Genomic DNA, 57,671 nt, shown 5'->3' with positions numbered 1-57,671 from the left:
TTACGTGCAGGTAAATTACCGGCTTCAGCAGATATTATTCAAAGTGAGGTGGTAGGGCCATCATTAGGGCAAGAAGCTATAGATAGTGGTACCATGTCGTTCTTAATAGCATTGGCTGTTGTCTTGTTATGGATGATTTTCTACTACGGAAAAGTAGGAGGGTTCGCAGATATCGCCATGTTATTAAACATTTTATTAATCTTTGGTATATTATCAGGATTAGGAGCGGTATTAACGCTGCCTGGTATTGCAGGTATTGTATTAACAATTGGTATGTCGGTAGATGCTAACGTACTTATCTTTGAGCGTGTTCGGGAAGAGCTAGCAAAAGGAAAAGGGCAAAAAGATGCCATTCAAGATGGTTTTAGCAATGCACTATCGTCTATATTGGATGCTAACATCACTACGGGATTAACAGCATTAATTCTATTTATTTTCGGTACAGGTCCAATTAAAGGATTCGCAACAACCTTATTAATAGGTATAGCAACATCGTTGTTTACTGCGATATTTATTACAAGGTTATTGGTAGATTGGTATACTAATAGAGGCGGCGAATTAACCTTCTCAACAGCAATTACTAAAAATCTATTTAGAAATATTAATGTAGAATTCTTAAAGAAAAGAAAGATAGCCTACATTATCTCAGGAATATTAATAGTAGTAGGTTTAAGCTCGTTATTTACAAATGGTTTAGATCAAGGTGTGGATTTTGTTGGAGGTAGAACCTATCAAGTGCGTTTTGCTCAAGATATGAATGCTTCTGAAATTACAGATGTATTATCAGATCCAGCAGTATTTGGAAGTGCAAATGCCAAAACATTTGGAGATGCCAACCAATTAAAAATCACTACAAAATATAAGGTAAACGAAACAGGAGCAGAAGTTGATGAAGAAATAAGATCATCGCTATTCAAAGCCTTACAGCCTTATTTTGATGGGATGACTTATGAGGATTTCATAAGCGATTCAGAAGATAAAACTATAGGATTGATGCGTAATGATAAAGTGAGTCCAACTATTGCAGATGATATCAAAAAAGCATCATTCTGGGCGATACTAGGATCTTTAATCGTAGTATTCTTATACATCTTGTTACGATTCAAAAAATGGCAATACTCATTAGGGGCAGTAGCAGCGGTATTCCACGATGTGCTTATCGTATTGGGGATCTTCTCATTAACCTATAAGTTTATGCCATTTAATATGGAAATAGATCAAGCATTTATAGCGGCCATCCTTACAGTAATAGGATATTCATTAAACGATACCGTGGTAGTATTCGATAGAATTCGAGAATTCTTTAACGAACACACTAGTTGGGAATTCAATCGTGTGGTGGATTCTTCATTAAGCAGTACATTAAGTAGAACCTTAAATACATCGCTTACCACATTGGTAGTATTACTATCCATCTTTATTTTTGGTGGTGATTCCATTCGTGGGTTCATGTTTGCCCTTATAGTAGGTGTTATTGTAGGTACTTATTCATCGTTATTTATTGCAACACCAATAATGTACGATTCAGTAAAGAAATTACAAGGAAAAAAGAAAAACTAACTCAAAACTATTTTTTTCCTTCAAAGCCCATTAACATATGTTTTTGGGCTTTTTTTTGATATCTTGTTTAAAATGGAAAGTATTTGGGCGTTCCCCACAGGGGGTCGGGCCTGCCTGCCGGCAGGCAGGCTTTCACTACTCAATCCCTCCTGCGTCGGAGATTTCATCCCGCACATGCGGGACAATCCCTAACGCACCCATCCGCTAGCTTCAATTCCAAGACTTAAATTACGTAAGTGTTTGTCTAAGTCGTTTCAGTTATGGTATTTTAAATACTATAAGTTCATAAGCACTATTCGCAAAAGGTTATTCAGTAATTTAATTAGGTAAAACATCGCAAAAAAAGCCCTGAGTTTTTAATTGATCAATAATATCAGCCTCGCTTAAGTTTTTGGTAGCCTCAACTTTTAAAACATTATCAATATCTTCTGTATCAATGGACCATTTTATAATATCAACATTGCCATCAAAAATAGATTTTACTTGTTTTACTCTTTGCTGTGTACCAATATCGGTTCGTAGAATAAAAAGTTGTGTTTTAATTTTGTAATTAAAATAATGAAAGTTAGTCATCATTAGGTTGTTGTTTTTGGGTTATTCTGTTTAAATAATCTTCATAAGCTTTGTTGCCTTCTTCTTTCCAAAATTTATCGTAGTGTTTCCATTTAGAGAAATCGCCTTTACCTTCTTTTTGGCATGATGATTTATCCTTGTCAGAAGAACACTTCCTGCTACTACTGCCGCAACCACCTATTAATACTTTAAAAAGAATAAACAGTCCTGCGGCTTGCCAGTATGTAACTTTAGGTAGTCCAAATAGTTCTGGCATCAGCCAGTTCCAAAGCCACATTAGCACAAAACCAAAGAGTATGGCTAGTCCAGTTATGGCAATAATTCCGAAAATAATCATACCAGCTATCTCACCTGGTGATTTACCTCTCATTTTATGTTTAAAGAAATTTGACATAAGTATATTGTTTTTAATTAATGATTTCTTTTTTAGATTTAAGTGATTTGTACAACAAAGCAATAGCTCTATGGTGTCGAGACATTAAAGTGCCAACAGGAATACCAGTTTCCACAGCAATTTCTTTGTAATTATAGCCTTCAAAATCTACCGCGATAATGATGTTTTTGTAATCAGGTTTTAAGCTTAAAATGGCTTTTTTTAATTCAGATTGCATTTCATCTGGGTAGGGTTCCGTGTCATCATCATACAGAGATTCTGCAAGAATACCCATTTTGGTTTCTGTATCTTCGATGGAATAGAGTGGCTTTTTGCCAGTGGCTCTCATAATGTCTATAATTTTATTTCTTATGGCACGGTATACAAAACCAGCAACGTTATTAATGGGTGCATATCGGTCTGCACCTAAAAACAATTTTAAAGCCACATCTTGGATGATATCTTCGGCATCACGATTAACGCTGGCCTTTAGCTTAGAGTTCACATAAGATTTAAGTGATTGGTACTCCTCACTAAAAAACGTATTAAGCTTTTTATTGTTTTCTGATTGATGATTCATGTAAAGGCTTTTTATCAGCACTTCAATTATAAAGACGCAAAAGTTTAAAACCATTGCATTTTTTTATGGTATTTTTAATACGACGAATAGAAAGAGGAAATGTTTCGAGAGATTTCAGGGAAGTTTTAGGTAACTTCCCAGTTGAATAGGAGTAATTTATTTAAGGTTAGAGCTAGTTATATTATTTTTTCGATTTCATGGATATTATTGTAATGCAATAGTATCAATCAATAACCTAAAATCTTCCGCTTTTTTATTACCAAATAAAAAGCCAAGTTCAGTTATAGTATCTCCTGCAAAGTTGGGCATATCCAAAGTACGTCCTCTAAATTTAGGAAATAAGTCTTTTAAGGCTATTTCAATCGTTTCCCAATCTCCAGACGTTGTAAAGTAATTTACGAAAGAATATTGCTGTATTACCGTCTCTTTAATTCTAAATTGATACCGTTTACCATCTCCTTTTATGCGTAATATTATTTTAGAAAACCCTTTAACATTTGTCGCTTTATCTCGATATCGCACAGATGAAAACCCACCATTGTTCTCTAAGGAAATAGTGCCATAAAACATCCCATGATAATTATCGTCTATATTAAAGGCTCCATTAGATTTTCCGCCCATAACTATATCATCAACGATAACCCAACCTTCAGTGTTTGATGTTTTAGTGAAATTGAAAATGGGTTGTTGTTGCATGGTTAGGGTTGTTATAGTTGTAATTAGGGTTTGAATGGGGGCTTTGTCGAAATTACATTAAAAGGGCTTGCTTTTCGACTCAGTTTCTCTTAAAATTATTTTAGATTCTTCAATTGCAATAAAATTTTGTTCCAGCCAAATAGCTCTTATTATGAAAGTGATAAGAGTTATTATAAATATCATTAAGTATACTATTGTAAAATTTTTGGCGGTTATTGAATAAAAAGTGAGAATTAAGCTAACGAAACAAATATTTCTAATCATTATCAATCTTGCATAACGTTTAGTCATTTCTAGTACAATATTGGGGTTGTTAATTCTCAAACGCAGTATTTTAGTGCCCCAAAGACCAAAATTATTTTCATAATTATTTTTAAATTTCTTTATATAGAAAGTGAGGGGTTTTAAAATGGTCCAATAGGAAAAAGTTGTTAATACGGTTCCTATGGCATACAAACCACCTAAAAAAATGAGCATAATGAATAAATCAAAAACCCAGGATTCACCAAAAGAAAATTTCAAATCAGTTAATTGATATTTGTTTGACAATAGAACCCCCACAACTAAATAAACAGCCGAAATTATATACCCTAAAATATCATAAAATCCTTCGGGTATGGTTTTAGAAATCCCTTCTAACCTTATTTCTTTCATTCGTTTTATGCAATGTAGTTTAACCTTACAAAAATGAGTCATTTTAATGACTCATATCTGCCCTTAAACGAATATATCAGAAATTTTCTACAAATTCAAATTTGTTGAAGTGCCTTTTAATCGAAAACCACTGTTAATAACCTCCACTCAATTAGTGAAAAACAATTCCATAATAACTATTTTAATTTTGTAAATTTGCCTGCGTTTATAAGCGCAACATGACAACCAATACTAAGTACATTTTCGTAACCGGAGGGGTTACATCTTCACTAGGAAAAGGCATTATAGCCGCATCTTTAGCAAAACTTTTACAAGCACAAGGGTATCGGGTTACCATCCAAAAATTAGATCCATACATTAATGTAGATCCAGGTACACTAAATCCTTACGAGCACGGAGAATGTTATGTTACCGAAGATGGTGCAGAAACCGATTTAGATTTAGGACACTATGAGCGCTTTTTAAATGTGCCTACAAGCCAAGCCAATAACGTAACCACAGGACGCATTTACCAAAGTGTGATTCAAAAAGAACGTGAAGGTAAATTTTTAGGGAAAACAGTACAAGTTGTACCGCATATTACAGATGAAATTAAACGTCGTGTACAAATCTTAGGAAAGTCTGGAGATTACGATATTGTAATTACCGAGATTGGAGGAACAGTAGGAGATATAGAGTCGCTACCTTACATTGAAGCGGTACGACAATTACGTTGGGATTTAGGCGAAAATAATGGTATAGTTATTCATTTAACCTTAGTGCCATATTTATCTGCAGCAGGAGAGCTAAAAACAAAACCTACGCAACACAGTGTAAAAACCTTAATGGAAAGTGGGGTACAGGCCGATATTTTAGTATGTAGAACAGAACATAACCTTCCAAAAGATTTACGAAGAAAACTCGCATTATTTTGTAACGTTACTGCAGATTCTGTAATTCAATCTATAGATGCCTCCACCATTTACGATGTGCCAAACCTGATGCTTAAAGAAGGTTTAGATAAAGTAGTATTGGATAAATTAGCTTTGGATAGTACCAAACCAGACCTTAAAAACTGGAATAAGTTTGTGCACCGTCATAAAAATCCAAAAACTGAAATTAATATAGGATTAATAGGTAAATACGTAGAACTACAAGATTCGTATAAATCTATCTTAGAAGCCTTTATTCATGCTGGAGCTGCTAACGAGGTAAAAGTAAATGTAGAATCTGTACACTCAGAATATTTAAACGACGAGAATGCGGAGTTAATGCTTGGACATTTAGACGGTGTACTTGTAGCACCTGGCTTTGGAGAGCGTGGAATAGAAGGAAAGATATCAGCAGTAAAATACGTAAGAGAAAACAATGTACCCTTTTTAGGTATTTGTTTAGGAATGCAAATGGCAGTGATTGAATTTGCACGTAATGTACTGAATTTAAGTAATGCCAATTCAACCGAAATGGACCCCGATACCTTACATCCAGTTATAGATTTAATGGAGGAGCAAAAAACCATTACCAATAAAGGTGGTACGATGCGTTTGGGTGCTTGGGATTGCGCATTAATGCCAGGTAGTAAAGTGGAGAAGATTTATAAGGCAGAACATATTAGCGAGCGTCACAGACACCGTTATGAATTTAATAGCGATTACAGATATCAAATAGAAAAAGGAGGTATGCAAGCTACAGGATTAAATCCTAAAACAGACTTGGTAGAAATTGTAGAAATTTCAGATCATCCTTGGTTTATAGGCGTACAATACCATCCAGAATATAAAAGTACAGTAGCAAATCCACACTCTTTATTTGTTGGGTTTGTAAAAGCAGCATTAAAACATAAAAACTCTAAATAAGTGCCATTGTGGCATTTTATGGTATATTGGATAGCTTTTTGACAAATAAAAACCAACCTCTCTTTTATTTGGGGCACAATTTAAAATTATGGAAGAAAAAAAGTTAGATATTAACTCGATTATAGGTTTTGTTCTCATTTTTGGAATAATGATTTATATGTTCTGGCAAAATAAACCCACGCCAGAAGAACTTGAAGCTCAAGAAAAAGCAAAACAAGAGCAGGTTGAAACTGAGAAAAAAGCTAAAGCTGATGCGCAAACGCTTGTTACCACGCCTAACGACTTTACCAATGTAGCAGACTTAGATTCACTGGGACTGATAGAGTTTAAGAATAAGTTTGGGATTTTGGCCTATTCTGAAAGTTTAGCCAATAACGAAGAAACCATAGTAGAAACAAATGTTTTTGCTTTAAAATTTAGCAACAGAGGCGGTTACCTATCTGAAGTAAAATTAAAAAACTTTGTAGATTATGATTCCGTACCTATCTATATTGTAAAGGATAATAATGCCGTTTTTAATATTGAATTTGGCACTACAGATAGTAGGGTTATCAACACCAAAGAACGCTACTTTGCGCCTTCAGTCTCAAAAAATGGAGGCAATACCATCGTTTCAATGAAATTTAAGATTTCCGAAAGTAAATTTTTGGAGTATCGCTATGAGTTGAAACCAGATGATTACATGATAGATTTTTCGGTAAGATCACAAGGTTTAAGTAGCGTTATCAATAGCTCACAAACCATCAACTTAGATTGGAAATTAAAGGGCTACCGACACGCAAAAAGTATATCTTACGAAAATAGATATACTGATATTCATTATGAATATGATGGAGGGAATGCAGATTACACAAGTGCCCGTGATGCAGATGAAGATTTAAATGATGTTACATGGATAGGGTACAAACAACACTTTTTCTCATCTGTATTACTTACCGACACACCTTTTAAAACGGCGAAAATTACCGCAAAGAATTTGGTAGAAGATGAAACCATAGATACAGTATACACGAAAATGTTTACATCTAAAATTCCCCTAGAATTAAAAGGCGGGGAGTTAAATGAGTCTATGGATTGGTACATAGGACCTAATGATTTTGATATTTTAAATAGTTACGATAGAAATTTAGATGAAATAGTACCATTTGGTTGGGGTATTTTTGGGTTGATAAACCGCTATGTTTTTATGCCACTATTTGCCTTTTTAGGTGGTTTTCTACCTTATGGTATAGCTATTGTAGTGATGACTATTTTAGTGAAAATATTATTGTCCTTCGTGCAATACAAGCAATTCCTTTCTCAGGCCAAGATGAAAATACTAAAGCCAGAGTTAGATGCCATTCGTGAAAAGTATAAGGATAATAAAATGAAAGCGCAGCAGGAAACTATGGCCTTGCAAACTAAGGCAGGAGCTAGCCCGCTAGCGGGATGTCTACCAGCATTAATACAGCTGCCTGTATTTTATGCATTGTTTCAGTTTTTCCCTTCAGCTTTCGATTTGAGACAAAAAAGCTTCTTGTGGGCTGATGATTTATCATCGTACGATACTATAGCTAATTTACCATTTAATATTCCGTTCTATGGTAGTCATGTAAGTTTGTTCCCCATATTGGCAGCAGTGGCGATTTTCTTTTACATGAGATTAACCACAGGGCAGAATATTCAGGCGCAACCACAACAAGAGGGTATGCCAGATATGAGTAAAATGATGAAATACATGATGTATTTCTCACCAATAATGATGTTGTTCTTCTTTAATAATTATGCTTCAGGATTAAGTTTGTATTATTTTATATCCAACCTAATTAGTATTGGAATTATTCTTGTTATCAAGAATTATATATTAGATGAAGATAAAATTCATGCACAAATCCAGGAGAATAAAAAGAAACCGAAAAAGCAGAGTAAGTTTCAGGCAAGAATGAAGCAGATGATGGAACAGGCTGAACAACAAAAACAAATGCAACAAAAACGAAAGAAGTAATATAAAAGCTGCCAGATGGCAGCTTTTTTGTTTATACCAAAAAAGTATAAACAGCGTTATGGTTTTATCTACTTAAAATTATAGTTTACTCATGAAAAAGCTATTTTTTATCTTTTTTCTATTTGGTATTTTCAATACGGTGTTAGCACAAACTTTTAATCAGTTTAATGAGAATGGTAAACGACATGGTGTGTGGAGAAAGTATTTTAAAGGCACAAAAGTATTAAGGTACGAGGGCGCTTTTAAAAATGGCAAAGAAATAGGGATTTTTAAGTTTTATAAGAACATAAAAGGGAAATCTGTTTTAAGTGCCACAAGGCAATTTAATGATAGTACAAATATTGCTGAGGTTACTTTTTTTACTTCAAAAGGAAAAGTGATTAGCGAAGGTAGAATGCAAGGAAAAGTATATATAGGCACTTGGAAGTTTTACCAAAAAGATTCTGATAAGCTTTTAATATTAGAACATTACAATAATAATGGTAAGCTTGAGGGAAAGCGATTTGTGTATTATAGTATTGGACAAATAGCTGAAGAAACTAATTATAAAAATGGTTTACTTCACGGAACAGCAATTTATTATTCTTTAAAAGATGTAGTGCTAAAAACGATGATTTATATTGATGGGGAACTAGATGGAGCTGCGAAGTTTTACAGCCCAAAAGGAGATTTATTGGTAGAAGGGCAATATAGAAAAGGAAAAAAACATGGAGTATGGCATTACTTTGAAAAAGGGAATTTAAAAGAAACCAAAGATTTCACAATAACAGGAAAATATAAAGCAAAAGAAAAAGCCCCTTGATTTCTCAAAGGGCCATCTTCATAGACAATTTTTACTAACTATAAACTTTAAAACTTGCCTATACCAAACAAACCAAACTTAATATTTTAAGGTAAAGGTGGTAAAACAACCTTGTGATTACTTTAATAACACCATTTTAAGCTTGAACATCAACAGCAATTATGTTGCTTACCCTGTTGTTTGCATCGGTCAAGGTTGCACCACCTATGATATTTGCTGTTATATCCACCTTTTACTATTCTTTATTTTGTTTAACAAATTTACAAAAAAAATAAACAAAAATATAATAGTGTTGCTATAATCTTATTGAATAATATGTTAAAGTTTAACGTTTTGCTTTGTTTTACATCTCTTTTTAAACTATTAAACTTGTTTTCTTCAAGCGTATAACAATAAGAAAAAAGCCCCCTGATTTCTCAGGAGACTTTTTCAATAGGCATTTTATTAACTAATAAATTTAAAACTTGCCTATACTAAACAAACCAAACTAAATTATGGTGCTGCAGGTAGCAACACTTTATCTATAACATGCACTACACCATTGGTTGCATGAACATTTAATAAACTTGGAATTAATCCTGCTGCAGGATTGCTCATAGCAGCATCTTGTACTGTTAAAGCACTTACACTTATACCAACATTTTGATTATTCAGCATCTCTACGTCCCCATCAACTAAATCGCTAGAAAATACATAAGCACTAGCTTTTACTACGTGATGTGTTAAGATACCTGCTACAGCAGATGGCTCTGTGCTGTTTATAGTGGCTTCATCTAATCCAGCGGCTAAAAATGCAGCATCAGTAGGTGCAAATACAGTAAAAGGACCCGCTGTACCAAATGTATCTCCTAAGCCTGCTCTTTGTAGAGCAGCTGCTAATAGTGTAAATTCTCCTGGATTACCACCAGCAAACTCAGCAACGAGTTCATTAATGGTTTGTGTTGGTGGTATTAACGTTCTATCAATTACATGAACTACACCGTTAGAACCAGCTATATCTGTAGCTGTTACGGTTGTAGTTCCGTTTATGGTTACGTCCCCGCCAGCATTGGTTAAGTAAAAATTACCTCCAACAGCCTCTATTTCAGCAGAAGCACCAGCAGTTGTAGGTAAATCAGCAGCATTTACCGTTCCATCAATAACATGGTATAGTAAAACAGCATCAGCACCATTTACATCAGTAATACCTGCTGCCTCAAAAGCAGCATTAGTTGGAGCGAATAATGTAAGACCATTACCACTTGGACCATTTCCTAAAAGTACACTTAATAAATCTGCATTTGCATTTTGTACAGCAGCAATTAGAGTTGTAAAATCTTTATTAAAGTATGCAGGTGCAACTATAGTTCCAACTATTGGAGCTATTGATGGTGGTACCATTACACTATTTATAATGTGAGCTACTCCATTTGTTCCCAATGCATCAACCGCAATAATTTCTGCACCAGCAATAAAAAGACTACCATTGTCTGATGTTATGGTAGCGGTTTCTCCATTAACCATTTCTATGTCTCCTGGAGATACTAAATTTGAAGTTACAGTTGCTGAAGCTAGTACATGATATTCCAAAACGTTTCTCAATACGTCCTCAGGAATATCATCGATGCTATCCTGCCCAATTGCAGTTAGTAATGCAGCAAAAGCATCATTTGTAGGAGCAAAGACAGTAAATGTACCGTTTCCGCTTAAGGTATTTATCAAATCTGGATACTTAAGAAGCGCAGCTTCTAGGCTTGATAATTGTGGTGTAGCCTGAACAATTTCAACGAGATTATTTGTTGGAACAAATTCTACAGGATCATTATCATCATCACTGCATGAGAGTACAAAAATAGATGCTAAAAAAAGCACTATTAGTTTTTTTGTGGCTGTTAATGTTTTCATAGTATTTTTTATGATTTTAAATTTTGTTCAACAAAAGTATAAATAATTTAAACAAAAAAACAAATTTTGTTTCATAAAAAAATGGAAAAATTAAACAAAATTGATTTTTTATGCATTTCATCGATGTTTTTATTCGTAAAAACTCTTGTAAAATTATGTGTTAGTATGATTTTTGATACCTATGTTCTTAAAAGCCAAAAGTCTGTGTTAATCGGTTTTGAAAAATTCGTAAGGTCAATTAGTACAGTTGTTTAAACTATACAGAATTTTAACCTTTATACTAGAAGATAAAAGCTAAGTTTCAATATCGTAGTTTACTATTTTTATTGTATGGATAGCAGAATGATGAACTACCTAGTATATTTAATTTAGGAAAGTAAAGTTTAATTATACGGCTTGGTAATTTAAAATAGGTATTGGGATACTATTTGAATATAAATAATCCTAATTTATTGTGCTACTCTAAATTAGGAATTGCAACTTTATTCAAGACATGTATTACACCATTTCCCGCCTGTATGTCTACTTTTATAATACCCAAATCTGTGTTTCCAGAGCCATCGGTTACATCAGCAATATTGCTGTCTGTTCCTGGAAGTGTAATTATTAAATTATCACCTTCTAGAGTACTTACAGTAGAGGTTCCGTTTTGGGTAGATGTTCCTGAAGTTATATTTACCTCACTAGCCACATGGTGAAATAATACTTCGGTTAAGACGTCTTCTTCTGGTACTGTAATAGCATCAAAAGCCATGTTAGTTGGAGCAAAAATGGTAAACGGAGGGTTAATCATATCTCCATTATTAGTTTCTGTTCTAGATAAAATATCTACAAAAGGAGTTTCAGGCGTTAATGTTGTTAAAGCTGATACTAATGTAGAGAAATCAGGATCGGCTGTAGCAAATGTTACAACAGTTGGTATTGCCACTACTTCATCAACTATATGTATAATGCCGTTGGTAGCAACAATATCAGCTTCTTGAACTTTTGATATGCCATTAAAAACTAAGTCATCATTATCGTCTATTCTGTGATATAAACTTAAACTATTCGTATCTAAATAAGTACCCATAGATTTAGAGTAGGTGGGCCCCATTGCTGTAAAATCTGTAGATGCTAAATTATCATTTATAAAGTGATTTAATAATAGATTAGTAAGGGCATTTCCCGTTGGTACTTCAGGAATATTAAAAAATGCGTTGTTGTTTGGGGCTAAAAGGGTAAGATTATCTTCACTACTAAGTGTATTTACTAATTCTGTAGGTAATACTTCGGCCAAAGTGCTTAACTCGGCAGTTGCATTAGCTAAGGTGGCAATAGTAGGTAACTTTATCACACCATCTACAATGTGTATGACACCATTACTTGCTCTAAAATCAAAATTATTAATATCGATATTTACTTCTCCATTAATAATGAATCCTCCTGAAGAATCATCTATAAGCATACTAAGATTTAAATCTGAATTATCTTGGGTGGCTAAGGTTTTAATTGGAGATAAAAAAAGATCAGTTATTACGAATTGTCCATCAATTACATGGTTTAATAAAATATTTCGTAGTAGAACTACTGGTACATCAGCGATATTATTATAACTGTTTTCTTGTAAAAATCGTTCGAAGGCTTCATTAGTAGGGGCAAAAAATGTAAAAGGTCCTTCAATATCTAATGTTACTAGTAAACCAGTTCTGTCTAAAGCTTCGGTAAGTAGACTCAATCTTGAGTTAACAAAAACTAGTTCTGAAATTGTAGTTGGTGTAGGGACAGGCGGAATATCTGAACTATCCCTATCCTTCGTACAGGATAGCACTAAAAATAAAGTTAAAAAACAGCTAACGAATTTAGCATTTATTCTATTCATTTTCATTTTTCTTACAAAGATAAATAAATTAAACAAATACTGTTTTTTGTATTTAATGCGGTACTTGTGCTGGGCAATATAAGTTATTAGATTATGTATCTTTGTAGCCTTAAAACGGAGGGAAATTTAAATGAAACGTGTTGTAATTGGTCTTTCTGGGGGTGTAGATTCTAGCGTAGCAGCTTATCTATTAAAAGAGCAGGGTTATGAGGTTATTGGCTTATTTATGAAAAATTGGCATGATGATTCTGTAACCATATCTAATGAATGCCCGTGGTTGGATGATAGTAATGACGCCATGTTGGTTGCTAATAAGTTGAACATTCCTTTTCAAACTGTAGATTTAAGCGAGCAATACAAAGAACGTATTGTAGATTACATGTTTGATGAATATGAAAAGGGTAGAACACCAAATCCAGATGTGTTATGTAATCGAGAGATTAAATTCGATGTATTTATGGATATTGCTCTGGAGCTTGGAGCAGATTTTGTCGCTACTGGTCACTATTGCAGAAAAGGTATAACGGAAAAGGATGGTAAAGAGATTTATCAATTACTTTCTGGGGTAGATAATAATAAGGACCAGTCTTATTTTTTGTGCCAACTATCACAAGAACAACTGTCTAAAGCTTTGTTCCCAATTGGGGAGCTAACCAAGCCAGAGGTTAGGGAAATAGCGACAAAACAAGGTTTGGTAACTGCCGAAAAAAAAGATTCCCAAGGGCTTTGTTTTATTGGGAAAGTAAAATTACCCGATTTTTTACAACAACAACTTAAACCAAAGGAAGGTGTAATAGTAGAGATTCCAGAACATGCTACCATGTACGCGGGTAATGTAACACAGTTTGACTCTAAAGAGCAAGAGCTACAATATTTATCTAGAAAACTTGAATATAGTTTAGATACAGGTAAAGTTGTGGGAGCTCACCAAGGAGCGCATTACTTTACAAAAGGGCAACGTAAAGGTTTGGCTGTTGGGGGTACGCCAGAACCTCTTTTTGTTATTGAGACCAATGTAGAAGACAATATTATATACACGGGACAAGGTAAAAACCATCCTGGTCTTTTAAAGAAAGCACTTTTTATTTCTAATGAAGAATTACATTGGATACGTGAAGATTTAGCTCTAGCTGCTGGAAACACTATGCAGGTAGAAGCGCGTATTAGATACAGGCAGCCATTGCAGAAAGCTACCTTGCATAAAGTTGAAAAGGGACTCTACATTGAATTTGAGACATTACAATCCGCTATAACCGAAGGACAATTTGCTGCATGGTATATAAATGACGAACTTATAGGTTCAGGAGTTATTTCGTAACTTAGTGATTCCAAATCGTTTTGTTATGAAAAAGTTGTACCTGTTTTTACTGCTGTGCTTTGCGCATTTGGTTTTAGATGCACAAGAAGATGCTTGGGTGTTTTTTGCTGATAAAGAAAATGTGGCATCATCCATAGCAAACCCTACAACAATTCTTTCACAAAAAGCTATAGATAGAAAGCAAAAGCATGGTGTTTTGATTGATGCCCGAGATGTTCCAGTGAATGAAAACTACATTTCTCAAATAAAGAATGCTACTGGGATTACCGTTTTGGCTAAATCTAAATGGTTTAATGCTGTACATGTTAGAGGAAGCCAAGTAGATATTGAAGCTCTAGAAAGTCTAAATTTTGTTAGTGCTGTAGATTTTGCAAGTGATGATTTAAACCAGTCTAAAGTTTTAAACCAAAAACAAGAATCAAAATTGGAAGGCGTGCTAACAAATTTTAATTATGGTAATGCTGCAAATCAAATAGAAATGTTTAACGGAGATGCATTACATCTCCTTGATTACACTGGAGCAGGCATTACTATTGCGGTTTTAGATTCTGGTTTTCCTAATGTACATACAATAGGAGCTTTTCAAAGGGCTAGGGATAATGGGCTTATTCTAGGGACATACGATTTTGTAAACAGGGATAACGATGTTTACACTGGTACCACAAGTAATCATGGGAGCTTGGTGCTTAGCGATATGGTTGGATACATTGAAAATCAATTTGTAGGGACCGCTCCAGATGCCTCATACCATCTATTTATTACTGAAGATGCCACAAGCGAGACCCCTGTTGAGGAGAGCTACTGGGTTGAAGCAGCAGAACGAGCTGATAGCTTAGGTGTAGATATCATAAATACATCATTAGGATATTCAGATTTTGATGACACTAGATATGATTATGAACAATCTGATATGAACGGTAATACTGCGTTTATAACTAGAGGCGCTAATATTGCATTCGAGAAAGGGCTGTTGTTAGTCACTTCGGCAGGTAATTCAGGTAATTGGGGCGTTACGGCTCCTGCAGATTCGCCTAATGTACTGTCAATTGGAGCGGTTGATGAATCTGGTAATTACGTAAGTTTCAGTTCTGTCGGAACACAATACCAAACAACCCAAAAACCAGATGTGGTTGCCCAAGGCGGTTTAAGCTATGTAATTGCAGAAAATAATGTGATAGCCAGAGCTAACGGCACCTCATTTAGTGCGCCAATTTTAGCTGGAGGTATAGCATGTTTATGGCAGGCACTTCCAAATAAAACCAATGCGGAGATGATGCAATTGGTAAGGGAGTCAGCATCCCAGTATAGTGTACCAGATAATTTTTTAGGGTATGGTATACCCAATTTACAATCGGCTTTAGATGTAGCCCTTTCAAATGCATCGAATATGCAACAAGATTTAGATGTTAGTTTATACCCTAATCCTGTTAAAGATGTTCTCTATGTAAATTTTCCTTTAGATGACACCTCAGCTGTAGTTAGTATTTACAATGTACTGGGAAAAAAAATTAATACTTTTTTAGTCTCTGCTGAGAATAATAAAATTGATATATCTTCTATTGCCAACGGACTATATTTAGCAAAAATTGATATGAATAATGTGTCGAAAACGATAAAAATTATAAAACAATAATGCCAAATAGGATTACAGAACTCTTCAAAATTAAATATCCAATTATCCAAGCAGGTATGGTATGGAATAGTGGATGGCGATTAGCATCTGCAGCGAGTAATTCTGGAATTTTAGGTTTAATAGGGGCTGGTTCTATGTATCCTGAAATACTTAAAGAACACATTAGAAAATGCAAAAAAGCTACGGCATATCCATTTGGTGTAAATGTTCCCATGTTATATCCAGATATTGAAAAGATAATGGGTATTATTATAGAGGAAGATGTGAAAATTGTTTTTACATCTGCAGGAAATCCTAAAACTTGGACAAGATGGTTACAGGATAAAGGCGTAACTGTAGTACATGTTGTAAGTAGTGTTAAGTTTGCATTAAAAGCCCAAGAAGCTGGTGTTGATGCCATTGTAGTTGAAGGTTTTGAGGCTGGTGGGCATAATGGTAGAGATGAGACTACAACACTTACCTTATTGCCAATGGTAAAAGAACAGATTGAAGTTCCCTTAATAGCTGCTGGTGGTATAGCAACAGGAAGAGCAATGCTTGCATGTATGGTCTTGGGGGCTGATGGTGTACAAATTGGTAGTAGGTTTGTGGCCAGTGAAGAAAGTTCTGCTCATGAAGCCTTTAAAAAAGTTGTTGTAGAAGCGAAAGATGGGGATACACAGCTTACCTTGAAAGAACTAGCTCCAGTAAGGCTTATAAAAAATAAGTTTTACAATGATGTACAGGAATTATACAAAAAAGGCGCAACAGTAGAAGAATTGAAAACACTTTTGGGAAGAGCAAGGTCCAAAAAGGGTATGTTTGAAGGAGATTTGGATGAAGGTGAATTAGAAATTGGGCAGATATCTGGATTAATTCATGATGTTAAACCAGTAAAAACCATAGTTTCTGATATCATTGATGAGTTTGAGTTAGCTAAAACGGAAATTTCAAAATTGTAAAAGCTTATGGTTGGCTTTTAAAACCAATTTTATACAACCTACTCAACCCGTTATCGTATTTATAAAGTTCAGATAAGAAAGCCTCAGTAGTAAGAGGAGAATCAAATTCTACATTAGTGGCATCTCTTTTACTTGTAAAATAGAGTGTTTTATGCTTTGTGTCCACAAAAGGACAATAATCCATTTTGTCGGAATTTATGTTTTTACCCAAGTTTTTAGCTTCACTCCATCCGCTTTTTGTATGGTAACTAATGTATAAATCTCCGCTACCATAACCGTCTTCACGGTTATATCCGCCAAAAATAATATATGATTCATCAGGAGCAACAAATGCATTGTACTCATAACTAGTCGTGTTAATGCTATCTGATAGTGCTATTGCTTCAGAGTATGTCCCATCTAGTTTTTTACTTACATATATGTCATCTTTTCGTTTAAGCTCTGGATTATCTCTGGTAAAATAAAAATTACCATTATCTGCAACAGAAGGATAAAACTCGCCATGTTCAGTATTTATTGGTGTACCCATATTTACCGGGGAAGACCATTCATCATTTAAAGATGGTCTGGTAACATACCAAATATCAAAATCTTTTTTACCTTTTTTAGAGTTTGGCTTAGGTCTGGTAGAAACAAAATAAAGAGTGAGGCCATCTTTTGAGAAAAAAGGTTCTAAATCAAAATATTGTCCAGAAAAAGTAGTGATTTTAGGAAGGCTCCATGCATTGTTTTTTCTTTTTACTTCCACGATAGCAGATAGATTACCCATAATACTTTGTGCAGAGAACAAAACTTCATTACCATCTGGAGAAATTGCAATATCTCTTACATTAGGAAATTGCTTTACAATATTTGGTATAAATGGTTGAGGGTTTTGTTGCGCTTGGAAAACATTAATACTGCAAAATAACATGAACAGTAAAGGGAAACGTGCTTTCATAAAAATATGTTTTAATTGGAATAATGAAATATATAAAAAGCAACGGCTTGTTTTTCAGAAAGAAATGTTAATTAAAAAGGGGAAATCAAATTTCCCCTTTTATATTCAGAAACATCTTCATTAATTCTATAATCCCTAATCTAAAAATAAAATAAATGTTTCTACGTATTCATATTCTTTTACCCTAAAAAAAAAGAATAAGATTATTACGATTTCAAATGTATGAATATACTTCATTCTAAATAAGATTTTTTTAATATAATTTATTAACATTTGTTAATAAGATATAAATTGGGTATTGAAAATGTAAATTTTACTTTTGCATCATGCAAATAAAAAACTATACCAAAGAGTTTAAATACAATTGGAAATTAGCATCTCCTGTAATGCTAGGAATGTTAGGACATACTTTTGTGAGTTTTGTTGATAACATTATGGTAGGGCAGTTGGGAACCGCAGAATTAGCAGCTGTTTCATTAGGTAATAGTTTTATGTTTATAGCGATGTCGTTGGGTATAGGTTTTTCAACAGCAATAACACCGTTAATAGCAGAAGCTGATACCGCACGAAATTTTGAAATAGGGAAATCATACTTTAAACATGGTTTGTTTTTATGTACGGTGCTAGGAGTAATCTTATTTGGTATGGTAGTTTTAGCCAAACCGCTCATGTATTTTATGAAACAGCCTGTTGAGGTTGTAGAACTCGCCATTCCATATTTAGATTTGGTTGCGGTTTCATTAATACCATTAGTTATCTTTCAAGGGATTAAGCAATTTAGTGATGGTCTTTCTATGACTAAATATCCAATGTATGCTACTCTTATTGCTAACCTTGTAAATATAGTGTTGAACTATATATTGATTTTTGGAAAATTTGGGATGCCACAACTTGGAATAGTAGGTGCTGCATACGGCACATTGGTTTCAAGAATTATCATGGTAGCTTATTTATGGTTTTTATTGAAGAATAACCATAGCTCCATACGCTACGTTTCTAACATAAAGTTTTTTGTTCTGGAAACGTTAATGCTTAAAAAAGTATTCAATTTAGGTTTACCAAGTGCCATGCAGATGTTTTTTGAAGTAGCCATATTTACTGCGGCTATTTGGTTAAGTGGTTTGTTGGGTAAGAACCCGCAAGCTGCCAATCAAATTGCTTTAAATCTAGCCTCCATGACGTTTATGGTAGCTATGGGGTTGAGTGTTGCGGCAATGATTCGTGTTGGGAATCAAAAAGGATTAAAACGATATAGAGAGCTACGACGTATAGCATTTTCAATTTTTTTATTTGGTTTTATGTTAGCCGTGTGTTTTGCAATTTTATTTTTAATATTTCACAACCAATTGCCTAAATTGTATCTAGATCATGATGATATAGCAAATGCTATAGATAATACTGAAGTTCTTAAAATCGCTGCTAACTTGTTGTTGGTGGCATCTGTTTTTCAAATAAGTGATAGTATTCAGGTTATGGTATTAGGGGCATTAAGGGGGTTGCAAGACGTAAAAATCCCTATGTTGTTATTATTTGTGGCATATTGGGTAATAGGTTTTCCTGTGTCATGGTTTTTAGGAAAAGCAGATGCTTATGGTAGTATTGGTATTTGGATTGGATTATTAGCAGGATTAACAGCCGCAGCAATTTTGTTGTATATTCGATTTAATTATTTAACTAAAAAGTTAATTAACGCCTAATGCGTCTAATGATACAAAGTATAAATTTATGAAGCTATTACGTTCTATCGATAAAGTACTTGCAGGTTTTGGCAACATGAAGGCTATGAAACGAACACATGTAGATACATATACTGAAAACCTAATATCTAAAATTGAAGGAGAGAAAATTGCGGAATCGGAATATGGACAATTATTTGTGTCTTATCAAGATCTAGCAGGGTATAAATTTTTAAATGCTACGATTTTGAGTGGCACTAATATTAAAACCTACAAAGGCGCAAGTTTGGTATTTACTATCGGTAATAAAGAGGTTGTGTTATTGTCGGATACACAAGAAATCGAATCCGATTTTTCTAATGTTTCAAACAGGTGGATGACAAAGATTAGCTTTGTGATTTCTGATGATAATAGAAAAATGATAGGTTCTAAAACGTTTGAAAAGATATGTCTAAATTTCAAAAAAAGATCTTTACCTCTTCTAAACTAAGCAGAACTTGAAATTTTAATTATTTTAGACATTTCAAACTAAAATAAATGACACTTCCAAAATTCATATTAGGAGATAATACAGAGCATCCCAACGCTATTTTTGTGATTCATACTGAATTCCCGCGATTTATAATTAATCTTGAAAATGATGAGGTAGAATGGTTTGAGGATTTTGATGCTGAAGACCAAAAAGAACTAGCAGCAGAGACAGAAAATGCTATTAACCTAGCTACCGACTTTTATGATACTGAAATAGCAAAATATGAAGGATAGTTTATGATAGAGCAGCTTTTAGAATACGATACTGAGCTTTTTTTGTTTTTAAATAACCTTGGATCTGAAGCTTGGGATACCCTATGGTTAATAATAACAGATAAACTCACATTTATTCCCTTGTATGCTATTCTTTTATTTTTGCTCTATAAAAAGTTTGGAGTAAAATCTTTACTGGTTTTTGTAATTGTTGTGGCATTGATGATAACATTTACAGACCAAGTTACCAATATGTTTAAAAGGGGTTTTGAGCGACCAAGACCCTGCGGTGTTCCAGATTTGGCAGATCAATTACGTTTTATAGCTGTACGTTGTGGTAAATATGGGTTTTTCTCTGGACATTCATCAAATTCTATGGCAGCAGCTGTTTTTGCTGGTTTAGCTTTACGAACAGAATACAAAAATCTGATTTTTATATTGTTGTTTTGGAGTGCTGTTGTAGCCTATAGTCGTATTTATGTTGGTGTGCATTACCCTCTAGATATTGTTTGTGGCTTAACCTTTGGTGCTATTTCAGGTTTTTTATTTTATAAATTATCTCAATATTTGTTAAGACGATTTGTTAAGGCTTAAAATATATTCTGCAGCAATAAAAGGTGTGGTTTCATTATTTTCAACAAGTTTCAACTGATGTTCTAGAGCAGTTTTTATGTCTTCTCTATCAAAAAAGGCAGTTTTTAATTGATTTTCAATAGTTTGAATAAGCCAGTATTTACTTTGTTCATCTCTTTTTTCATTAAAGTAGTTATTGCCTTTTGTAAGCTTTATATACTCTAATATAAGTTGCCAAATATCAGTAATTCCTTCATTATGTATGGCACTGCATAAAGTTACTTTGGGAATCCAGCCAGATGCTTTATGGGGGTATAGATGCAATGCCCTGCTAAACTCAGTTTTAGCTAATTTTGCTGCCTTTTGGTTTTCGCCATCTGCTTTGTTGATAACAATAGCATCAGCCATTTCAATAATACCGCGCTTAATACCTTGTAATTCATCCCCGGCACCAGATAGCTTTAGTAATAAAAAGAAATCTACCATACTATGTACAGCAGTTTCGCTTTGGCCGACGCCTACAGTTTCAATTAAAATAATGTCAAAACCACAGGCTTCACATAAGATAATGGTTTCCCTTGTTTTTCTGGCTACTCCACCCAAAGCGATGCCAGAAGCAGTGGGGCGTATATAAGCGTTTTTATCTTTAACCAATGCTTCCATTCTAGTTTTATCTCCTAGAATACTGCCTTTTGTTACAGAACTACTCGGGTCTATGGCTAAAACCGCAACGCGTTTTTCTTGTGCAGTTAGATGTTTCCCGAAAGCTTCAATGAAAGTGCTTTTACCTACACCAGGAACTCCAGTTATGCCAATTCTAACAGAATTGTTAGAATGAGGTAAACACTGTTTTAAAATATCATGTGCTTGTTGTTGGTGTTTGGGGTTGGTACTCTCTATCAGGGTAATAGCTCTACTTAAATCGGTGGTATTTTGATTTAATATACCTTTCACTAGTGCATTAGCATCTAAAGTTTTTGTGCGTTTCGATTTAAACTGGGACATTGAAGTAGGGTTAATCGTTTCAGGATTAGAAACGCCATCAGTTTGTTTTAAAGCTGTCTTTTTTTTGTTTCCCACAAGTTAAAAGTATGTGTCCCTAAGATAGTATTTTATTTAGATTTTAGTGTTTGCTAAATGACAATTTAATTAGGAAACTGTTATAATATGTGAGCGTTTTTTAGCTACCGTAAAGGCACTTTAATACGCACATCGTCCCAAGCCATAGTCATGAATAGTTTGTCTGTAGAATTGTCAAAAGCTATAGTGAACTGTTCCACGGTGGTTTCTAAGTTTTCTACAGTTGCAGTGTAATTTATAACATCAAATTCTGGCTCTCTTAGGGGTTCATGAGTTACATGGTCTACACCCCATGGGTATTGTTTTGTGTTAAAAATAACAGTCCAAGCCGTGTCGTTTGGTATTGTCCAAAGTGTATATTTACCAGCTTGTATGTAGCCTTTACCTATTTTAAGGGGCTTATTGGTTTCAAAAGTTGTGGCTTCATTGGCTCCGGTGCGCCATACTTCATTGTAAGGTACTAATGCGCCAAAAATCTCTCTGCCTCGTTTAGAAGGGCGGTTGTAAAACACATTAAGTTTTAAGTCGTCAACTTTAAAAGCTACATTTTTCTTCGGGCTTTTTCGTTTTTGCAATCCATCATTTAAATACGAGTAAGCAAAAATAAATGCCACTGCAATACATAATAAAAAAATAATACGCTTTAGGAAAGTGTTCATGTACGAGGGGTTTAAAAAAACAAAGATACTTTATAGCTTAGTATCAGTAAAGTAGAACGTTGAATTATTTGGGATTGTTGTGTCTTTACATATATTCATTTTGTGAGAATATAAACAAAACAAAAAATCATGTCAAAAAATAAGAAATTGTTAAGAGCGTAAACAGCTAAAGGTATTACCTAGTATAACTATCAAGTTAAATTGTAGTTAACATCTAAATTTTAAGAATCCCTATCTTTGGCACATGAAAGCATTTACCATATTGTTATTGGCTTCGGTATTATTGAGCTGTAATACTACGAAAAAGGAAACCGCCCCAGACAAAACATCATCTGCAAATTCTGGGATAAGTACAGAAGTTCCAGGGTTAAATTTAGAAGAAGCTAACAAGCTGGCAGAATTGCCGCTGGCTTGCATTAATGTAGAATACCCCAATAAATTATCACAAACCTTAGGAGGAGATGAAGATTTAAAACCCCCCGTAGTATTACATCCTGCGTTTTATGGTTGTTTTGATTGGCACTCATCGGTTCATGGGCACTGGAGTTTGGTAAGTTTGCTAAAATCTTTTCCAAACCTTAAGAATTCAAAAGCGATAAAGCAACAGTTGCTTAATAACATTTCAAAAGAAAATATAGAAGCAGAGGTAGCTTATTTTCTAGGTAAACATAACACATCATACGAGCGTACCTATGGCTGGGCATGGTTGCTAAAATTAGCTGAAGCATTACACACTTGGGATGATGAAACAGCAAGACAGCTTGAGGTAAATTTACAACCACTTACCAATTTAATTGCTAATAAGTATATAGAATATCTGCCAAAGTTAAATTATGCATTGCGAGTGGGTACACATACCAATACTGCATTTGGTTTATCTTTTGCTTACGATTATGCAGAAACTGTTGGAGATACAGACTTACAAAAGGCCATAAAAAACAAGGCATTGTATTTCTTTAAAGAAGATAAAGAATGTCCGATATCATGGGAACCCAGCGGTAGTGATTTTTTATCGCCATGTCTGGAAGAGGCAGCGTTAATGAAGCGTTTATTGCCTTTGGAGGATTATAAAATTTGGTTGGAGGAATTTTTACCACAATTGAAAAACGAAAATTTTAATATTGAGGTTGGATTGGTCTCAGATAGAACAGATGGACATATGGTACATCTGGATGGTGTTAATTTTTCAAGAGCTTGGAATCTATACAAGATCGCTGAAGACTTACCAGATTATACACATTTAAAAAAAGTTGCAAATCAACATGTTAACTATTCATTGCCGAATATTTTTAACGATGATTATATGGGAGGGCATTGGTTAGGCAGTTTTGCTATTTATGCTTTGAATGTATCCAACCAAAATTAATTAATGTTAAACATATTTTAATTTGTCCGTATCCAAGAAGTCGAAGTTTTATTTTTACGCCAATAACTAAAATAGCCTGTAAAATGAAATTTCACTCAATGCTTTTAGCTGTAGTTGCGTGTGTTTTTGTAAACTTCTCGATAGCTCAAAATCCTTTAATTAATTTTCCAGCGATCAGTCCTGATGGGCAAACTATTGCGTTTAACTATCAAGGTGATATCTGGACGAGTGCGATTAACGGTAATAACCCTAAACGATTAACGGTACATGAAGCTTACGATACAAAACCAATGTGGAGTGCTGATGGTAACCACATAGCTTTTATTAGTGAAAGATTTGGTAATTATGATGTTTATGTGATGTCTGCAAAAGGTGGTACGCCTAAACGATTAACTTACCATTCTACTAATGATATTATTACTGATTTTACACCAGACGGGGACATATTATTTTCCACAAGGCGAAACTTTGTGCAAGTAGAGCGTGAATATGAAACCCACATTATAAGTAAGCGCGGTGGTACGCCAAAGCGATATTTAGATGCCACAGGTTTTGATGCAGTAGCATCACCTAACGGGAAATTCGTGGCGTTTGTTAAAGGAAGTTGTAGGTTAGAACGTGAAGCATACAAAGGGCCTGCCAATAGGGATGTTTGGTTGTATGATATTAAAAATGATACATACACACAACTTACAGATTATGATGGTAACGATTTTTATCCACAATGGGGGGATGATAATACTATTTATTTTCAATCTTCAAGAACAGGCAAATACAACGTCCATAAATTAACAATAGGTAATAATGGAGCAAAGCAGGGTGTTATTTCCCAGATTACTAATTTCTCTGATATGGGTATTTTTTCATTTCAAGTTAGCAGAAATGGTACCGATGTGATAACCGCCCAAGGTAATCGTATTTACGTTGTAAATGCCAACACCAAAGCTCAAAAAGAGATTAATATAGATATTGCTTCAGATTACAGGTTTGATCCTGTTGTACATAAAACATATGGTAATAATGTTGGCGATATTGCAGTCTCACCAAACGGAAACTATGCAGCTATAAACATTAGAGGAGAAATTTTTATACGTGAAACTTCAAAAGATAAAAAGCGCACGGTTAATTTAACACGTTCTTCATTCCGTGATACAAATGCAACATGGTTAAATGATAGCACATTGTTGTTTATTTCTGATAGAGATGGGCAAAAAGATATGTACATGGTAAAATCAGATAATGTGAATGAATCAAACTTGTTCAAAACATTAAAACACAAGATAGAACGTATTACCAAGTCCTCAGATAATGAAAATAATTTAGTGTTATCCCCAGATGGACAGTCCATAGCCTATATTGTTGGCAGGGGTAAACTTGTGGTGGCTAATATAGACGGTAAAGGAAAAATGTCTAACAAAAAAACGTTGTTAGATGGTTGGGCTACTCCGAGTAGTGTGTCTTGGTCGCCCGATTCTAAGTGGCTAGCTTACAGTTTAAGTAATTTAGATTTTAATTCTGAAATATACATTCACAAGGCGGATAATTCTGTAAAGCCAGTGAATATTTCCATGCATCCAAAACAAGATAGGAGGCCAGTTTGGAGTCCTGATGGTAAAAAACTCATGTTCTCTTCAAATAGAAATAATAGTGATTATGATGTATGGTTTACTTGGCTTAATAAGGCAGATTGGGAGAAAACATCTCAAGATTGGGAAGAAGATGTAGAAGATGACACATCCAAATCTAAAGATAAAAAGGGCAATAAAAAAGAGGATAATAACAAAAAAGATAAGAAGCAGCCTGTGGTGCCCGTAGTAATAGATTTTGATGATATTCATGAACGTCAAGTTCAGGTAACCTCGTACGTGGGAGGAGAGTTTGGGCAATTGTTTTCAAAAGACTCTAAAACCATATACTATACCACAGGTAATGGTAGTAGGGGGGATGCAAGTACAGAGTCTGATCTATTCAAGATAAAGTGGAATGGTAAGGATAAAAAAGCGTTGACTTCAAAAAATACAAATCCCTCCAACATCACAGTGAATAAAAAACGGTCCAAAATTTATATGACTAAGAACGGAAGTTTGGCTAGTCTTAACATGTCCAACGACAAAATAGAGTCGCTACCATTTTCTGCGAAGTTAGATATTGACTATAATTTGGAAACCCAGCAAATATTTAATGAAGCCTGGAAAGCCATAAATGATGGTTTTTATGATCCTAATTTCCATGGTCAGAATTGGAGTAGCTTAAGAGAAAAGTATGAACCCTTAGCCTTAAATGCCTCAACAAGAACCGATTTTCAAACCATGTTTAATTGGATGCTTGGGCAGATTAACGCTAGCCACATGGGGCTATACCGTGTGGAAACTAGGGAGGATTTACAACAAGAACGTACAGGTTTGTTGGGTGTAGAATTTGAGCCAACATCTAATGGTAATTTAAAAGTAACTTCTATTGTCCCTGCCATGCCTGCGAACCGAAGTGTAAGTCTAATTAATGTAGGAGATATAATTACAACAGTAAACGGAAATGATTTAGATAAATCTACTAATGTTTATGAATTTTTGGAAGGTACCGCTAATGAAAAAATTTATTTAGAAGTTGATAGAGGCGGTGTTTCTAAAGAAATAGTTATTCGGCCAAAATCCAGTAATCGTACAGAGAATTATAATGCCTGGGTAAAAGAACGAAAGCGCTTAACGGATAAATATTCAAATGGCAGATTGGGCTACATTCATATCCAAGGGATGAACTGGACGAGCTTTGAGCGTTTTGAGCGTGAATTAACAGCCGCGGGATTAGGCAAAGAAGGTATTGTAATAGATGTTAGGTTTAATGGAGGAGGCTGGACAACCGATTATTTAATGGCGGTGCTTAATGTAAAGCAACATGCTTATACGGTACCAAGGGGAGCTGTTAAAAATTTAGAACAAGAACATACTAAGTTTATCAATCATTATCCTTACAGTGAGCGTTTACCGTTGGCATCTTGGACTAAGCCGTCCATTGCCTTGTGTAACGAAAATAGTTATTCTAATGCTGAAATATTTTCACATGCTTATAAAGCTTTGGATATTGGTACTTTGGTGGGCGTACCAACATTTGGAGCTGTAATTTCTACAGGAGGTTTAGGATTGATTGATGGTTCTTATATAAGAATGCCGTTTAGAGGTTGGTATGTAAAGGAAACAAAATCTAATATGGAATTGGGGCCAGCAGTTCCAGATATTGTAGTGTATAACAACCCTGATGACAAAGCCAAACACAAAGACACGCAACTTAAAAAAGCAGTAGATGAATTATTAAGTCAATTAAAATAGTATCTTAGTTAGAAGAACTATTTTAACATGAAAAATTTTTTTAAAAACATTGGTCCTGGGCCCTTGGTAGCAGCCGCTTTCATCGGCCCAGGAACGGTTACTGTCTGTACCATTGCTGGTGCACAGTTTGGCTTTAGCCTCCTTTGGGCTATGGTGCTATCAGTTGGAGCTACAATTGTTTTTCAAGAAATGACTGCGCGTCTTGGTTTAGTATCCCAAAGAGGTTTGGCAGAAGTAGTAACGTCTCAAATACAATCCCCCTTTTTTAAGTATGTGGTTATTATTCTAGTAATTTCTGCAATTGTAGTGGGTAATGCTGCTTACGAAGGAGGAAATATTAGTGGAGGTGTTCTTGGGTTGGAAACACTTTGTGGAGCTAGTAAAACTACGTTTAGTATATTAATTGGTGTAATTGCATTTGTTCTACTTTACTTAGGGAATTATAAAGTTATTGAACGCGCATTGGTTTTTCTGGTAATTCTCATGAGTTTGGCATTTTTAACCACTGCTATAATGACTAAACCCAATATTTCTGAAATATTTAAAGGTGCTTTTTTACCAAGATTCCCAGAGGGTAGCATGCTTCTTATTGTAGGATTGATAGGTACAACAGTTGTGCCTTATAATTTGTTTTTACATGCCTCGTTAGTTAGGGAAAAGTGGCATACTATTGATGATTTAAAATATGCCAGAAAGGATACGTTTATAGCAATTGCTTTAGGAGGGGTAGTATCTATGAGTATTATTGTTTGTGGAGCAGCTATTCAAAACTTAGAGGTAAAAGATGCTGCTGATTTAGCACTTGGATTAGAACCTCTGTTTGGAAGTTTTTCAAAATATTTTTTAGCTATCGGGCTATTTTCTGCAGGTATAACAAGTGCTATAACCGCGCCATTAGCGGCTGCATATGTGGCTTCAGGGTGTTTTGGTTGGAATACCAATTTAAAGTCTGTAAAATTTAGAGGTGTTTGGATGTTAATTTTGATTTTAGGTGTAGTTATAGCATCATCCGGATATAAGCCAATACAAATTATTAAATTTGCTCAAGTAGCCAATGGTATACTATTACCTATTATTTCTGGGCTTTTGCTGTGGATAATGAACAGAAAAGCATTGCTAGGAGTGCATAGAAATTCAGTTGTGAATAATATTTTAGGAGGATGTATAGTTTTGGTTAGTTTGCTCTTGGCCCTAGCAGGTATTAATAAAGTATTCAATTTTGGTTTGTTCTAATGAGGACGTTTTCTATAGATATTAATGCAGATCTAGGCGAGGGTATTGGTAACGAAGCTCAATTAATGCCTCTAATTTCTTCTTGTAATATTGCTTGTGGAGGGCATGCAGGAGATGAGGGTACCATGAGGGAAGTAGTAAAACTAGCAAAGGCTTATAAGGTTAAAATAGGTGCGCATCCTTCTTTTCCCGATCCTGAAAACTTTGGACGGCTCCCCATGGATATGACTTGCGCAGCACTATTTAAATCAATAAAAGATCAGGTTGATACATTAGTTAAAATAATTGATGAGGAACATACAGTGTTACATCATGTAAAACCTCACGGCGCATTGTATAATGGTGCAGTGAAAAATGAAAGAATTGCCAATGTAATCATTGAGTTGATGAAGAGCATGCATTTACCCGTATACCTGTATGTGCCATACAAATCGGTAATAGCAAGTTTAGCAAAAGAGAATAACATTCCTATAATCTATGAAGCTTTTGCAGATAGAAGATATAATGATGATTTAACCCTGCTTTCAAGAACAAAAAGTAATGCAGTATTTCATGATGAAGATGAAGTATTTCATCATGTTTACAACATGATTTCTGAGAATAAAGTAAAGACGATTTCTGGCAAAGCTTTAGAGATAAAGGCCCATACATTTTGTATTCATGGCGATAACCCTAAAGCCGTAGCATTGGTACGTCGATTAAAGTATAATTTGGAGTCTAAAGGGGTTATTATTCTTTAATTATGTCATACCAATTAAAATATAAACCTTTTGGTATATCTTCTATACTTATTGAATGGCCACAATATATTGAAAGGGCTATTCTAGATGATATTATATCATTTAAGCAGAAAATAGAACATTCTGAAGTGTTTTCTTTACGGTTCACGAATCATGCTTACACATCATTGCTGTTAAATTTTAATACTGAGGCTTTTGATTTTACTTCTGTTGTGGAAAAGCTTGATATGTTGTATCAGCAATCCAATGTAAATCTAAATACAACCAGTACTTTATGGAAAATACCTGTGTGTTACGACGAGAGTTTTGGTATTGATCTAGAAGACATGTCAAAGGAGAAGAATATTGAAATAGAGGAGATTGTTAAGCGACATACGGCACCTGTGTATACTGTTTTTTTTGTTGGATTCCTCCCGGGGTTCCTGTATTTAGGCGGATTGGATGCATCTCTTTTCTCTCCAAGGCGATCATCGCCCAGATTGAGAATTCCAGAGGGTTCTGTAGCAATTGGAGGTGGGCAAACAGGAATATATCCATCAGAAAGCCCTGGAGGTTGGCATATTATTGGCAATTCCCCTGTAACCTTTTTTGATGCTTCAAAACACCCCCCTTGTTTTTCCAAAGCAGGAGATCGTCTTCAATTTTATTCCATTTCATTAAAAGAGTATAGCGATATTAAAACTTTGGCTGAAGCCGGGGTATACCAATTAGAAAGAGAGGAGATAGATGGTTAAGGTATTGCGTTCGGGAGTTTACACCACGGTACAGGATTTAGGAAGGGTTGATTACCAGTCTTTTGGAGTACCACAATCTGGAGTTATGGATACAAGGGCAGCAAAGCTGGCGAATGCGTTAGTGGGTAATAATGAGGGCGAAGCAGTTTTAGAAATAACGATGAGTGGGCCGGCGCTAGAGTTTCAAATAGATACAATAATAGCGATAACAGGAGCGGATTTAAATCCGACATTAAATACCATAAAAGTTTCTAATAACCATGTGATTACAGTAAGAAAGGGTGATGTTTTAAGTTTTGGGACATTGGTTTCAGGTTTTCGTAGTTACCTTGCTGTTTTAGGTGGTTTCCAAACAAAAGTTATTTTAGGTAGCAAAAGTATGTACAAGTGCGTAACGCTACAATCTACCATAAAAAAGGGCGATTTTTTTAAGGTTAACAATAATAATGTTACACATCAAAATCATTTTTCAGGATTAAAGGTTGACAATTCTTATTTAGAATCTAAAACACTAGATGTTTTAATGGGGCCTGAATTTGATAATTTGACAGAGAGGCAAAAAGAAATCTTGTTTTCAAAACCGTTTAAGATCTCAAAAGATAACAACAGGATGGCTTATCAGCTTGAAGAACATCTTGAAAATGATTTTCCCCCAATAATTACATCTCCAGTACTTCCCGGTACTGTGCAATTAACACCTTCAGGTAAAATTATTGTTTTAATGAGAGATTGTCAAACTACAGGGGGTTATCCCAGAATATTGCAACTAACAGAGTTAGCCATAAATATACTAGCACAGAAGTATACAGGAAATTATATTGATTTTACTCTTAAAGGTTAACCCTTATATCTTTTAGAACATCTAATGAAACTTCACTCTTTTGGGAAGTTTCCATATAGCGTCTGTATATTTTAGAATTTCTTTTTTGTAAGGTGTCTTTTTCTGGTTTTAAAACGGTAGAAGTACCAATTCTATCGGCTCCAGATTCTAGATATTTTACAGCAGTTTCAAAATCACTTACCCCACCAGAAGCTTTTATTTGTGCTCTGTCTTTTACGGTTTTTTTCATGATTTTAACTGCGGTAAATGTAGCACCACCAGAAGCAAATCCGGTGGAGGTTTTAACAAAATCTGCATTGGCATCAACTGCTATTTCACATGCCTTTACAATTTCATTTTTATTTAGCTCAGAAATTTCTATAATTACTTTCAAGGTTACATCTCCAACAGCTCGTTTTACATCAGAGATATCCCTTAAAACAGAAACATAATTTCTACTTTTTAGATAGCCTAAATTTATAACCATATCTATTTCATCAGCACCGTCCTCAATAGCATGTAACGCTTCAGATATTTTACTTTGGGTAGATGCAGCACCTAAAGGAAAACCAACTACGGTACATACTTTTACATCAGTATCCATTAAGAGCTCTTTTGCTAATTTTACATAAGAGCCGTTTACGCATACAGAAAAATAGCTATTTGCCTTAGCTATCTTACATAGATTAATAATGTCTCTTTCAGTTGCCGTTGGCTTTAAAAATGTGAAGTCGATATAGTTTGATAAATTCATAAAATAAAAGTAGGTTGCCTTTAAACATTAATAAATTTTACTGTTCTTACTAGGGCAATAAGAGCACTGTGAAATTAAAAATTTAAGATATAACGGAGGGATACCGTTTTACATTTTTATCAACAGATTAATAAACATTAAAAGTAAACAAATATTACATAGAGGGATATTTTTTATGATAATATTCGATGAAAGGAAGCGCAATTAAGTTTTTGGACTTTTAATCTAAAAGAATTCCTAAACACTTAGCGTCAGGATTTCCTTTAGAACTGTTATTCTCATCTAAATAGAGCTGCATTTTTACTCTAAAGTCAAAATGAATTAGAGAAATGTCCCAGTGGGTTTGTTTTCGGGGGCTTTAAAGAGGTTTTAACTTTATCTTAATTTGTGTGTAATCGTACAGATTTAAAGTGTTTAATGCGCGCTTCAAAGGTGGTTTCTGGTAGTGGATGATGTACGTCTTCAAAAATTTTCATGAAGTCTTGAGAATGTTTTTCTCTCTTCTGTTCTAATAAGTTAAAGTGTACAAAACTACACCATATTACAGACTTAAGAGAGGTTTTATCCTCGTTAAACATGCGCATTTCTACGAATAATTCACTGTCGTTATATCCAAAAAGTTGCGATTCAATAGTAACGGTCTCCATTAGAAATGCCGGTTTTAAATACACGATTTGGTTGCTACCCGATACCCAACTTTTCCCTGTAGTTTTTGCTATTTTATAGATATCAAAACCATAGTGTTCTATGAGCATGTCTTCCCTGTGATTCATAAAATAATCTATGTAATTACCATTGTTTAAATGGTTGAAAGGATCACAATGCTGAAATCTAATTTTAGTTTTGCTTTGTAGTACTTTTGGTAGTGAACTCATTTTTTGATTGTTTTAATATACTAATTGGTATATTTTGTGATAAAAATTTTTATTTTTTTAGTTCTTTGTAAATAATCTGGTCTAGATAATTCATGGCATCTTTCATGTAGAATTCATCATTCATGGTGTTGGTCATAAATATAGCTCCTTGAATAATTGTGTCTATGCGTTTGGCGTAAATCATAGCATTGATATTCGATGATATTTCATTAGCCTCGATACCATTTTCAATAATTGTACATAAACTATCTTGAATACGCTGGATCACATCTCTTACCTTAACGAGTAATTCCGAATTACTATTATTGGCGTCAACACCAATATTTAATACTGGGCAACCTCCTAGTTTTTTACTAAAAGTATGATAGTTTCTATAAAAATCAGTGATAAGAAATAACTTCTGAATTGGAGAATCACTTAGCTTTAAATGTTCTGATAATGGCTGCATTAAGCATTTTACCATATACTTAAAACAGGAAAAGGACAAGTCTTCCTTATTTTTAAAATTACCATAAATGGCACCTTTGGTTAAACCAGTGGCATTTGTAATGTCAGATAGTGAAGTGGCTGCGTAACCATTTTTGTTAAAAATGGGGGCAGAAACTTTAATAATATGCTGTTTTGTAAGTTCTGATTTTGTGATCATCGTTTAGCAAATATAATAAAATATACCGTTTGGTATATTTTTTATCGAAAAAAAAGCAACATTTGCCAAAAACTGACTCCTGTTGCTTTTCAAACTAACCAACCAAACTAAACTTTAAATTTCCTCTACTAAGTCGCTTTGATTTCTAAAAACTAACATATTATCAAAGGCATCTAGCAAAATGATACTGTCTGTAGTCACTTTACCAGCAAGGATTTCTTTACTTAAGGCATTAAGTACCTCTTTTTGTATAACTCGCTTTACAGGACGAGCACCATATTCTGGATTATACCCTTTTTCTGCTAAATAACTTACTGCTTCTTTAGTAGCATCGAATGTAATATTTTGTTGCCCTAACATTTTAGTGACGCTTTTAAGTTGTAACCCTACAATGTCTACTATATTTTCTTTTGTTAATGGCGTAAACATTACAGTGTCATCAATTCTGTTTAAAAACTCTGGGCGTACACTTTGTTTTAATAATCCTAAAACATCTACTTTTGCTGCTTCTATTGCAGATTCAATGTCTTTTGTTGCCTCAAAACGTTCTTGTATAATTTGACTTCCCATGTTTGATGTCATAATTATTATGGTGTTTTTAAAGTCGGCAACACGCCCTTTGTTATCCGTTAAATGCCCTTCGTCTAAAACTTGTAATAGAATATTGAAGGTATCTGGGTGTGCTTTTTCAATTTCATCCAAAAGCACTACAGAGTAAGGTTTTCTTCTTACGGCTTCAGTTAATTGACCGCCTTCATCATAACCCACATAGCCTGGAGGTGCACCTACTAGTCTGCTTACGGCATGGCGTTCTTGGTATTCGCTCATGTCAATTCTAGTCATGGCATTTTCATCATCAAATAAATACTCAGCCAAAGCTTTAGCTAACTCAGTTTTGCCAACTCCTGTTGTTCCCAGAAATAAGAATGTTCCAATAGGTTTTTGCGGGTTTTGTAAGCCAGCCCTGCTACGTCTAACAGCGTCACTCACAGCTTCTATGGCTTCCTCTTGCCCAATCACACGTTTATGTAATTCGTCTTCTAACTTTAAAAGCTTTTCACGTTCGCTTTGTAGCATTTTAGTTACTGGAATACCAGTCCATTTTGCCACAACTTCGGCAATATCATCATGTGTAACTTCTTCCTTAATTAAGGAGTTTTCAGATTGTTCTTGCAGTTGCTTTTGGAAAACTTCTAATTGCTCTTGTGCTTCTTTAATTTTTCCATAACGCAATTCAGCTACTTTTCCATAATCCCCTTCACGCTCTGCTTTTTCGGCATCTAGTTTGTAGTTTTCAATATCTTGTTTTATGCTTTGTATATTGTCTACAACTTCTTTTTCACTCTTCCATTTGGCATTGATAGCATTGCGCTGTTCTTTTAAATTTGCTAAGTCAGAACGTAAAGATTTTAATTTAGTTTCATCCTTTTCGCGTTTAATGGCTTCAATTTCAATTTCCAATTGCATGATTTTTCTATCCAAAACATCCAATTCTTCAGGTTTTGAATTGATTTCCATGCGTAGTTTAGAAGCTGCCTCATCCATAAGATCTATAGCCTTATCTGGTAGAAACCTATTGGTAATGTAGCGTTGGGATAATTCTACCGCTCCAATAATAGCTTCATCTTTAATCCTTACTTTATGATGTGTTTCGTATTTTTCTTTAATACCTCTTAATATAGAAATTGCACTTTCAGTATCAGGTTCATCCACTATTACTTTTTGGAATCTACGCTCTAGCGCTTTATCCTTTTCAAAGTATTTTTGGTATTCATCTAGGGTTGTTGCACCAATGGCCCTTAGCTCGCCTCGGGCCAGGGCAGGTTTTAAAATATTTGCTGCATCCATAGCGCCTTGTCCGCCTCCTGCGCCAACAAGTGTGTGTATTTCGTCAATAAAGAGTACAATATCGCCATCGCTTGTGGTTACCTCTTTAACTACAGCTTTTAAGCGCTCTTCAAACTCACCCTTGTATTTAGCCCCAGCGATAAGTGCACCCATATCTAAAGCAAAAATTTGCTTGTCTTTTAGGTTTTCTGGGATATCTCCGTCTATAATTCTATGTGCCAAGCCTTCTGCGATGGCCGTTTTACCTGTACCGGGCTCTCCTACTAAAATAGGGTTGTTTTTTGTACGACGTGATAATATTTGAAGAATTCTGCGTATTTCCTCATCTCTACCAATCACAGGGTCTAGTTTTCCATCTTTAGCTAACTGGTTTAGGTTTTTAGCATATTTAGCTAGAGCATTGTATGTTTCTTCTTGACTTTGAGAGGTTACATTTTCGCCTTTGCGTAATTCATCAATTGCTGCTTTTAAGTTTTTTTCAGTTACGCCTTGGTCCTTTAACATCTGGGCAATTTTACTATTGGATTTAAATACTGCCAAAAGTAAATGCTCAACAGAAACAAATTCGTCTTTCATTTTTTTAGCAATGATAGAGGCCTCGTTTAAGCTTTTTCCAGCTTCACGAGATAGCATTATATCTGTTCCAGAAACTTTAGCAAAACTCTCTAATTGTTTGTCTAAAGCTTGTTTTAATATATCAATATTTACATTTAGTTTCTTTAAGATAAATGGTATGACGTTTTTATCAACCTCGAAAACACCTTTTATAATGTGTTCGTTTTCTATTTGTTGATGCCCATAGCCTTGCGCAATTTGTTGCGCCTGCTGTATGGCTTCTTGTGATTTTATGGTATAATTGTTAAAATTCATAGTTGTATTGTGTTGTTTTCTTTTTCTTTAACTTTACGCTTTCAATAGGTCAATTATCTTACCATTCTAAAAAGCTTTAAGTTTTAAGACAAAATGTCTTGAATCCCCCTAAAATAGCTGACTTTTAGTCAGATGTAAGATGTCTGATATAACATCGACCTATACAACAATGAAAACCAAAAAAATGCGTTTCATTACAAAAGAATTAATAGCAAAATATGGGATTATTAAAAAAAATATTTGGAGGAGATAGGGTAGAACGTGAGGAAAAAGTGTTACCATGGATTCCTTTAAATGATATACAACAATTAGATTACATTAAGCAAAAATCTAGTATAAAACCTCAGGTTATCTTTAAACACTCTACACGTTGTGGTATTAGTAGCATGGTACAGCGCCAGTTTATTAAAGACTATAATTTTAGTGAAAAAGATTTGGATTTGTATTATCTGGATATTTTGAGCTACAGACAGATTTCTGATGAAACTGGTTATAAATTCCAGTTAATACATGAATCTCCACAACTTCTTGTTATTAAAAATGGAACCTTAGTAGCTCATGCCTCTCATGGGCAGATCAACCAGGTGGACTTATCTAGATTCGTTTAGTATTACATCTTGAAGTCTGATTACTTATTTGTTTATGGTACATTACAAGCAAAAGCAGATAATGAAATGTCTCGTTTTTTGCTAGATAATTCTGTTCAATTAGGTAAGGGCTTTTTTTGTGGAAAATTATATCAGATTTCTTGGTTTCCTGGAGCAGTTTTGAGTGTAACGAATACAGATAAAGTTCATGGTACTATTTTTAAAATGAAAAACGTCGATTCCGTTTTTAAAGTACTAGATGAGTATGAAGGTTATAATGCTAATGCTGTAAAAACAAGTTTATTTAAAAGAGTTTGTATTACAGCTTACTTAAAATGCACTACTAAAATTGAAGCCTGGGTATATTTATATAACGGAGATATTTCTAACTACACGCAAATCACTTCAGGGGATTTTCTGAAAAAATAAAGTAAACACAAACTTTCATTATAAATAGAGCTTTTTATTACACAGTTATTTATAATTTGTGTTATATTGATTAGCACAAAAAAAATTAAAGTATTTATCTGTCATGAAACATCTGTTAAAATACGTATTAGTTATTACCATAGTACTTAATTCTTGTAAAAAATCTCCCGATAAACCAGTAACTACAGTTAGTGAAGACTTTAACAGTTTGCTAGAAAACTACAATGAAGAGCAGTATAAACTTAACCCTGTTTCTGCGACAAATGCTGGCGATTATCGTTTTAATGCGGAGTATCCAGATGTTTTGTCTAAGGCATATAAAGCAAAAGCAAAAGCGTTTTATGAGAAATATCTAAAAGCCTTAAATAGTATGGATACATCAAAACTCAGCGATAGCGAAAACATGAGTAAAGATGTACTAAAGTGGGATTGCGAAATAAATTTAGAAGCCTTAAAGTTTAAAAAAGATTTAATGCCCATAGATCAAATGTGGTCTGAAAATATAGATTTTAATCAATTGGCCAGTGGTACTAATTCTCAACCATTTAAAACAGTAAAAGACTACCAAGATTGGATAAAGCGTGTAGACGGATATTTAGTATGGCTTAAATCGGCAAAAAAGAATATGATTGAGGGCATGTCTTCAGGTTATGTGTTGCCTAAACCTTTAATTAAAAAAGTTATACCGCAATTTGAAAGCCTGTCTAAAGGAACAGTAGAAGACCATCTTTTTTATTCTCCAGTGCATCTTTTTCCAGAATCCTTTTCTCAAAAAGAAAGAGATACTTTAACTGAGGCTTACGCTGCAATGGTAAAAAATAAAATTATACCTGCTTATGCGGATATGACACAATTTCTTAAAACTGAATATTTAGCAGCAGGAAGAAGTACACACGGTATCAATGCAACACCATTAGGTAATGCCTATTACAATCATCAAATAAAGAAATATACCACCACGTCTATGACGGCAGATGAAATTCATCAATTAGGCTTAAACGAAGTAGCAAGAATTAGGCAAGAAATGGATGCAGTTAAAAAGGAAGTAGGTTTTAAAGGAGATTTAAAGTCGTTTTTTGATCATGTTAGAAATAATAAAGCTTTAATGCCTTTTACCAAACGTTCGCAAGTCATAGCTTTTTACGATAGCATTCATAATGTAATGAAACCTCAAATTAATAAGTTGTTTGATAAACAACCAAAAACAGCATTCGAAGTAAGGAGAACCGAACCTTTTAGAGAAAAATCAGCAGCTGCAAACTACAGTGCTGGATCATTAGATGGCACAAGGCCAGGTATATTTTATACACCCATTCCAGATTTAGCGCGTTATAATATTTTTGATAAAGAAGATTTATTTCTTCATGAAGCTATACCAGGACATCATTTTCAAATTTCCTTAGCTCAAGAAAACGAAGAATTACCAATGTTCAGAAAAACAATTTGGTATAGTGCTTATGGTGAAGGTTGGGCACTTTATACAGAATCTATGGGTAAAGAACTTGGGCTTTATAAAGACCCATACCAATATTTTGGAATGCTAAGTTCAGAAATTCATCGTGCCATTCGTTTGGTTGTAGATACAGGTATACATGCAAAAGGTTGGACACGAGAACAAGCCATTAAGTATTCTTTAGAAAACGAAGCAGAATCAGAAGCCGATATTATTAGTGAGATAGAGCGTTATATGGCAAATCCAGGTCAGGCATTGTCCTATAAAATTGGACAGTTAAAACTTATTGAATTAAGAGCAAGAGCGAAAGAAAAATTAGGAAAAGCCTTCGACATTAAGGAGTTTCACAACCAAGTATTAGAAACTGGATGTATACCATTGCAATTGCTCGAGCAAAAAATAGATGCTTGGATAGAAAGTAGTAAGTAAAATAATACTATGTTTATAAATAAGGGCGTTACCCCGCTTTATGCGGGAGTCGGGCCTGCCTGCCGACAGGTAGGCTTTCCTCTGCAATCCCTAACGCATTTACCTGCCAACAAATGTATAGCACAAACATTATTTCTTATCTGTTAAAGCTTAGTTAGCACAATATTGTGATGTAAACTAAATAGATTTTGTTTCTTTGTATCCCTTTTTTCTTGCATTCATGGCACAATTTACAGCAACGAATTTTCATAAATTAAAGGCATCCGCTTTAGAGATGCCCAAACAATTTACATTTCCCTTTTATTACGAGCCTCATCAACTAAGTGTTTTAGCGGCCAAAGATTTACAGGAGTACTTAGAAAAACAGAAAGATTTTAAGCACAATTTTGGTTTAGATCCTGCAATTAAAGGTTTACAGATAGGAAAGATGTTTGGCGTAATGGTAGTGCAAAATCAAAAAGAAGAACTAGGTTATTTAGCAGCATTTTCAGGAAAACTAGCCGAAAGTAATTACCATAAAGGTTTTGTGCCGACTGTTTTTGATACTTTGGATGAAAATGGCTTTTACAAGCAAGGCGAGGCAAAATTAAACCGATTAAATGCCGAAATTGAAACCTTGGAAACATCTGAAGTTTTAAGCGGGACAAAACAAAATTTAGAAGCAGAAATGCTAAATTTTAAAACCAAGTTAAAAGCACTAAAGTTAGAAAATAAGCATAAAAAAAACGAGCGAAAACAGCAGAGGGAAACCGCAAAACATGAATTATCAGAAACCGATTACCAAATCTTAGATAATGAATTAAGGAAGCAAAGTATTTTTTATCATTTTCGTTTAAAGGATTTAAAAACCGAAGGCGAACGTAACATAGAAATGCTAAAGACTAAATTGTATCAACTACAACAACCAATTACAACCTTAAAAGAAAAGCGTTCCGCATTATCTGCTAGTTTACAAAGGCAGCTACACCAAAATTATCGATTTTTAAATGCTGAAGGTAATATCAAGGATTTACTGGATATTTTTGATGACGCGCAAGTACCACCACCAGCGGGGTCTGGTGAGTGTGCCGCTCCCAAACTATTTCAATATGCTTATGAAAACAAGCTAAAACCTATAGCTATGGCTGAGTTTTGGTGGGGTGCATCGCCAAAATCTTTGGTACGAAAACATAAGCAATTTTATCCATCATGTCGTAGTAAATGCGAACCTATTTTAGGGCATATGATGCAAGGTTTAACAGTTGAAGACAACCCTATTGAAACGGTTAAAGAATATAAAGCACCCTTAGACATTGTGTTCGAAGATGATTATTTGCTACTGGTAAACAAGCCCCATGAGTTTTTATCCGTGCCAGGAAAACATATTAAGGAGTCTGTACTCACTAGGATGAAACGTTATTTACCAAAAGCAAAAGGGCCTTTATTGGTACATCGGCTAGATATGTCTACTTCAGGGCTTATTTTAGTAGCTAAGAATGAAAAGACGCATAAAAATCTTCAAAAACAATTTATAGAGCGTACCATTAAAAAGCGTTATGTAGCAGTTCTAGATGGAGAGATCAGCACTAAATCTGGTATTGTAGATTTACCATTGCGTGTAGATTTAGATAACCGTCCTCAACAATTGGTGTGTTATGAGCACGGCAAACCTGCAAGAACTAAATATGAAGTTGTAGGTGTGAAAAATGGAAAAACGCGTATACATTTTTATCCTATTTCTGGACGTACCCATCAACTACGTGTACATGCAGCACACACAGATGGTTTAAATACACCCATAGTTGGCGATGATTTATATGGCACAAAGGAAAAGCGTTTGCATTTACATGCCGAATCACTTACGTTTACACATCCCGTGACACAAGAAGTTCTAAAAATGGTAAGTGAGGTGCCATTTTAAGGTGTTTCTCTAATAATAGGTTTTCTGAGCCTAACTTATTTTCTTGTAAAATAGCCATATTTCTTTTTTTAATACATAAAATTACGTACAACTGCGTATTTATTTTATTACAAAAAAATAGTAACTTAGCTTATTGATTGATATAATCCATTCATTATGGAATGTATATCTAAACATTTGTGATAAAAATTTCAATAACTTAAATAGCAAACCATGTGTACCTCATTTTTAGCATTCAAAAGCAATGTATTTGCAATTACGGGAAGATCTCTTGATTACGATCATGATAATAGTTATAAAACTGTAAAAAGCCCAAAAGGAACTGTCTTCAATTCAGTTCTTAATAATGGAGTTTCTTGGACTTCGGCTTATGATATGGTAACTGTTGATTCTGTTGTAAGCGATTCATCATATCCAATACCCTTTGAGGGTATGAACTCAGAAGGGATTTCTATAAGTGGTAACTTGGCAAATGCGCAATATCCTAGCGGTAAAAGTGGTTCAACAATATCATCAGACGATTTTGTTAATTATATGTTGGCTCAAGTGTCTGATCTGCAGCAAGTATCGTCGTTACTTCAGAATTTGAATATACAAAGCAATTGGCAATATCATTATATTTTATTTGATAAAAATGGTAATAGTTTGGTTGTAGAATTTGTAAACGGACAAGCTGTTTGTACTACAAACAAAACTTTTGTTTTAACCAATAATCCTGATTTAAACTTTCAATTAGAAAACCAGAATAATTATGCTAATTGTAAAAATTGGTTTCCGGGTGCCACACTCCCTGATACAGGAGATCAATTTCATGGGCAGGGGATGTTTGGCATACCAGGAGATTGGATGTCTACATCTAGATTTACAAGAGTAACTACTATGTTAAGGTATTCCACTAACCTTGCAAGTACAGTTTCTGAAGCCCTTTATTTAAGTAAACGAATAATAGACTCTGCGAGCTTAATAAAAGGTATCGATTGTGGTTCTAGTGCCACAGGTAATCCTATATATACCCAAATACAAATAGTTAAGGATTTAATTAATAGTGTGGTTTATACAAGAGTGTATGGAGTAGATACTTGGACGGCGACTCAACTATAAGGATTACTGTTGTTGATAGTATTGCGACGGTAAAACTAACACTTGCAGAAAAATAGTTGTAAAAATAAATAAAGCATCAATTGAAGAATATATTCCATATTTTCCAGAAACAGTTGATAATTGAAATTATTGACAAAACGAATAGAGGGTTTGAACATAAAATAGAACCACTAATAAATGAGATGATTTCTAGAAATTTCAAAAAAGTATTGGTTGGTAAAACCATTGAAATAGTTATTCCCAATGATTATAAAAAAACAGTATATCTCTATGCTACTGCTGAAAAAAAAGAACATTATAACCAATATGGAATAGAAGAAAGAAAGGCATTTTTAGTTTTACCTGAAAACAGAAAGACTTCTTATTTTACCATTATTTTAAACCAAAATATTTTTGAAGATTATCAATATTACAGTACTATTTATCAAGAATTGACTCATGTATTAGATTACACGTATTATTTTAAGAAATACGGAAACATGCATGTAGAGTCTGAAGAGGTTAAAAAAATAAATTATTATTTTGAGTATTATTTATGGTCGGAATTTAATTCAAAAAGAAAAGGATTAGAGAGATTGCAAAAAGAAAAGCATGTAAATAATTGGGATGTCGAATTACAAACGTCATTAGACCAATTAAAACAAGATGTGCATGGAGAGCAGTCTCATTTAAGTAAGCTTTATTATTTAATGCACTTTTTTGCAAGAATATCAGTTTATGATGATGGGTTTTTAACACCTGAAAGTACTTTATTTTCAAATGAATTTTTAAATTGTAACTATGGAGCGTATACCAATGTGATATATACAACAGTTAGTGAGATTAAAAGTTTTACCGAGTTTGAAAAAGAAAAGGACTTTTTAAAATTTTTAATGTTCAACTTAAAACCCACCGTTGTATAAAGAACATAAAAAGCCCTTCAATGCCTTTGTCGAGTATGAGGTGGAAAATAGTTTGCTAACTTATCAATGTCGTTTTTTTACAATACAAGAATATACTTCTTTTTCATATTTGTTTAGATAAAATACATAAATATGGAAAAGGTTATTATAGCTCAGGTAAGCGTGAAAGGAAACAAAGTAAAAAAATTTTTAAAGTTAGCTAGAAACATAGTTAACGAAAGTCTTACTGAAAGTGGTTGTTTAATATACAGGCTGTCAAGAGATTTAAACGAGAAAAATGAGTTTGTTTTCTATGAAAAATATGTAAACAAAAAAGCTGTAGAACATCACTATTTATCCGATCATTTTAAATGCTTCTTAAATTCAGTAATGCCATTATTGATTAAAGAACCATACATAGAAAATTTTGATGTGTAAGGACAAACATTTAACCGATTAATATTATTTAACTAGAAACTCCCAAATAACATTGGGGGTTTTTTATTCTAGATTTTGATAGTAATTGCAGTGAAGCAATAATAATTATTATTTGAGATAAAACTTAGGATTATGAGTTTTGAATAACAAACTTTTTATACACTCCATTTTAATTTGTCTTGTATACACAAACCTGCAGAACTTCAAATTAAAGATAAAACTTATCACATTTACTTTTTAATCATCAATGTATTGATGCTTACTTGATGTTTTTTGGTGTTAACGATTTATCAAGAAATCGAAATTTTATCTTTTCTGGTTTAAGGCTGCTCTGGCCTTATTTTATTCTGCAATACTATTTAAATAAATTACGTACAAACACGTATTGATTTTTAGACAACAAAACTCGAACTTAGCTTATTAAAAGTTGTGGTTTATTTAAATACAATTAAATGCCTAACGTTTAAGCGCAATTGTTAAGAGTTGGTGTCATAGAGGTGCTCCTGTAAAAAAGAATTTCGCAGAAGTGATTAATGCTGAATATTGTGATAAAATACTTTGAAATATGTCAAAAGACAGAAAATCCATCCTAAGTTCGGTTAATAATTGGATACGCCTATTAGCATTAATCGTGTTAGTAGCAGAAGTAATAATATTGGTTGCAATGAAGCTTACGCCGCCTACATCTCCATTATATAATTGGTATCCAGTTTTTATGTTGTTGTTTTTACTGGTAATAGTTATAGCTGTAATTGTAGATCGATTTGGACAACGGAATTCATTGGTTTTGGAGATTGACGAACAGAAGCTTAAAGTGAACCCTAAAAAGAATAAAATAGATAGTATGGATAACCTAGAATCAAATACTAACAGTTTTATTGATTCACATTTAAAATTTTCTTTCCACAAACCTATATTAAAATCAAATGTTAAATTAAATCGTGTTTCTTATGGTGAGTTGTTGATTAAAATAGGGGTTGCTGCACCAGATAATGAAGATGAGATTATCCGAGCGGTTCAGATGGTTAATCCATTTGGAAAAATGATCACTAATTCAAATAATATCGATATTCAAATAGGTGATAAATATGAAATCCAGTTTAATAATGAGTCCTCCTTAAGCCGGATTGAACGGTATATTAACAACGTTGTTCAAATTGCGAAAGATAATAATGAAGAACTGCCAACAGATGAAGAAATATCTAATCTAAGAGCCAATTTAATGTATGGAGATTTAGATATATATGCCTTAAATTATTTTAATGGTTGCATTATACAGGTTTTCAATAAGGAAGATGCTAAAGAAACTATGATTCCACCCACGCTCCCTAATATATTTTCATCATTACAATCTACAATTAAAGAGCCATTGGAATCTCTTGTTTCTAACGAAGATTCAATTTTATGGGGAACCACTAACCACTATTTAAAAGTTCTAATTAATGGAGTTAAAAAAGACTTTTCCATCTATAGAATGTATCAACTTATTGAAAATAAAGATTTCGTGTATTTAATTCAGCTGCAATGGTCTCCTCAAACTAATGAGGCAATTAATACCTGGGAAGAGCTAAAGAAACTTCTTGAAAACTTTAAAGTAACTACAAATTAATGTACTAAGAATATATTAAATAAGCGCAAAAAACTCCCAATGTTATTTGGGAGTTTTTATATTTTTCCTAAACTTGAATTTGTAAAAATTTTCATCTACCTTCATTTATGAACTGAACCATATCTAACCGTTAGTAAACATTTCCCATATTCCAGTCAAATAGAACAATTGTTTTGTTATTCCATTTTTTTAAGTTTAAATGGAATAACCTATCTTTGAATTCCAATAGACTGGAATAAGAAAAAAATGGCAGAAAATCATAAACTCAAATTATTACCACCAAAAATTGATTACACTATTCTTATCAAAGAAATTAGTGAAGCAAATAGAATTTTAGGTAGCTTAAACGGATTATTAGCAAATATACCTAATCAAAGCTTATTAATATCACCTCTTCTTACTAAAGAAGCAGTTGCGAGTTCTAAAATAGAAGGAACCCAAGCTACGATTGAAGAAGTATTTAAATACGAGGCAGAAGGTAAAAGTTCAGAAAAGGATTCGAAAGAACAAGATATTAGAGAAATAATTAATTATAGAACAGCAATCCATATTGCAATTGAGTTATTGAAAGAAAAACCTATTGGAGAAAACTTTATAAAAAAACTACACTCAATTCTTTTAGATTCAGTAAGAGGAACTAACAAAGACAAAGGAAATTTTAGAAAAACCCCAGTCTTTATTGGAAAACCGGGAGCTACTATTGAAAATGCAATTTTTATTCCACCTTCAGCATCTGAATTAAATAACTTAATTTCTAATTGGGGAAAATTTGTTAATTCAATAGACGAACCAGATGTATTAGTACAAACGGCAATTTCGCATTATCAGTTTGAAGCTATACACCCATTTTTGGATGGTAATGGCAGAATAGGTAGATTACTTATACCAATAATGTTATATGAAAAAGGAATTCTTTCTTATCCTCTACTATATGTAAGTGAATATTTTGAAAGAAACAGAGACAATTATTATGCATATTTAAGAATGGTAGACAAAGATGATGATTGGGAATCTTGGATAAAATATTTTTTAGAATCGATTAAAGACCAAGCATTAGACACTCAAAATAAAGTTTTGAATATGCTTGAACTATATAAATCTGTTAAAGAAAAATTATCGGATTTCAATTCGCAATACGCAATTCATCTTCTTGACATAATTTTTGAAAATCCCGTGACTTCATTTAAAAATATTAAAACTAAAATTAATACTAATAGTTATCAGACTATTTACAATCTTTTAGATAAGTTCCAAGAAGAAAAAATTTTAGTAGAGATAACAGGAGGAAAACGAAACAAGATTTTTGTATTTGATGAATTAATGAAAATTATAAGATAAAAAAATTAACCATATTTGACATTAGAGATCTCTTATCAAGGAAGAGCAATATTAGAACACAGGAAAGTTCAAATCGACCATAAAATCAGTAATGAACTACGAATTAATATTAAAAAACATTAGTCGGTTTATAGATTTAAATCAAGAGGAAGAGGAATTATATGTTTCTCTATTAACAGAAAGAAAGCTTAAAAAAAAGGAATTTTTACTTAGACAAGGAGAAATTGCACGGTACGATTATTTTACCACCAAAGGCTGTTTAAAAATCTATAAAATAGACGATAGTGGCTCAGAACATATTTCTATGTTTGCCATTAAGGACTGGTGGTCTGGAGATATGGCAAGTTTCTTAACTCAAAAACCAGGGAATTATTTCATACAGGCACTTGAAGATTCTGAAGTGCTATTAATGTCAAAAGAAAATTTTGATTTACTATTTGAAAAAATACCAAAATTTGAGCGTTTTTATAGAATCTTATACCAAAGGTCATTGGTGTCGTACATCCAACAATCTGATCAGAATATTTCATTAAACGCAGAAGAACGTTATCGCAATTTCATCAAAAAATATCCCACATTAATTCATCGAATTTCTCAAAAAAACATTGCTGCATACTTAGGGGTTACTCCAGAATTTTTGAGTGTATTGCGAAAAAAAATGGCCTCAATGTAATTTCTTAATGTACATTATTTTTCTCTACTACAAGTAGCATGTTCTTTGTAGTATGAAAAAAACAAATGCTATTTTAATGCTCTTTCTTTTGGTTTTTGGTCAAAAGATATGCGCTCAAATCACACAATTAGAATTTGCTTCTGGAATTGCGAAAACCGATTTTACTTCTTTTTCAATTCGATCAATAGACGATAAGAAAACGTTTTCTATAGCAACTTTGGCTTTTTTTCAAAAATATCATGAAAAAGAAAATGAAGTTTTTGATGAGCTGGGTGTGCAAACAACTGCACTATGGAATTTTAGTAAATCTATACTAATAGGCCCTTCTCTATATTATAATAGTGTTGCAGGTTTTTCTGAAAGAATCTCTGTATTCTTTTCTATAAAAACAAAACGATTTTCCATGGCTGCTATTCCTTCTATTGCTCATATGGAGTTAACTAATTTTATTAACGGAGAGTTATTTCTCCAAATGCAATTTCTTCAACCTTTAAAAAACGATTGGAACGCATTATTGAGTGCTCTAATGCTTACTCACTGGGATAAATTTTTGACTCACTCTAGAAGTTTTCAGCAAGTAAGAACTGGACTTTCCTATAAGTCAACACAATTCGGTTTAGCTGTTGATTTTGACCAATACGGCAAAACACCAATTACAAAAACCTCGATAGGGCTTTTTGTTAGAAAAATATTTATTAACAAATAAACATAAAAATGATACGTAAAATTTTAAAAACAAATGAAAATTGGGGGCAATTAATTGCTCGTTTAACACTAGGTTTAGTCTTATTTCCTCATGGTGCACAAAAAATGTTGGGGCTATTTGGCGGGTATGGATATACCGCAACTATGGATGCTTTAACCAATCAAATGCAACTTCCATCAATCATAGCCTTTTTGGTTATTGTAATAGAGTTTTTTGGAGCAATTTTCTTAATCCTAGGTTGTGCTACCAGAGTTTGGTCACTTGCCATCGTATTTCTGTTTACAGGCATCATTTTTACAGCACAATTTGAGCATGGTTTTTTTATGAATTGGTTTGGAGTCCAAAAAGGAGAAGGTTATGAATACTCGCTACTAATTATTGGATTAGCAATTACTGCGGTAATAAATGGTGCAGGTAAACTTTCAGTAGATAATCAAATTTTAAAATACTTAAACAATAAATAGGATGAAAAAAATAATAGCCTTAGGAGGAAGTAATAGTAAAAACTCTATAAATAAGACATTGGCCATTTATGCGGCTAACAAAATTGAAAATGCTGAGGTAAGCATTATAGATTTAAATGATTTCGAATTACCTCTTTATGGAATTGATTATGAAACAGAATATGGAATTCCTGAGAATGCAGTAAAACTAAGTAAACAAATAGAAAGTGTAGATGGGTTAGTTATAGCATTAGCAGAGCATAATGGTTCTTATACGGTTGCTTTTAAAAACACCCTAGACTGGATGTCCAGAATTGATATTAAAGTATGGAAAGATAAACCCATATTACTTTTAGCAACTTCTCCAGGTGCTAGAGGTGGAACCATTGTTTTAGAATCTGCCAAAACCTATTTTCCTTTTTTAGGGGGGAATGTAGTTGCGGGTTTTTCTTTGCCCAACTTTTATGAGAACTTTTTAGAAAATCAAATTACGAATATCGAATTAAAACAAGAATTGATTGATAAAGTCCATCAATTTGAACAAGTTTTGAATGATAAATAGGGTAGGGGTAATCAAAAACTATATTTTATGAAAATTAGAACTTTTTTTCATTTCCTATTCGTGATATTAGTTACAAGTACTATTATGATGTCAGCTTCATGCACCTCAAATACATCAAAACCTGTGTATTGTTTATTCGAAAATGTAAAAATTACAGATTCTGTAAAATTTAATACGTATAAGAAAAGTGTGTCCACTATTGTAGAGAAATTTGGTGGAAAATACATTGTTGCAGGAAAGCCAAAAACTCTAGAAGGCCAATGGGAGCCTCAATCTTTGGTAATAATTAAATTCCCTAGTTTAGAACAGGCAAATAAATGGTACGATTGTGAAGATTATAAAAAATTGAAAGCATTGAGGCATACATCAGGAGAGTTTAATGCCGTTATAATGGAAGGTTTGGGGAAATAATTGATATCGATATTTGAAAACAGGAATACAGAACGCAACAATTAGTATCTTGCGTAGTACTCTTTTCGGGATTCTAGCTAACCATAGAAGAACTCGTTAAATGTAATTTAAAAAAACTTAAAATAGGAGAAGAATGACTAAACATATCGATGCAACTCTTGAAGCAGGAAAAGAATTTTATCAAAAGTTCAACGACAAAGGAAAGATTGTGATGTTGAACTTATTGAAATTTAAAGCAACCGCTGACTATACAAATTTGGAAGAAATAAAACCTTCTAACGAAATCAGTGGAGAAAAAGCTTATCAATTGTATATGGACAGTACATTACCTGAATTAGAGAAAGCAGGGTCTAGGATTATCTATTTTGGAATGAGCCAAAATTTTCTAATTGGACCTGACAATGAAAAATGGGATGCTGTTGTATTGGTTGAACACGAATCAGTTTTGAAATTTATAGAATTTGCACAAAACCCAGATTATCTAAAAAATGCAGGACACCGAACTGCTGCATTAGAAGATTCCAGACTACTACCGTCAAATGAAAAAAATTGAAATAAAATCTAATTCTGAAATTTTATCAGCAACTTTTTTTGAAGGTGTTCGCAATGATACAATCCTGATTATTGCCTCGGCTACAGGTGTTAAGCAAGAATATTATCAAAAGTTTGCTCAATTTATAGCTAACAACGGGATTTCGGTTCTCACATTTGATTATACTGGGATTGGGAGATCCTTAAAAAAACCAATAAAAAAATACATTAATAATGCAGCAGATTGGGGTATATGTGATTTGGAAAGTATCATACAATATACAATTACGAAATACCCAAAATCAAAGAAAATAGTTCTAGGGCACAGCATAGGTGGTCAACTTATTGGGCTTTCTAAGGCCTCAATGCAGCTTGATAAAATAGTATTAGTCGCAGCACAATCTGGCTATTGGAAATATTGGAGTGGCATTGGGAGAATAAAAATGTGGTGTAGTTGGCACCTGCTTTTTCCTATTTTTCTAAACACATTTGGATATTTAAAGTCCAAAAAAATTAGTGGGATGGAAAACCTTCCAAAACATGTAGCCAAACAATGGAGTACTTGGGGTAAAAATAAAGATTATATTTTAAGTGACACGTCAATACATCAAAAGTACTACGATAGCATAAGTGCAGAAGTAACAGCATTTAGTATTGAAGATGATAAGTTTGCCCCGTTAAGTGCGGTTAAGTGGATGACAAGTCAATATAAAAATGCAAAAAAGAAATCAATACACCTAAAACCAATAGATTTTAAAGTTAATACAATTGGTCACTTTGGCATTTTTAAAGAAAAATTTAAAGACACTATATGGGTTAAAATATTGGATGAGATAAAACCATCAATTAGTAACCCCTAATCTTCTTTCTCAAAAGCTTCATCTAGAAAGTAAACTCGGATACCTGTAATTTTATGTGTAAAAGTATCTTATAACTACTTGTAAGTATATGTAGTTTTTATAATAGGAAAATACGAACTTCGTTTATCAAACGTATAGTTCATTAAAACGCTACCATATCTAACCGTTGGCAGTAATTAAAAACAACATATTAACATAAGTTTATAAATGAGATTATTTGAAATATTACTAGCAGTAATTTCCTTTATCCTAGTACTACAATCGTTTTCAATTATAAAAATCAAACTATTAAAGTACATACTACCAAGTATCACTGGTATATTTTTTTTAATTCACTTTTTCTATGAAGGTATGAGATGGCAAATGAGCTTAATTTATCTTATACTTTTTTGCACAATATTGGCATTACTCTTTAAACTTAAAGTTAAAAATAAAATTGTAAAATGGATAGTATTTTTCTTTTGCGTTTTAGGTATAGTAGTATCACATACACTTTCTTACTTAATTCCAATATTTTCATTACCTAAAACAAATGGAATATTTACTATTGTTACACTAAATCAAACAACCCAGAGTGGTTTGGAGTATAAAATTTGGTTGCCCACTAAACAAGATTTAAATTCTTTAAAAAGCAATTACCATCAAAGTCCATCAAACGATTTAGATGGACTAATGGGAATGCCTGGATTTATTTTTAGCCACTTAAAACTTGTTAAAACAAATGCATTTCCTGATAACAAAACAATTAAAACTGAAAATAAAAAGCCATTAATATTGTACTCTCACGGTGCAAGCAGCACAGAAGTAGACAACACGGCACTAATAGAAGAATTGGTAAGTCAAGGATATGTCGTTGCAGCAGTTAATCACAAATTTAGTTTTAAACAATACGGACTTGATATAAATGAAGCTAAAAAAGTAGAAATAGAAGCACAAAAGACACTAATTAACCAACTAATAAAAAAAGCAGTCCCTAATCAAGTTTCACATTATAAGGATATTATTCATGAATTAAAATTAGCTTACCCCAACCAAATTGATTTTGATAATATTGTGTTAATTGGACATTCATTAGGTGGTGCTACTGCTTGTTCTGGTGCTTTAGAAATTAAAAATGTCAAAGCAGTTATAAACATGGATGGACCAATTGACTTAAAGATAACTTCTAATTTTTCACTGCCCCTTTTATATTTTAGCTCTTTTTCACCGGATTTATCGGAGGAAGAATTAAAAAAATTACAAGTATCACCTAGTTTTTACAAAGGTGTTAAAAAGTATGAATTAAAAGCTGTTCAGAAATTGTTTAATAATAATCGTGATGAAAAATATTGGGCAAGGTTTAAAAATGCGAATCATCTGGATTTTACAGATATTCCCTATATGATTCCAATGATGAGTGCTCCCAATTATGATAAAGTCAAAGGACACGAGCTTAAAACAAAAATAATTCTTTCTTTTATAGCTAAACAATTAAATGGTAGCAATAAAAATATAATCATAATGGATGAATCGCTTGAATGGATAAAACCAACTACTGCCAATAAACCTATCCCCAAAAAATAAAAAAACTCCCAAATATTATTTGGGAGTTTTTTGCTTTTCTAAATACCTGCAATATCAGAGGAATAAGAATTAATAATCTGTTTCAATTGCATTTTTAAATCCTCGCCTGTATCAAAAATCATTTGTTCTTCAGTAGGGAAGGGTACTGCGCGTAGCTCTAAAAATGGAATTAGGTTCGTATCTAAAGCTCTTCTATCGCCTCTGGAAGTAGCGTAAATATGTTCGAAAATAAATTCACTGCTTATGGGGAAAGCATCTACCAATTGGTTGTTGCTTAAATTATAATACTCTACATTTCCTGTAATTTGTGAAGCTTTAAACTGTGTGAATTCGTAATATTCGCAACGTACAGTTTTCAAACGGTCTACTTTAATGGCATTACCTAAACTATCTTTTACCACTTTTCCGTTTTCAATTAAATCTTCTTTGCCATCAGCAATTTGTTTTTCCTTGATGATTTGGCGTTCTCTAATTTGCTCTGGGGAAATGTTAATGTCTCTTAGGTTAACTTTCATGTTAAAATCATAATTAACCTTTTCCTCTGGCGTGCTATGAAATTGTAACCAGAAATTGTTTAAACCATAACTGCTAAAGTTTAATAAATCGTTTTCTAAACGAGCAGGAATAATTTTTCCAGAATCGTTAATCATATCCACAAGTACAAAATCGGTACCTCTTTGGTGTGCTATGTTCATCAACTCACGCGTGTCTTTGTAATTTGGGTTAATGTCTTCTATTTCCCTAAGTTGATTGTAAGCAGCTCTAATATCAAACTTATTCTTAGAATTTAATAACCCTTGTGCGTTATTGTATAATTGTAACGATGCACTGTTCCTGTAGGTAATAATCTCATTACTGTAATCGTTAAAATCAAATCGTACTTCGTTACCTTTAATGTATAAAGGCAATAAAGGTTTTATGGCCTCTTGTCTGTTATCTAAACTTGTATAAGCATCAAAAATACGCAGGTAGCTTTCTGGATTGTTATCTTTCTTTAAAAAACTAATGTTTTCTAAATCTCTAGCTGTAGCCTTAACATAAGCTTCCTCTAAAAGCATAATGATATCGGCTTTTCCTCTTCGGTCTTTGTTTATTTTTAGTTTTCCTATGGCATCGTTTATAGCACGGTCGTAGTTCCCATAACTTATAGTTTTTTCCATTTGTCTGCGTGTACTGCAAGACAATAGAAAAGCAAATACCAATACTGTAAGTAATATTTTTTTCATAGGGCTTAAGTTTTAAGGTTTTGGTTACCTATTCAATTGTGGTGCCAAAATAGCAAACTAATCCATGAAATACCAATAAATAAGGTTTAAATGCATAAATATACCTAAAAAAGAAAGTTTATTCTTTCTTTTTAAGTTGTATTGAAATGTTATTCTGTACATTTTTTTATTAAAAGCAACATTTTTTGCAACACTCATTTTTTTCAATCGTCTTTATAAATGAACTAACTAGGATGCCAGATGAACTTTAAAATAATGGATTAAATTTGTTTCAGTTCACTTTATGCTTTAAGACAAAATGTAACCATAGTTAAATCTATGTTGAAATGCTCCTTTAAGCTTGAAGATAAAATAATTCAAATTTAGTATCAATCATTTTAAGATCCATTTGGTAGAAACCAAAATTACAAGCATGTTTCAAGTTGACATTATTGAAAAATGTAAACAAAACGATCGCAAGGCACAAATGCAGTTGTACAACCAATACTGCAATGGTATGTATATTGTGGCGAAGCGATTCTTGAAAGATGCACATGATGCTGAAGATGTAGTGCAAGAGGCGTTTATTAAAGCGTTTACCAAACTACATCAATATAAGGCTGAAGTAACTTTTGGGGCTTGGTTAAAACGCATTGTTGTGAACAAGAGTATTGACTTTCTAAAATCAAAAAAACAACAGTTAGTGGAACTAGAAGAGGTGCACCTTAAAGTTGTTGATACAAATGCGAACGACAAATGGTTGGTAGACGATACTGTTACAGTAAACGATGTTAAAAAGGCAATTCATCAACTGCCTGAAAAATATCAATATGTAGTAATGCTGTATTTAATTGAAGGGTACGACCATCAAGAAATATCAGAAATTTTAAAAATTTCAGAAGTGGCATCACGTACCCAATTATCGAGAGGTAAAGTGAAATTACAAGAACTATTAAAAACGGAAGAAAATGGCACAGGATATTAGGGATTTATTTAAAAAAGAACAGTTGCAGCATGAAGAAATGCCAAAAAATCATGAAGCACGTTTTTTAGATAAACTAGAAATAGCTTTTCCAGAAGTAGCACAAAAACCATCAAAATTTAGTTGGTTTGGTATAGCTGCTAGTGTGGTATTACTACTTGGGTTAAGTTTTGGTGCTTTTAAGTTTATAAATACTCAACAAGGTGGGGAACAAGTACAACCAGTAGAAGTTGCTAAAACTGAAACTTTAGGTTTAGGTGCTGTATCTCCTGAGTTGAAAAAGGTAGAGGACTATTATTTGGCGAGTATTAACTTAGAATTGTCTAAAATAAAGCCAACTCCCGAAACCAAAGCTGTTTTTGATGGTTACTTGGAGCAATTAGAAGCTTTAAATAAAGAATATAAAATGCTCTCTTTAGAGTTGAATGAAAACACTTCAGAGTTAACCATAAATGCATTAATAGATAACTTAAGGTTTCGTTTAGATTTATTGTATCGTTTAAAGGAACAAATACAAACTATAAATGCTTCGGATACATCAGCCGAGGTAAAACAATCTACGTAAAACATCAAAAAATGAACAGAACAATTATAAAATTAAAATTACTAGTGTTGAGTTGTTTAACAATAGCAACACTTGGAGCACAAGAAAAAGTAACCAAAGTATCGCAAAGTATAAAAGCTGATAAAAATGTTACCATAGATTTAAATACAAGCCATTGTAATATTGTGTTTGATACTTGGAATAAAAACGAAGTAAGCATAGAAGCTTTTGTTGAAAGTGATGAACTCTCTAAAACAGAATTAGAGCAAGTAGCAAAAGGCTGGGGTATTGAAGTTAAAGGAAGTACTGATTTAGTGACAATTAACACTAAAGGCTCTCAATTAAAAAGTGCTTACAGTTATAAGGTAAAAGGAGATTATTCTGATGAGGTAAAACGCGCACTAGCTAGTTTAAAGTTTGAGCTGGCCGATATACCAGAAATGGATTTTGACTTTAATTTTGAAGACATGCATGTTATTGCGCTTCCAGAGATACCTGAGTTACCTGAAATGCCAGAATTACCAGAGTTGCCAGAAGGTGTTGGGGCAGTAGCTTTTGATTATGAAGCTTATAAAAAAGATGGTGATAAGTATTTAGAGAAGTGGTCTAAAAAATTTGAATCCAAGTATGGCGATGACTATGCTAAGAAGATGGAAGCCTGGGGCGAAAAGTTTGGAGAAGCATGGAGTGAGAAGTATGGTAAGGAAATGGAAGCCTGGGGAGAACAATTTGGTGAAGAATGGGGAGAAAAGTTTGCTGAAAAAATGGAAGCTTGGGGAGAGCGTTTTGCAGCTCAAATGGAGCGACAAGCTGAACAGATAGAAAAACAAGCTGAGCGTATGGCGGAACAACAGGAACGACAAGCAGAGTCAAGACAAAGGGTCGCAGAAAGACGTGAAGAGCAAGCTAGAGAAAGAGCTGTAATAGTAGAGAGGTTAAGAAGTAAAAGTAGGCATTCGCATATTAAAAAGACCATTATCATTAAAATGCCAAAAAAGGCAAAGCTCAAAGTGAATGTGAGACATGGAGAATTGGAATTTGCTTCGGTTTTAGACGATGTACAAGCAGATTTATCGCATACTATATTTAAAGCAGAAGGCATTAATGGAAGTAACACTTCCATTAATGCTGCTTATGCACCGGTATATGTTAGTAATTGGAATTTAGGAGAACTAAATTTAAACCACGTAAAAGAGGCGCAACTAAAGACGGTAAAGCATTTAGTGTTAAACTGTAACTCATCTAATATTAAGATAAATAATGTGGTAAGCAGTGCCATTATTGATAGTAATATAGGAGACGTGAAAATCCTTAGTGTGGCAGATACCTTTACCAATTTAAACTTCATTTTACAGAACAATAAGGCTTACATCGTGATGCCAGACGTAAATTATAATATGCATTATAAAGGAACACATTCTTATTTAGCGCATCCCAATAGTACTACTGATAATAAAAATGGAATGAGTTCTTTTTCAATGAGTAAGCCAGATAGTAATAAAACGGTTACAGTAAATGCAAAATACAGTAAGGTAATTATGGAGTAGATGCCTTAACTTTGAGGAAATTTTGAATAAAATGACCTCGAGTGAATTTAATGATTTCCTTAAAAGCATCTCCTCTCAACCACTTCACGTATTAGATGCTTCCATACCTAAAGAACAATATACTGCTATAGATTTATCAGAAGGTAATGCTGAGTTAAAAGCTATAGATACATCATCATCATTAATATTTTCAAAATACATCAATGTTTATTTAAAAAAGCATAATGCTACAGTAGCTTATGGTGGGTATACTGAAGTTCGTAGCATTTATGGCAGAAGTCGTCATTTTGGTACTGATGCAGAAAAACGAAATATTCATTTAGGTATAGATGTATGGTGCGATGCAGAAACCCCAATTTTTACACCTTTAGACGGCATTGTACATAGTTTTAAAAACAACAAAGGTCTAGGTGATTATGGGCCAGCATTAATCTTAGAGCATCACATTAACGGTGTGGGTTTTTATACGCTGTATGGACATTTAAGTTTAAAATCTATAGTATCTCTAAAAGTTGGACAATCCTTTTTACAAGGTGCACAAATCGGCACTTTGGGTAATGCCTACATAAATGGGAACTATCCGCCGCATTTACATTTTCAAATTATTAGGGATATGCAAGGCAATTTTGGGGATTATCCGGGAGTTTGTGCAAAACAAGACGTAGATTTTTATATGGAAAATTGTCCTGATCCGCAGTTGCTACTTAAAATATAGCGGTTTTATGTTAAGCGTGTAAGTTGTGTAATGATTTTTGAATGTTGTGGAAACAGGGATAATAATAGGTCTCTTTTAGGCATTTCAAAATCCTGAAAATCAAAACCAGGAGCAACGGTACAGCCAACGAGTGAAAAGCTATTGCTATGTGTAACTTCTGCGGCAAACCAATGCGCTGCAGGAACTGTAAATTGAGGGACTTCGTTTTGCTCTAAATTGTTTCCGATTGTTACTTTTGAGTAGGTGCCTTCAGGCGAAATTATATGTAAGGTTAGAGATTGTCCTTTGTAAAAATGCCACATTTCATCTTGATTGATTTTATGGAATGCAGAGAAGGAGTCTGATGTCAATAAAAAATAGATGCCCGTGCAATAATTTCTATCTCCCTTAAATTTAGAACTCAAATGTTCCTGTTTTATAATACCAGCGCTCCTGTAGGTTTCCTTGAAATAACCGCCTTCGGGATGTGGTTGAAGTTTTAATTGATTAATAATTTTTTGAACTGTACTCATATAAAATACATTAGTCGGATTTTTGTTTAGCAGCTGCCGCTCTCATTTGTTTTATAGTTAAAGTGCTCCCGTCGTGGCTCCAACCTGGAGGGCCAAAGGCATACATGAATTTATGATAAGGATTAGAACTTTTTTTCATATCGTTCCAAATATCTTTGTACTCATGTGTTAAAATTACCAATGGGTTATAAGAGTTTGGCGGTTTAGTAACACCGTAAGAAATCTCTATATCATCATCCAATGCTTTCCAGGTGCCAAATAGTTTATCAAAAATATTTAAAAACCCGCCATGGTTTTTATCCATATATTCTATGTTTTTAGCGTGATGCACTTGATGCATGGTATGCGTATTGAATATTTTTTCAACTATCCCCATTTTAGGAATATAAGCTGTGTGTAGCTGAAATTGCCAAAGAGCTTCAATACCTAAACACACAATTACCATTTCTGGAGGAAAACCAATAGCTGGTAACCACATATAAAACAAGGGTTTATATAAAATAGTAAACCAACCGTTTCTAACTGCGGTGCCAAGATTATAATTTTCTGAAGAATGGTGTACAATATGTGCAGCCCATAAAAAACGAATCATATGGTTTTGACGATGAAACCAATAATACGTGAAGTCATCTAAAAATTGGCATGCTAACCAAACGGGCCATGTATAGCCGAAAGAC

The 57,671-nt window shown here is 33.6% G+C and carries 55 protein-coding genes (2 of these 55 cut by a window edge); 38 read left to right on the top strand and 17 right to left on the bottom strand.

Annotated features, from left to right (window positions below):
• On the top strand, positions 1 to 1,560 hold the 3' portion of the coding sequence (secDF, locus tag JS605_RS12005; protein WP_203257972.1) for a protein translocase subunit SecDF. The gene continues 1,434 nt to the left of window position 1, outside the view; only the last 1,560 of its 2,994 coding nucleotides appear in the window; its start codon lies beyond the left edge, outside the window; the stop codon is at positions 1,558 to 1,560.
• Positions 1,561 to 1,878: 318 nt separating this feature from the next.
• Here secDF and JS605_RS12000 read toward each other — a convergent pair whose 3' ends face one another.
• The 5 genes from JS605_RS12000 to JS605_RS11980 form a co-directional block, all read right to left on the bottom strand.
• Complete coding sequence (locus JS605_RS12000; RefSeq protein WP_203257971.1) at positions 1,879 to 2,136, bottom strand: hypothetical protein; 258 nt, start codon at positions 2,134 to 2,136, stop codon at positions 1,879 to 1,881.
• The gene (locus JS605_RS11995; protein ID WP_203257970.1) at positions 2,126 to 2,527 is read right to left on the bottom strand and encodes a hypothetical protein; all 402 of its coding nucleotides are present in this window, start codon (positions 2,525 to 2,527) and stop codon (positions 2,126 to 2,128) included. The genes JS605_RS12000 and JS605_RS11995 overlap by 11 nt, the downstream gene beginning before the upstream one ends.
• Positions 2,528 to 2,540: 13 nt before the next feature.
• Complete coding sequence (locus JS605_RS11990; protein ID WP_203257969.1) at positions 2,541 to 3,086, bottom strand: RNA polymerase sigma factor; 546 nt, start codon at positions 3,084 to 3,086, stop codon at positions 2,541 to 2,543.
• Positions 3,087 to 3,290: 204 nt separating this feature from the next.
• Positions 3,291 to 3,782 (bottom strand): CIA30 family protein, encoded by a 492-nt coding sequence (locus JS605_RS11985; RefSeq protein ID WP_203257968.1) that lies wholly within the window; start codon positions 3,780 to 3,782, stop codon positions 3,291 to 3,293.
• A gap of 57 nt (positions 3,783 to 3,839) precedes the next feature.
• Entirely contained in the window at positions 3,840 to 4,436 is a 597-nt protein-coding gene (locus JS605_RS11980; protein ID WP_203257967.1) for a hypothetical protein, read from the bottom strand.
• Between the two features lie 218 nt (positions 4,437 to 4,654).
• On the opposite strand from JS605_RS11980, the gene JS605_RS11975 reads away from it, so the two are divergent.
• The 3 genes from JS605_RS11975 (at position 4,655) to JS605_RS11965 (ending at position 9,057) form a co-directional block, all read left to right on the top strand.
• Positions 4,655 to 6,271 carry a CTP synthase gene (locus tag JS605_RS11975; RefSeq protein ID WP_203257966.1) on the top strand — a complete coding sequence of 539 codons (1,617 nt, stop codon included), beginning with the start codon at positions 4,655 to 4,657 and terminating at the stop codon, positions 6,269 to 6,271.
• A gap of 88 nt (positions 6,272 to 6,359) precedes the next feature.
• The gene (yidC, locus tag JS605_RS11970; RefSeq protein ID WP_203257965.1) at positions 6,360 to 8,255 is read left to right on the top strand and encodes a membrane protein insertase YidC; all 1,896 of its coding nucleotides are present in this window, start codon (positions 6,360 to 6,362) and stop codon (positions 8,253 to 8,255) included.
• A gap of 91 nt (positions 8,256 to 8,346) precedes the next feature.
• Positions 8,347 to 9,057: a toxin-antitoxin system YwqK family antitoxin gene (locus tag JS605_RS11965; protein WP_203257964.1), complete on the top strand. Its 711-nt coding sequence runs from the start codon at positions 8,347 to 8,349 to the stop codon at positions 9,055 to 9,057.
• Between the two features lie 492 nt (positions 9,058 to 9,549).
• On the opposite strand, the gene JS605_RS11960 is transcribed toward JS605_RS11965, so the two are convergent.
• Both JS605_RS11960 and JS605_RS11955 read right to left on the bottom strand, forming a co-directional pair.
• Complete coding sequence (locus tag JS605_RS11960; protein ID WP_203257963.1) at positions 9,550 to 10,941, bottom strand: fasciclin domain-containing protein; 1,392 nt, start codon at positions 10,939 to 10,941, stop codon at positions 9,550 to 9,552.
• Positions 10,942 to 11,398: 457 nt separating this feature from the next.
• Positions 11,399 to 12,802 (bottom strand): fasciclin domain-containing protein, encoded by a 1,404-nt coding sequence (locus JS605_RS11955; RefSeq protein ID WP_203257962.1) that lies wholly within the window; start codon positions 12,800 to 12,802, stop codon positions 11,399 to 11,401.
• A gap of 130 nt (positions 12,803 to 12,932) precedes the next feature.
• Between JS605_RS11955 and mnmA the strand changes: the two genes are divergently transcribed.
• Genes mnmA through JS605_RS11940 form a run of 3 tightly spaced genes read left to right on the top strand, consistent with a single transcriptional unit; the run spans position 12,933 to position 16,694 of the window.
• Positions 12,933 to 14,120 carry a tRNA 2-thiouridine(34) synthase MnmA gene (mnmA, locus tag JS605_RS11950; RefSeq protein WP_203257961.1) on the top strand — a complete coding sequence of 396 codons (1,188 nt, stop codon included), beginning with the start codon at positions 12,933 to 12,935 and terminating at the stop codon, positions 14,118 to 14,120.
• 25 nt (positions 14,121 to 14,145) lie between these two features.
• Complete coding sequence (locus tag JS605_RS11945) at positions 14,146 to 15,753, top strand: S8 family serine peptidase (protein ID WP_203257960.1); 1,608 nt, start codon at positions 14,146 to 14,148, stop codon at positions 15,751 to 15,753.
• A complete protein-coding gene (locus tag JS605_RS11940; RefSeq protein ID WP_203257959.1) occupies positions 15,753 to 16,694 on the top strand; it encodes an NAD(P)H-dependent flavin oxidoreductase in 942 nt (313 codons plus the stop codon). The genes JS605_RS11945 and JS605_RS11940 overlap by 1 nt, the downstream gene beginning before the upstream one ends.
• 4 nt (positions 16,695 to 16,698) lie before the next feature.
• Here JS605_RS11940 and JS605_RS11935 read toward each other — a convergent pair whose 3' ends face one another.
• On the bottom strand, positions 16,699 to 17,634 hold the full coding sequence (locus JS605_RS11935) for a TolB-like translocation protein (protein WP_203257958.1): 936 nt from the start codon (positions 17,632 to 17,634) through the stop codon (positions 16,699 to 16,701).
• 326 nt (positions 17,635 to 17,960) lie between these two features.
• Between JS605_RS11935 and JS605_RS11930 the strand changes: the two genes are divergently transcribed.
• The 4 genes from JS605_RS11930 to JS605_RS11915 are packed head-to-tail and all read left to right on the top strand — an operon-like array spanning position 17,961 to position 20,648.
• A complete protein-coding gene (locus JS605_RS11930; protein ID WP_203257957.1) occupies positions 17,961 to 19,331 on the top strand; it encodes an MATE family efflux transporter in 1,371 nt (456 codons plus the stop codon).
• Positions 19,332 to 19,359: 28 nt separating this feature from the next.
• Entirely contained in the window at positions 19,360 to 19,800 is a 441-nt protein-coding gene (locus tag JS605_RS11925) for a hypothetical protein (RefSeq protein ID WP_203257956.1), read from the top strand.
• Between the two features lie 47 nt (positions 19,801 to 19,847).
• Positions 19,848 to 20,075: a hypothetical protein gene (locus JS605_RS11920; RefSeq protein WP_203257955.1), complete on the top strand. Its 228-nt coding sequence runs from the start codon at positions 19,848 to 19,850 to the stop codon at positions 20,073 to 20,075.
• A gap of 3 nt (positions 20,076 to 20,078) precedes the next feature.
• Positions 20,079 to 20,648, top strand: coding sequence for a phosphatase PAP2 family protein (locus JS605_RS11915; RefSeq protein ID WP_203257954.1), 570 nt, complete (start codon positions 20,079 to 20,081; stop codon positions 20,646 to 20,648).
• Here JS605_RS11915 and meaB read toward each other — a convergent pair.
• Positions 20,625 to 21,707 carry a methylmalonyl Co-A mutase-associated GTPase MeaB gene (gene meaB / locus JS605_RS11910; RefSeq protein ID WP_317194152.1) on the bottom strand — a complete coding sequence of 361 codons (1,083 nt, stop codon included), beginning with the start codon at positions 21,705 to 21,707 and terminating at the stop codon, positions 20,625 to 20,627. The two genes, JS605_RS11915 and meaB, sit on opposite strands and share 24 nt — an antisense overlap.
• A 104-nt stretch (positions 21,708 to 21,811) precedes the next feature.
• On the bottom strand, positions 21,812 to 22,366 hold the full coding sequence (locus tag JS605_RS11905; protein WP_203257953.1) for a DUF2911 domain-containing protein: 555 nt from the start codon (positions 22,364 to 22,366) through the stop codon (positions 21,812 to 21,814).
• Between the two features lie 244 nt (positions 22,367 to 22,610).
• Here JS605_RS11905 and JS605_RS11900 point away from each other — a divergent pair, with 244 nt between their 5' ends.
• From JS605_RS11900 to JS605_RS11875, 6 genes are all read left to right on the top strand, one after another.
• A complete protein-coding gene (locus JS605_RS11900) occupies positions 22,611 to 23,732 on the top strand; it encodes a DUF2891 domain-containing protein (protein ID WP_203257952.1) in 1,122 nt (373 codons plus the stop codon).
• Positions 23,733 to 23,815: 83 nt separating this feature from the next.
• Positions 23,816 to 27,055 (top strand): S41 family peptidase, encoded by a 3,240-nt coding sequence (locus JS605_RS11895; RefSeq protein ID WP_203257951.1) that lies wholly within the window; start codon positions 23,816 to 23,818, stop codon positions 27,053 to 27,055.
• A gap of 27 nt (positions 27,056 to 27,082) precedes the next feature.
• Complete coding sequence (locus JS605_RS11890; protein WP_203257950.1) at positions 27,083 to 28,288, top strand: Nramp family divalent metal transporter; 1,206 nt, start codon at positions 27,083 to 27,085, stop codon at positions 28,286 to 28,288.
• Positions 28,288 to 29,028, top strand: coding sequence for a 5-oxoprolinase subunit PxpA (gene pxpA / locus JS605_RS11885; protein ID WP_203257949.1), 741 nt, complete (start codon positions 28,288 to 28,290; stop codon positions 29,026 to 29,028). Before JS605_RS11890 ends, pxpA begins: the two co-directional genes overlap by 1 nt.
• Positions 29,029 to 29,030: 2 nt before the next feature.
• A complete protein-coding gene (gene pxpB, locus JS605_RS11880) occupies positions 29,031 to 29,762 on the top strand; it encodes a 5-oxoprolinase subunit PxpB (RefSeq protein ID WP_203257948.1) in 732 nt (243 codons plus the stop codon).
• Entirely contained in the window at positions 29,755 to 30,603 is an 849-nt protein-coding gene (locus JS605_RS11875; RefSeq protein WP_203257947.1) for a 5-oxoprolinase subunit C family protein, read from the top strand. The genes pxpB and JS605_RS11875 overlap by 8 nt, the downstream gene beginning before the upstream one ends.
• On the opposite strand, the gene deoC is transcribed toward JS605_RS11875, so the two are convergent.
• The 4 genes from deoC to clpB form a co-directional block, all read right to left on the bottom strand.
• Complete coding sequence (gene deoC, locus JS605_RS11870; RefSeq protein WP_203257946.1) at positions 30,593 to 31,336, bottom strand: deoxyribose-phosphate aldolase; 744 nt, start codon at positions 31,334 to 31,336, stop codon at positions 30,593 to 30,595. The two genes, JS605_RS11875 and deoC, sit on opposite strands and share 11 nt — an antisense overlap.
• 380 nt (positions 31,337 to 31,716) lie before the next feature.
• Entirely contained in the window at positions 31,717 to 32,211 is a 495-nt protein-coding gene (locus tag JS605_RS11865; protein WP_203257945.1) for an acyl-CoA thioesterase, read from the bottom strand.
• 49 nt (positions 32,212 to 32,260) lie between these two features.
• The gene (locus tag JS605_RS11860) at positions 32,261 to 32,857 is read right to left on the bottom strand and encodes a TetR/AcrR family transcriptional regulator (RefSeq protein WP_203257944.1); all 597 of its coding nucleotides are present in this window, start codon (positions 32,855 to 32,857) and stop codon (positions 32,261 to 32,263) included.
• A gap of 114 nt (positions 32,858 to 32,971) precedes the next feature.
• Positions 32,972 to 35,575, bottom strand: a complete 2,604-nt coding sequence (gene clpB / locus JS605_RS11855) for an ATP-dependent chaperone ClpB (RefSeq protein WP_203257943.1) — start codon at positions 35,573 to 35,575, stop codon at positions 32,972 to 32,974.
• 218 nt (positions 35,576 to 35,793) lie between these two features.
• Here clpB and ytxJ point away from each other — a divergent pair, with 218 nt between their 5' ends.
• The 17 genes from ytxJ (at position 35,794) to JS605_RS11770 (ending at position 51,489) form a co-directional block, all read left to right on the top strand.
• Positions 35,794 to 36,183: a bacillithiol system redox-active protein YtxJ gene (gene ytxJ / locus JS605_RS11850; RefSeq protein ID WP_203257942.1), complete on the top strand. Its 390-nt coding sequence runs from the start codon at positions 35,794 to 35,796 to the stop codon at positions 36,181 to 36,183.
• Positions 36,184 to 36,192: 9 nt separating this feature from the next.
• Positions 36,193 to 36,591, top strand: a complete 399-nt coding sequence (locus JS605_RS11845) for a gamma-glutamylcyclotransferase family protein (protein ID WP_203257941.1) — start codon at positions 36,193 to 36,195, stop codon at positions 36,589 to 36,591.
• Positions 36,592 to 36,694: 103 nt separating this feature from the next.
• Positions 36,695 to 38,473, top strand: a complete 1,779-nt coding sequence (locus tag JS605_RS11840; RefSeq protein ID WP_203257940.1) for a DUF885 domain-containing protein — start codon at positions 36,695 to 36,697, stop codon at positions 38,471 to 38,473.
• A 220-nt stretch (positions 38,474 to 38,693) separates the two neighbouring features.
• The gene (locus JS605_RS11835) at positions 38,694 to 40,373 is read left to right on the top strand and encodes an RluA family pseudouridine synthase (protein WP_203257939.1); all 1,680 of its coding nucleotides are present in this window, start codon (positions 38,694 to 38,696) and stop codon (positions 40,371 to 40,373) included.
• A gap of 213 nt (positions 40,374 to 40,586) precedes the next feature.
• Positions 40,587 to 41,474, top strand: a complete 888-nt coding sequence (locus JS605_RS11830) for a linear amide C-N hydrolase (RefSeq protein WP_203257938.1) — start codon at positions 40,587 to 40,589, stop codon at positions 41,472 to 41,474.
• Positions 41,475 to 41,554: 80 nt separating this feature from the next.
• Positions 41,555 to 42,376: a hypothetical protein gene (locus JS605_RS11825; protein ID WP_203257937.1), complete on the top strand. Its 822-nt coding sequence runs from the start codon at positions 41,555 to 41,557 to the stop codon at positions 42,374 to 42,376.
• Positions 42,377 to 42,508: 132 nt separating this feature from the next.
• Entirely contained in the window at positions 42,509 to 42,793 is a 285-nt protein-coding gene (locus JS605_RS11820) for a putative quinol monooxygenase (protein WP_203257936.1), read from the top strand.
• 565 nt (positions 42,794 to 43,358) lie between these two features.
• Positions 43,359 to 44,402, top strand: a complete 1,044-nt coding sequence (locus JS605_RS11815; protein WP_203257935.1) for a hypothetical protein — start codon at positions 43,359 to 43,361, stop codon at positions 44,400 to 44,402.
• 246 nt (positions 44,403 to 44,648) lie between these two features.
• A complete protein-coding gene (locus tag JS605_RS11810; protein WP_203257934.1) occupies positions 44,649 to 45,740 on the top strand; it encodes a Fic family protein in 1,092 nt (363 codons plus the stop codon).
• Positions 45,741 to 45,831: 91 nt separating this feature from the next.
• Positions 45,832 to 46,413, top strand: a complete 582-nt coding sequence (locus JS605_RS11805) for a Crp/Fnr family transcriptional regulator (RefSeq protein WP_203257933.1) — start codon at positions 45,832 to 45,834, stop codon at positions 46,411 to 46,413.
• A 52-nt stretch (positions 46,414 to 46,465) separates the two neighbouring features.
• On the top strand, positions 46,466 to 47,119 hold the full coding sequence (locus JS605_RS11800; protein WP_203257932.1) for a hypothetical protein: 654 nt from the start codon (positions 46,466 to 46,468) through the stop codon (positions 47,117 to 47,119).
• 8 nt (positions 47,120 to 47,127) lie between these two features.
• Positions 47,128 to 47,583: a DoxX family protein gene (locus JS605_RS11795; RefSeq protein WP_203257931.1), complete on the top strand. Its 456-nt coding sequence runs from the start codon at positions 47,128 to 47,130 to the stop codon at positions 47,581 to 47,583.
• A 1-nt stretch (position 47,584) separates the two neighbouring features.
• The gene (locus JS605_RS11790) at positions 47,585 to 48,124 is read left to right on the top strand and encodes an NADPH-dependent FMN reductase (protein ID WP_203257930.1); all 540 of its coding nucleotides are present in this window, start codon (positions 47,585 to 47,587) and stop codon (positions 48,122 to 48,124) included.
• Between the two features lie 27 nt (positions 48,125 to 48,151).
• Positions 48,152 to 48,535, top strand: a complete 384-nt coding sequence (locus JS605_RS11785; protein ID WP_203257929.1) for a DUF1330 domain-containing protein — start codon at positions 48,152 to 48,154, stop codon at positions 48,533 to 48,535.
• 133 nt (positions 48,536 to 48,668) lie between these two features.
• Positions 48,669 to 49,088 carry a DUF1330 domain-containing protein gene (locus tag JS605_RS11780; RefSeq protein WP_203257928.1) on the top strand — a complete coding sequence of 140 codons (420 nt, stop codon included), beginning with the start codon at positions 48,669 to 48,671 and terminating at the stop codon, positions 49,086 to 49,088.
• The gene (locus JS605_RS11775) at positions 49,075 to 49,926 is read left to right on the top strand and encodes an alpha/beta hydrolase family protein (RefSeq protein WP_203257927.1); all 852 of its coding nucleotides are present in this window, start codon (positions 49,075 to 49,077) and stop codon (positions 49,924 to 49,926) included. The genes JS605_RS11780 and JS605_RS11775 overlap by 14 nt, the downstream gene beginning before the upstream one ends.
• 207 nt (positions 49,927 to 50,133) lie before the next feature.
• Positions 50,134 to 51,489 (top strand): alpha/beta hydrolase, encoded by a 1,356-nt coding sequence (locus JS605_RS11770; protein ID WP_203257926.1) that lies wholly within the window; start codon positions 50,134 to 50,136, stop codon positions 51,487 to 51,489.
• 38 nt (positions 51,490 to 51,527) lie between these two features.
• Here the strand turns inward: JS605_RS11770 and JS605_RS11765 are convergent, their stop codons facing one another.
• Positions 51,528 to 52,715: a hypothetical protein gene (locus JS605_RS11765; RefSeq protein WP_203257925.1), complete on the bottom strand. Its 1,188-nt coding sequence runs from the start codon at positions 52,713 to 52,715 to the stop codon at positions 51,528 to 51,530.
• Positions 52,716 to 53,127: 412 nt separating this feature from the next.
• Here JS605_RS11765 and JS605_RS11760 point away from each other — a divergent pair, with 412 nt between their 5' ends.
• The 4 genes from JS605_RS11760 to JS605_RS11745 are packed head-to-tail and all read left to right on the top strand — an operon-like array spanning position 53,128 to position 56,482.
• Positions 53,128 to 53,679 (top strand): RNA polymerase sigma factor, encoded by a 552-nt coding sequence (locus tag JS605_RS11760; protein ID WP_203257924.1) that lies wholly within the window; start codon positions 53,128 to 53,130, stop codon positions 53,677 to 53,679.
• A complete protein-coding gene (locus JS605_RS11755) occupies positions 53,663 to 54,241 on the top strand; it encodes a hypothetical protein (RefSeq protein WP_203257923.1) in 579 nt (192 codons plus the stop codon). The genes JS605_RS11760 and JS605_RS11755 overlap by 17 nt, the downstream gene beginning before the upstream one ends.
• 11 nt (positions 54,242 to 54,252) lie before the next feature.
• On the top strand, positions 54,253 to 55,767 hold the full coding sequence (locus tag JS605_RS11750; protein WP_203257922.1) for a YggN family protein: 1,515 nt from the start codon (positions 54,253 to 54,255) through the stop codon (positions 55,765 to 55,767).
• A gap of 31 nt (positions 55,768 to 55,798) precedes the next feature.
• The gene (locus tag JS605_RS11745) at positions 55,799 to 56,482 is read left to right on the top strand and encodes a peptidoglycan DD-metalloendopeptidase family protein (protein WP_203257921.1); all 684 of its coding nucleotides are present in this window, start codon (positions 55,799 to 55,801) and stop codon (positions 56,480 to 56,482) included.
• A gap of 5 nt (positions 56,483 to 56,487) precedes the next feature.
• On the opposite strand, the gene JS605_RS11740 is transcribed toward JS605_RS11745, so the two are convergent.
• Positions 56,488 to 56,994, bottom strand: a complete 507-nt coding sequence (locus tag JS605_RS11740; protein ID WP_203257920.1) for a cupin domain-containing protein — start codon at positions 56,992 to 56,994, stop codon at positions 56,488 to 56,490.
• A 10-nt stretch (positions 56,995 to 57,004) separates the two neighbouring features.
• On the bottom strand, positions 57,005 to 57,671 hold the 3' portion of the coding sequence (locus JS605_RS11735; protein WP_203257919.1) for a sterol desaturase family protein. It continues 260 nt past the right edge of the window; only the last 667 of its 927 coding nucleotides appear in the window; its start codon lies off the right edge, out of view; its stop codon occupies positions 57,005 to 57,007.

Source organism: Hyunsoonleella ulvae (assembly GCF_016827605.1).
GTDB classification, from domain to species: Bacteria; Bacteroidota; Bacteroidia; order Flavobacteriales; family Flavobacteriaceae; genus Jejuia; species Jejuia ulvae.
Note: the sequence above shows the minus strand (reverse complement) of the source record. Positions and strands in the feature narration are given on the sequence as shown.

Coding starts and splice junctions, on each gene's coding strand:
- JS605_RS12000 (WP_203257971.1), bottom strand. CDS start 2,136: ATGATGACTAACTTTCATTATTTTAATTACAAAATTAAAACACAACTT.
- JS605_RS11995 (WP_203257970.1), bottom strand. CDS start 2,527: ATGTCAAATTTCTTTAAACATAAAATGAGAGGTAAATCACCAGGTGAG.
- JS605_RS11990 (WP_203257969.1), bottom strand. CDS start 3,086: ATGAATCATCAATCAGAAAACAATAAAAAGCTTAATACGTTTTTTAGT.
- JS605_RS11985 (WP_203257968.1), bottom strand. CDS start 3,782: ATGCAACAACAACCCATTTTCAATTTCACTAAAACATCAAACACTGAA.
- JS605_RS11980 (WP_203257967.1), bottom strand. CDS start 4,436: ATGAAAGAAATAAGGTTAGAAGGGATTTCTAAAACCATACCCGAAGGA.
- JS605_RS11975 (WP_203257966.1), top strand. CDS start 4,655: ATGACAACCAATACTAAGTACATTTTCGTAACCGGAGGGGTTACATCT.
- yidC (WP_203257965.1), top strand. CDS start 6,360: ATGGAAGAAAAAAAGTTAGATATTAACTCGATTATAGGTTTTGTTCTC.
- JS605_RS11965 (WP_203257964.1), top strand. CDS start 8,347: ATGAAAAAGCTATTTTTTATCTTTTTTCTATTTGGTATTTTCAATACG.
- JS605_RS11960 (WP_203257963.1), bottom strand. CDS start 10,941: ATGAAAACATTAACAGCCACAAAAAAACTAATAGTGCTTTTTTTAGCA.
- JS605_RS11955 (WP_203257962.1), bottom strand. CDS start 12,802: ATGAATAGAATAAATGCTAAATTCGTTAGCTGTTTTTTAACTTTATTT.
- mnmA (WP_203257961.1), top strand. CDS start 12,933: ATGAAACGTGTTGTAATTGGTCTTTCTGGGGGTGTAGATTCTAGCGTA.
- JS605_RS11945 (WP_203257960.1), top strand. CDS start 14,146: ATGAAAAAGTTGTACCTGTTTTTACTGCTGTGCTTTGCGCATTTGGTT.
- JS605_RS11940 (WP_203257959.1), top strand. CDS start 15,753: ATGCCAAATAGGATTACAGAACTCTTCAAAATTAAATATCCAATTATC.
- JS605_RS11935 (WP_203257958.1), bottom strand. CDS start 17,634: ATGAAAGCACGTTTCCCTTTACTGTTCATGTTATTTTGCAGTATTAAT.
- JS605_RS11930 (WP_203257957.1), top strand. CDS start 17,961: ATGCAAATAAAAAACTATACCAAAGAGTTTAAATACAATTGGAAATTA.
- JS605_RS11925 (WP_203257956.1), top strand. CDS start 19,360: ATGAAGCTATTACGTTCTATCGATAAAGTACTTGCAGGTTTTGGCAAC.
- JS605_RS11920 (WP_203257955.1), top strand. CDS start 19,848: ATGACACTTCCAAAATTCATATTAGGAGATAATACAGAGCATCCCAAC.
- JS605_RS11915 (WP_203257954.1), top strand. CDS start 20,079: ATGATAGAGCAGCTTTTAGAATACGATACTGAGCTTTTTTTGTTTTTA.
- JS605_RS11905 (WP_203257953.1), bottom strand. CDS start 22,366: ATGAACACTTTCCTAAAGCGTATTATTTTTTTATTATGTATTGCAGTG.
- JS605_RS11900 (WP_203257952.1), top strand. CDS start 22,611: ATGAAAGCATTTACCATATTGTTATTGGCTTCGGTATTATTGAGCTGT.
- JS605_RS11895 (WP_203257951.1), top strand. CDS start 23,816: ATGAAATTTCACTCAATGCTTTTAGCTGTAGTTGCGTGTGTTTTTGTA.
- JS605_RS11890 (WP_203257950.1), top strand. CDS start 27,083: ATGAAAAATTTTTTTAAAAACATTGGTCCTGGGCCCTTGGTAGCAGCC.
- pxpA (WP_203257949.1), top strand. CDS start 28,288: ATGAGGACGTTTTCTATAGATATTAATGCAGATCTAGGCGAGGGTATT.
- pxpB (WP_203257948.1), top strand. CDS start 29,031: ATGTCATACCAATTAAAATATAAACCTTTTGGTATATCTTCTATACTT.
- JS605_RS11875 (WP_203257947.1), top strand. CDS start 29,755: ATGGTTAAGGTATTGCGTTCGGGAGTTTACACCACGGTACAGGATTTA.
- deoC (WP_203257946.1), bottom strand. CDS start 31,336: ATGAATTTATCAAACTATATCGACTTCACATTTTTAAAGCCAACGGCA.
- JS605_RS11865 (WP_203257945.1), bottom strand. CDS start 32,211: ATGAGTTCACTACCAAAAGTACTACAAAGCAAAACTAAAATTAGATTT.
- JS605_RS11860 (WP_203257944.1), bottom strand. CDS start 32,857: ATGATCACAAAATCAGAACTTACAAAACAGCATATTATTAAAGTTTCT.
- clpB (WP_203257943.1), bottom strand. CDS start 35,575: ATGAATTTTAACAATTATACCATAAAATCACAAGAAGCCATACAGCAG.
- ytxJ (WP_203257942.1), top strand. CDS start 35,794: ATGGGATTATTAAAAAAAATATTTGGAGGAGATAGGGTAGAACGTGAG.
- JS605_RS11840 (WP_203257940.1), top strand. CDS start 36,695: ATGAAACATCTGTTAAAATACGTATTAGTTATTACCATAGTACTTAAT.
- JS605_RS11835 (WP_203257939.1), top strand. CDS start 38,694: ATGGCACAATTTACAGCAACGAATTTTCATAAATTAAAGGCATCCGCT.
- JS605_RS11830 (WP_203257938.1), top strand. CDS start 40,587: ATGTGTACCTCATTTTTAGCATTCAAAAGCAATGTATTTGCAATTACG.
- JS605_RS11820 (WP_203257936.1), top strand. CDS start 42,509: ATGGAAAAGGTTATTATAGCTCAGGTAAGCGTGAAAGGAAACAAAGTA.
- JS605_RS11815 (WP_203257935.1), top strand. CDS start 43,359: ATGTCAAAAGACAGAAAATCCATCCTAAGTTCGGTTAATAATTGGATA.
- JS605_RS11810 (WP_203257934.1), top strand. CDS start 44,649: ATGGCAGAAAATCATAAACTCAAATTATTACCACCAAAAATTGATTAC.
- JS605_RS11805 (WP_203257933.1), top strand. CDS start 45,832: ATGAACTACGAATTAATATTAAAAAACATTAGTCGGTTTATAGATTTA.
- JS605_RS11800 (WP_203257932.1), top strand. CDS start 46,466: ATGAAAAAAACAAATGCTATTTTAATGCTCTTTCTTTTGGTTTTTGGT.
- JS605_RS11795 (WP_203257931.1), top strand. CDS start 47,128: ATGATACGTAAAATTTTAAAAACAAATGAAAATTGGGGGCAATTAATT.
- JS605_RS11790 (WP_203257930.1), top strand. CDS start 47,585: ATGAAAAAAATAATAGCCTTAGGAGGAAGTAATAGTAAAAACTCTATA.
- JS605_RS11785 (WP_203257929.1), top strand. CDS start 48,152: ATGAAAATTAGAACTTTTTTTCATTTCCTATTCGTGATATTAGTTACA.
- JS605_RS11780 (WP_203257928.1), top strand. CDS start 48,669: ATGACTAAACATATCGATGCAACTCTTGAAGCAGGAAAAGAATTTTAT.
- JS605_RS11775 (WP_203257927.1), top strand. CDS start 49,075: ATGAAAAAAATTGAAATAAAATCTAATTCTGAAATTTTATCAGCAACT.
- JS605_RS11770 (WP_203257926.1), top strand. CDS start 50,134: ATGAGATTATTTGAAATATTACTAGCAGTAATTTCCTTTATCCTAGTA.
- JS605_RS11765 (WP_203257925.1), bottom strand. CDS start 52,715: ATGAAAAAAATATTACTTACAGTATTGGTATTTGCTTTTCTATTGTCT.
- JS605_RS11760 (WP_203257924.1), top strand. CDS start 53,128: ATGTTTCAAGTTGACATTATTGAAAAATGTAAACAAAACGATCGCAAG.
- JS605_RS11755 (WP_203257923.1), top strand. CDS start 53,663: ATGGCACAGGATATTAGGGATTTATTTAAAAAAGAACAGTTGCAGCAT.
- JS605_RS11750 (WP_203257922.1), top strand. CDS start 54,253: ATGAACAGAACAATTATAAAATTAAAATTACTAGTGTTGAGTTGTTTA.
- JS605_RS11745 (WP_203257921.1), top strand. CDS start 55,799: ATGACCTCGAGTGAATTTAATGATTTCCTTAAAAGCATCTCCTCTCAA.
- JS605_RS11740 (WP_203257920.1), bottom strand. CDS start 56,994: ATGAGTACAGTTCAAAAAATTATTAATCAATTAAAACTTCAACCACAT.